Consider the following 57671-nt stretch of genomic DNA (forward strand, 5'->3'; position numbering starts at 1 on the left):
GTACCCATGGTGTTACAGGTACCGGCCGAGCGGGACATGCCGGCTTCAGCAGAGAGGAACTCGTTCAGGTCGATCAGCCCACCCTTATAGGCCTCGTGCATCTGCCAGACGATGGTACCGGCACCGATGTCGCGACCGTGGTGCTTGCCGTTGAGCATCGGGCCACCGGTCACCACGATGGCAGGTACGTCGCAGCTGGCAGCGCCCATCAGTAGCGCAGGAGTGGTCTTGTCGCAGCCGGTCAGTAGCACCACGGCATCGACCGGGTTGCCGCGGATGGCTTCCTCCACGTCCATGCTGGCCAGGTTACGGGTCAGCATGGCGGTGGGGCGCAAGTTGGACTCGCCATTGGAGAAGACGGGAAACTCAACGGGAAAGCCGCCGGCTTCGTAGACGCCGCGCTTGACGTGCTCGGCAATCTTGCGGAAGTGGGCGTTGCAGGGGGTAAGTTCGGACCAGGTGTTGCAGATCCCGATGATGGGTTTGCCCTGGAACTCATGGTCCGGGATGCCCTGGTTCTTCATCCAGCTGCGATACATGAAGCCGTTCTTATCGGTATTGCCAAACCACTGAGCCGAGCGCAACTGGTTTTTTTTCTCAGACATGTTGTTAACTCTTATTTGTCATACTAAACGAAAGTATTGATCCGAATTTAGACTTAATAAGCTTTCATGTGAAGTGTTGTTGGGTAAAAAGTATTACTTTATAGTCCATATCACCAGTGCGGCTGCTATGCTCAAGCCGTACATAACAAAAACAATCGGAGACTTGGCTATGAGCCCAGAAATGCGGCTGATCCGCCTCATCACACTCAAACTTATTCCCTTCCTTATCCTGCTGTACCTTGTAGCCTACGTGGACCGTTCCGCTGTCGGGTTTGCCAAGTTGCATATGGGGGCAGATATCGGCATCAGCGATGCGGCTTATGGGATGGGGGCAGGACTGTTCTTTATCGGATATTTCCTGTTCGAAGTGCCAAGCAATCTGTTCCTGACTCGCTTTGGAGCGCGCCGCTGGTTTGCACGGATCCTCATTACCTGGGGTGCCATTACGATTGGCATGGCCTTCATCCAGGGACCAACCAGCTTCTATGTAATGCGGTTTCTACTTGGTATTGCGGAGGCGGGATTTTTTCCTGGGGTGCTGTACTACATCACGCAGTGGTATCCCATACGTCACCGCGGCAAGGTCCTAGGATTTTTTATCCTGTCGCAACCCATTGCCATGATGGTGACTGGTCCGCTCTCGGGCGCCTTGCTAGGCATGGAAGGCCTAATGGGTCTGCATGGCTGGCAGTGGCTGTTCATTCTTATCGGTACGCCTGCAGTATTGCTCGCATGGCCAACCTTGCGTTTTCTGCCAGATGGTCCGGCAAAGGTGAAATGGCTATCGGCTGATGAGAAACGCTGGTTGGCAAACGAACTTGAAAAGGATTTGCAGGAGTATGGCCAGACACGTCATGGCAATCCACTGCATGCACTCAAGGACAAGCGCGTCCTGCTACTGGCACTCTTCTATCTGCCGGTGACCTTGAGTATTTACGGCCTGGGCTTGTGGCTGCCGACGCTGATTCATCAGTTTGGCGGAAGTGACATCATGACCGGCTTTGTCTCGTCCGTTCCTTATCTCTTTGGCATTATTGGTCTTTTGGTTATTCCTCGCAGTTCAGATCGCCTGAATGATCGTTATGGTCATCTGGCGGTCCTGTATGCGCTAGGTGCCATAGGCTTCTTCTTCAGTGCTTACCTAAGTGCACCAGCACTGCAATTGGGGGCTTTGTGTCTGGCGGCCTTCAGCCTGTTTTCCTGCACTGCAATCTTCTGGGCGCTACCAGGTCGCTTTTTCTCGGGTGCCAGTGCCGCCGCTGCCATTGCGCTGATCAATTCGGTAGGGAACCTGGGAGGTTATATCGGGCCATTTGGTATTGGCGCACTTAAAACCTATACCGGGACATTATCGTCCGGTTTGTACTTCCTGGCAGGAGTACTTTGCATAGGTCTTTTGATGACATGGGTCGTGTATAACCAGCTGGAGCGGCGCCTTGCGCTCAAGGCTGCCCCGTCTTCCTGAGCGGCAGGCTGCATAAAAAAGCCACTCGTGATGAGTGGCTTTTTGCTTTATCAGTGCTGGATATGCAAGCCGCACTCACGGTTTTCTTCGCCCTTGGTGGGGTCGAAGTAATCGAAGTTGTTTGGCAGATTGTGCTCAACCAGATATTGATACAGGTCTTTAGAGGTCCAGTTCAGCAGGGGGGCAACCTTGATCAGGCCATCCTGGTTGATGCTGACCGGCTGCATTTGGGCACGCACTGCAGTATCGCTTGCACGCAATGCGGTAAACCATACGCTGGGTGCCATTTCCCGCAGTGCGCGGGTAAACGGCTCAAGTTTGACTTCTTCGGTAAAGGCCTCATGGCGTGGATCGTCTAATCCAGGCACAGGACCTTCAATAGCTTCGCGATGGGCTCGCGAGCGCTTGGGTAGATAAGTGATCAAGTTGAGATTAAGTGCGCGGGCGACCTCATCGGCGAAGCGATAAGTCGCCTCGGTATTATAGCCGTTGTCCATCCATACCACAGGGATGTCGGGCTTTACACGCGTTACCATGTGAAGAATGACCGCTTCAAACGGACGAAAATTGGTCGTGCAGATAGCCGGCTTGCCAAGACCCAATGCCCAGGCAACAAGCTGCTCAGGCTGATTGGCGAATTCGGCATTGATGCGGTCCAGATCAAGTGACATGGCAAGGCTCCAACGCTAATAAGTCAAGACGAGCATGGTAACAAAGCGCCGTCTGGGCTGCACGACGTAGCGGCATCCGTCAGGCTATGCATCTCAAGGGTATTCAATAACACTCGTACCTTGGCAATGGATTCCTCATACTCGTCTTGCCATTCTGAGTCCCTGACGATTGCACCGCCGCCCCAGCAGCTGGCCATCCCGTCCTTGATCAATACACTGCGAATAGCGATGGAGCTGTCCATCTCGCCCCGCACGTCTATATAGAGCAGGGAGCCACAGTAGATGGAGCGGCGAGTCGGCTCCAGCTCATCGATGATTTCCATTGCCCGAATCTTGGGGGCTCCGGTGATTGAGCCGCCTGGAAAGCTTCCGGCCAGCAGATCGAATACATCGCAACCGGATGCAAGCTCACCCGTCACACTGCTCACCAAGTGATGCACGTTTGGATAGCTCTCCAATGTAAACAGCTCAGGGACTTTGACCGAGCCTATTCGGCAGCTGCGTCCCAGGTCATTACGCAAAAGATCAACGATCATTACATTTTCGGCACGATCTTTTGGACTGGCCAGCAGTTCATCCGCCAGGGCGGCGTCTCGTACGGGGTCCAGGCTGCGTGGTCGCGTCCCTTTGATGGGGCGTGTTTCTACCCGGCCGTCATGCACCTGAATGAAACGTTCAGGTGAGTGGCTGAGGATGGCACCGCCCTGGATAGGCAGATAACCGGAAAAAGGCGTAGGGCAGGCGGCTCGCAAGGTGCGGTAGGCTTGCCAGTCTGATCCAGAGCAGGGCGCCTGAAAGCGCTGTGTGAAGTTGATCTGATAACAGTCCCCGGCGTTTATATAAGCCTGGGTTCGCTCGATTTGTTCGCGATAGCGCTCTTTAGTCACATTCGCCTGGAATGGGATTTTCAGGCAAAAGGTTTGATCCTGGCTTGGAGTAACCGGGCTCGTGAAGAGATCAATCAAGCGCGAGCGTTCAGCGGCATTCAGGATCGGATGAAATACTAGCTGGCTGGTCTGTCTTTCATGATCGCTAATCAATGCCCAGCCATACAGACCCAGTCTGGCCTCAGGCAACATCAGATCATCTTGGGCCTGAGCCGGTAGACGCTCCAGCTGGCGACCAAGATCATAGCTCAGATAACCCATCACGCCACCTGCAAAGGGCAGATCTACTTCGGTGGGAAGCTTCGCCGCTCCGAGCCTGCCGAGTGCGTGGCGAAGCCGAGCGAAAAACGAATGCCCTGATTCCTCCGCTAAAGGGGTGAGCTGCTCCAGCGGCCAGGCACTAAGCAGGTCATATCGTCCACGTGTGGCCGTTGGTCTGCCAGAGTCCAGCAGAACAGCACCCTCCGCATTACGGATGCGCTCGAAGAAGTTACCGGGATCTGCTTGGTAGTCAAGCGGATAAAGTGTACAGGTGAGCATGTGTTCAGCGCGTTACGGTAGATGAGGAGACATGACCGAATAACCGTTGAGAAAAGGCTACACGCTCTTCCGCTGTTTCAACGATACCCTGGACCTGCATTTCGGCGAGACGAGCCTCTACTGCCTGAGCTCGCAAGGTAAGTCCGCTGTCATTGGCAATCTGAATATTCAGGCCAGGCCGTGCATTGAGCTCAAGAATCAGAGGTCCTTTATCTTTGTCGAGCACCATGTCAACACCAATGTAACCCAGCCCGGACAATTCATAACAGGAAGCCGCCAAGCGCATGAATCCGTCCCAGTCCGGCAGCTGTACGCCGTCTACGGGGTGGGCGGTATCCGGATGCTTTTCGATCTTGGCGTTAAGCCAGGTGCCACGTAGCGTAAGTCCGGTTGCCAGGTCCACTCCGACACCAATCGCACCCTGGTGCAGGTTAGCCTTGCCTCCGGATTGACGTGTAGGTAGACGTAACATGGCCATTACGGGGTAGCCCATCAAGACGATAATTCGAATGTCCGGAACACCTTCATAGCTGATATTGCGAAACAGCTCATCAGGGATGACCCGGTACTCGATGAGTACTCGATCTCTATGGCCACCGAGTGAATAGAGACCCGAGAGGATGCTGGAGATGTGATATTCCATGTCCGAACGGCTAACCATCTTGCCGGAGACTGTTTTCAATCGCCCCTCAAAGCGGTCGGCAATGACCAGAATGCCATCGCCACCAGCCCCCTGTGCGGGTTTAACAACGAAATCCTGATGGTTCTCAATAATCGTATCGATCTTCCCGATGTCGTGCTCTGTCGAGATGATCCCATATAAATCCGGCACATGGATGCCTGCCTCGATTGCTCGCTGCTTGGTCAGGATTTTGTCATCCACGACCGGGTACAGGCTGCGCTTGTTGTACTTGAGTACATAATCGGCATTACGCCGGTTGATACCCATGATCCCTCGAGCCGAAAGGGCCTTCCATGTTTTGATCAAACCGAACATGTCAGTCTTCCTTCAGCAGGGCCTTGAAGCGAACCAGTTCCGTCAGGCGATAACCGCGATAACGACCCATTGCCAGCATGAAGCCCACCAGAATCAACAGGACGGCCGGGAACGTAAATACGAAATACACCAGCGGTGGGATTTTCATCAGAAGATAAGCCAGCGAGCCGGCGAACAACGTGCCGATGGCGACCTTGAGAGCATGGTTGGCGCCACGCTCCTCCCAGGTTATCGAGAGTCGCTCAATGGTCATGGTCAGAATAACCATTGGGAAGAGCGCAACCGAAAGGCCGTTTTCAAATCCCAGTTTGTGACTGAACAGGCTGATGGCGGCAATCATGAGTACGACGAACGTCAGTACAACCGACAGTCGAGGCAGCATCTGCAAGCGGAGGTGTTCCAGGTAGGAACGCAGGGAAAGGCCCAGTGCAGTGATCACGGTGAACAGACCGATGCCCCACTGCAGGCCGGTTTCCCGGAAAGCCAGTGCAATCAGAACCGGTGTAAAGGTTCCCAATGTCTGCAGGCCTATAAGATTTCGCAATATGAGAATCACGAGTACGCCAAGCGGGATCATGATCATCGTCTGGTAGGTCTGCTGGGTCTGGAGGGGTAGGCCGTACAGGGAATAATCCATGAAGGCCGTCTCCACACTCGAATTGGTGAGCTGAGCCAGGCGAATGGCATTCATCTGGCTGCTGTCCAGCGTGAACGTCACATTCGCTTTACGACCGCCATCGAGGTTCAGCAGTTGACCGTCACCGCTCCACCAGATCATGCGATCGGACGGTAGACCGCGCTCGCCTGTTTCAGGATTGAAATAGATCCAGTCCTTGCCGTTATAGCTACGCAGCCAGAGTTCCGGATTTTGCTGAATGTGGGCGGCAAGGCGCAGGGTGTGAACCTTTTCCAGGGGTACACGTGCCAGCGACACCAGCAGATCGATGGTCTGTGCCCGCTTGGTGATGCTGGTATCGCCATTGAGTAACAACTTTACGTTGTCGTCATTGACGTTATTGACGCGCCTGATGGCTTCGCTGATGAATGTTTCCACATCGGCTGAGTGCTGGCGGATAGGCGCGATCAAGGCTTCAGCGGCCAGGCGCTCAGGACCTTCCGGCAGAACAATAGGGTCTCGAGTAACCGGGCCTTTTTCTTCTCGTGGCTTGTCACTTCCAAAACGCTTGGTCATAACCAGACGGTAATACAGGGTCTGGTCGCCTTTGGCGCGTCGTGCAGACCAGGTCAGCTGTCGGTTACCCTCTATGCGGCTGACGTTAACGCCGTAGTTATTGGAGACAAAGCTCTCGTTAAGGCTGACGTAGCCTTGCGTCAAGGGTGGAACGAACAGTTGTACTTTGACGGGCACGTGGGGTGTGGCAGTAAACGTAACCTTGGCATCAATACTCCATAACTCATCCGTTTCATCCTGAGTGATCGGAATGCCCAGCCCAAAGATCTGGTAGGCGGTAATGGATACGCCAAGTAGAACCAGAACAGTGATAAGAATCTTCAGATGCAAATTAATGGAGCGCATGCAGGTTACTCGACTTTCAAATAGGGCATGCCGGAGTACCGGCCAGATAAGAGCGGGAGACGTCAATCAAGGCGTCATAGCGCCTGAGTGCCTTGCTGCCAATCAGCAAGGGAAAGTCAAAGTGGCTACGGTTCGTAAGATTAACCTCAATCGTATGCCTCTCATTTCCCATGCAGATAACCATTGGAATAACGGGACGACTGGTATGCATCTTGGGTTCGACCCCTGGTGTGTGGTCTGCATGCCGCCGCTTGATATGGCTTACACGAAGCAGAGGGCGCTCCAGCGTAATGTCATGGGCCTGATCAATAGCCAGAGAAAAGCGCACCCAGCGCTCCCCGCTACGGGTAAATAGATGGATGCGGTGTGCACTCAAGGAGGCGGTTTCTGCACCCGTATCAAGCTTTGCTTTAAGGTGTAAATTTAGCTCCGGCAGATACACATTTTCATGCAGGCCATACGTTCGCTTCTCGCTTGAAAAGCACAGGGTGCTCCATAGCAGGGGCACGCTAAACAGTAGATAAATTAAAGATTTCATCAAGCTAGTGCAGGCCAGGCATGTGCCAGCGGAGGATGGCTTCCGGCACAGTGCGTCAGTCAAAAGGGCGCATTCTAGCATGGGCCCCTTTCTAAACCAGTGAAGCCTGCCGCGACGTATCACTTTAGGCGGCGCTCAACACCTTTCTCTACCAGAATCTTGGCGGCGATCTCTTCAACAGAGAAATGGGTTGAATTGATAGACGGAAGATTTTCACGTCGGAACAGGCTTTCTACTTCCCGGACCTCAAACTCGCACTGGGCAAAACTGGCATATCGGCTATTGGGCCGGCGCTCGTGCCGAATCGCCGATAGGCGGTCAGGGTCGATTGTCAGACCAAACAGTTTGTTCTTTTGTGCCTTGAGCGAGGCAGGCAGTTGCAAGCGCTCCATGTCCTCCTCGGTTAAAGGATAGTTCGCTGCTCGAATTCCAAACTGGAGCGCCATATAAAGGCAGGTGGGCGTTTTGCCGCACCGGGAGACACCGACCAAAATCAAATCAGCCTTGTCGTAGTGTTGCGTACGCGCGCCGTCGTCGTTTTCCAGAGCAAAATTCACGGCCTCGATACGTTGCATATAATTGGCGTTATGCATCATGGAGTGTGATTTACCGACCGAATATGACGATTCAGCACACAACTCCTGCTCAAGCGGGGATAAAAAAGTGGAAAAGATGTCAATCATGAACCCATTCGACTGGTCGAGAATTGCGCGTATTTCCCGATTAACGATGGTGTCGAAAATAATGGGGCGCGCACCGTCTGACACGGCGGCGTTGTTGATTTGCTGTACCATGGCCCGGGCTTTTTCCACGGTGTCGATATAGGGCCGGGTCAGTTTTGTAAAGCTGATGTTCTCGAATTGAGCGAGTAAGCTTTGGCCGAGGGTTTCGGCAGTAATGCCGGTACCGTCGGAAATAAAGAAGGCGGTTCGTTTCATCAGGGTGAAACTCCCGAGACAGTGGTTTTTGATTTTATCGTAAGGTGCTTCGTAAAGGCTGCTGGAAGATTGGCACTTTTTTAAAAGTACTTGGCGCCTGTAGCCAGTCGATAAAACGAATCCTACTGATTCTGGAATAAAGACCCAGTGTGAACGTGCCAGTTGCGTACGAGCTTTCCCACAAATACAAATATGGAGAGATCACCTTGGACGAGTACGTAGTTTCCCTGGATAAACTCGGGGTGCACGATGTTGAGCAAGTGGGCGGCAAAAACGCATCCCTTGGCGAAATGATCAGCAACCTGGCGGGCGCAGGTGTTTCGGTTCCTGGCGGTTTTGCTACTACTGCACAGGCCTATCGGGACTTCCTTGAGCAAAGCGGGCTTAATGACCGTATCCATGCCGCTCTGGACGCGCTAGATGTCGACGATGTTAACGCGTTGGCTAAAACAGGCGCCGAAATCCGGCAGTGGATCATGGACGCCGAATTTCCGGCTCGCCTGGATACTGAAATCAGAACGGCCTTCGCACAGCTGTCGGCAGGAAATGACAATCTGGCGGTTGCCGTGCGGTCTTCCGCTACGGCAGAAGACCTGCCGGATGCCTCCTTTGCCGGTCAGCAGGAAACGTTCCTGAATATACGCGGTGTAGACAACGTCATCCGAGCGGCCAAAGAGGTCTTTGCATCGCTGTTCAACGACCGGGCCATTGCTTACCGCGTACACCAGGGCTTCGATCACAAGCTCGTCGCGCTATCGGCTGGGGTGCAGCGCATGGTTCGCTCCGAAACAGGGGCGGCAGGCGTGATGTTTACACTGGACACCGAGTCGGGTTTCCGGGATGTGGTCTTTATCACAGGTGCTTATGGCCTGGGTGAAACCGTTGTCCAGGGTGCCGTCAACCCTGATGAGTTCTATGTACACAAGTCCACACTAGAGGCGGGGCGGCCTGCAATCCTTCGCCGTAATCTGGGTAGCAAGGCTATCAAGATGATCTATGGCGAGGAAGCCAAGGCGGGGCGCTCTGTCAAAACCGTCGATGTTGAGGCTGCCGAGCGTGCACGCTTCAGCATTACCGATGATGAGGTCACCGAGCTTGCCAAGCAGGCACTCATCATTGAAAAGCATTATGGTCGCCCGATGGATATCGAGTGGGCCAAGGATGGAGATGATGGCAAGCTCTATATCGTTCAGGCGCGTCCCGAGACCGTCAAGAGCCGTGCCAGTGCAACAGTAATGGAGCGCTACCTGCTCAAGGAAAAGGGGCAGGTCATTGTTGAAGGGCGTGCGATCGGCCAGCGTATCGGTGCAGGCCCGGTCAAGGTCATCCGTGATGTTTCCGAAATGGATCGCGTCATGCCGGGCGATGTCTTGGTTTCCGATATGACCGATCCCGACTGGGAGCCGGTCATGAAGCGCGCCAGCGCTATCGTCACCAACCGCGGCGGCCGGACGTGTCACGCAGCAATCATCGCTCGTGAGTTGGGTATTCCGGCTGTAGTGGGGTGTGGCAATGCAACCGAGCGCCTTAGTGATGGGCAGGTCGTAACCGTCTCATGCGCAGAGGGTGACGCGGGCCTGATCTACGAAGGTGAATTGAGCTTCGATGTCCGTCAAAGCTCGGTAGATGCCATGCCTGATCTGCCATTCAAAATCATGATGAATGTAGGAAATCCAGATCGAGCATTCGACTTCGCCCAATTGCCCAATGCAGGCGTTGGACTGGCGCGCCTTGAGTTCATCATCAATCGCATGATCGGCGTGCATCCCAAGGCGCTACTCAATTACGACAGTCTGCCGCTGGATATAAAGGAAAACGTCGACAAGCGTACGGCTGGCTATAGCGATCCGGTAGGCTTTTACGTCGAAAAGCTGGTCGAGGGCGTTAGCACGCTGGCTGCAGCGTTCTGGCCCAAAAAGGTCATTGTCCGCCTGTCCGACTTCAAATCCAACGAGTACGCCAACCTCATTGGTGGCAAACTGTACGAGCCTGAAGAAGAAAACCCGATGCTCGGGTTCCGTGGTGCTTCTCGCTATATCAGCGAGTCTTTCCGCGACTGCTTCGAGCTTGAATGCCGTGCCATGAAAAAAGTGCGTAACGAAATGGGTCTGACCAATGTCGAGCTTATGGTTCCTTTCGTTCGTACTCTTGAAGAGGCCTCCCAAGTAGTTGATCTGTTGGGGACCTACGGGCTCAAGCGTGGCGAAAATGGCCTGCGCGTGATCATGATGTGCGAGCTGCCTTCCAATGCGCTTCTGGCTGAAGAGTTCCTTGAGTATTTCGATGGTTTCTCCATCGGCTCTAATGACATGACTCAATTGACGCTGGGCCTGGATCGTGATTCTGGCATCATTGCTCATCTTTTCGATGAGCGTAATCCAGCCGTCAAGAAGCTCCTGGCTCAGGCCATCGCGGCTTGTAACAAGGCCGGTAAATACATTGGTATTTGCGGTCAGGGCCCGTCCGATCATCCTGACCTAGCCAAGTGGCTGATGGATAAGGGAATCGAAAGCGTATCGCTCAATCCGGATTCCGTGCTTGATACATGGTTCTTCTTGGCCGAGGGACAGGCTTAAAATAGCGCGTCATTCACAGGCGGGGTTAACCCCGCCTTTTTATGTAACGGTAATTATGCAAAGCAGTAGCCAGCTTTTCCCTGTTGCGCTCGTGCGCGCCGAGTTATACGGGGACTTAACCGAAGATGTGTACCTTCTCAAGCCCAACAATAGCTCAGACCTTAGTGTTGAACTGTCTCTGACACGCCTTGGGCGGCTGAACCGGCAAGCGCCCTACAGACCTCCCGTTATCCTCGTTCATGGTGCCTTTGGTAATCGTTTTACGTGGTATTCCGCGAGCGGTACTGGGCTGGGTGTCGAACTTGTCGATGCCGGATTCGACGTCTGGATTGGCGAGATGCGCGGTCATGGCTGCTCACCACGCAACTTGGAGTATGTGAGCAATCAATTATCTGACTATGCACGCTATGACCTTCCAGCAATTGCAGCCTTTGTAGAGGAGCAATCGGGGTTGCCGGGTCACTGGATAGGGCACGGGCAGGGCGGGCTTGCGGTTATTTTGGGCGTGCTCAACGAATGGATGACCGAGCGCTCAGTCAAGTCGCTGGGATTGTTGGGCGTTGCCACGTCCGACCGTCTGTGGGGGCTGCTATCGTGGCGGGAAAAAATGCGCTCGACTATTTCCGGCCATGGAGTAGGCGTTGGTCCTGAGGATGAGCCAAAGGTGCTGCTAAAGGCACTTCAGGATGAGCGTGCACTGGGCAGTAGTCGCTCCGAGCGGGACCGGCTGCTAACGCGATTGTCTTCGCTCTCAATACCTGTACTGGGACTGGCAGCTGCCAATGACCCACTGGTGAGCGCTGAGGCGTGCCGAATGCTGTTTGACCGTTTCGGAGGGCAGTATAAGGATTTCATCTCTCTAGGCCAGCTTCTTTCCCGCGAAAACGGTATGAGTCATGCCTCGCCTTTCATGGCACGGGAAGCACATCGGCACTTTAGCGGGCTAATTTCAGAATGGCTGACCAGTATCGAAAAAGCTTCACAAAAGCAGGATGTTGCACCTAGTATCGAACTGACTGAATAGTAGCCCTGGATTCACTCAGGAGCCCAATGCGCAGCGGGCGATATCGTTAGGAGAGCCCATGTTCGTGCCGCTTGAAAGGTTATTGAATCTTGAGGAAGGATATCGTCAGCGCTTCCTGATCAAGGGGTTGCCAATCGTACTGATGGTCATCGAGGGCAAACATATCCTTTTTGAAGACAGGTGTCCCCATCAGGGCGCTTCACTGTTTCAGGGCGCCTTAACCTCGGACTCGATACGATGTCCCAGGCATGGCTTTGAGTTCGATGTGCACACAGGCAAGGCAGTCAACGCCAACTGTCCTGAGTTGAAATTGCTCAATCCTGCCTATGAGCGGGATCGTATCGGTATCGACCTTTAACGTCTCGAGAGAGGCCTCATATGCGCTACGTCACACCTGATCTCTGTGATGCCTATCCCGACCTGATACAAGTGGTAGAGCCATTGTTTAGTAATTTTGGTGGCTGCGACTCGTTTGGTGGGCAAATTGTCACCATCAAATGTTTTGAAGATAATTCGTATGTAAAGGAGCGGGTCGAGGAAGACGGTTCGGGAAAGGTCATGGTCGTGGACGGCGGTGGGTCCATGCGCTGTGCGCTTCTGGGCGATATGCTGGCTGAAAAAGCAGCAGCCAATGGATGGGCTGGTATCGTGATTTACGGATGCGTCCGGGATGTGGATGTGCTGGCTGAGACCAACCTAGGTATCCAAGCACTGGCTTCGCATCCCAGAAAATCCGAAAAGCGTGGAGTAGGGCAGCGCGATATACCCCTTGTGTTTGGCGGGGTCACTTTTGAAGTTGGCCATTATCTGTACGCTGATAACAACGGCATTATCGTCTCCTCGCAGCGGCTTGAGATGCCAGGCGAATGAAAGAGTAACGAGAATCTGGAATGCAGGATTACGAAAGCGGTAACGAACGCGGCCTCGTATATGGCTATGTATTGAATGGACGAGGTGGTGCCCGCCGGATTCAGCGCAACGAGCTCGATATTCTTGACCTGCAGCCCGACGAAACCCTGTGGTTGCATTGGGACCGAAGTGTACCTGAGGCCCAGCAGTGGCTTCGTCAGTCCAGCGGACTCAATGAGTTTGCCTGTGATCTTCTTCTGGAAGAGGCCACCCGTCCTCGTATCGTTCCCTTGATCGGCGAGAGCCTTCTCCTGTTTCTACGCGGCGTGAACCTGAACCCCAACGCTGTTCCCGAGGATATGGTATCGCTGCGTGTTTATGTGGATGCCCAGCGCGTTATTTCTCTTCGCTTGCGTCCCCTCAAGGCGGCAGCTGAAATCCAAGAGGATCTCGAGGAGGGAATAGGGGCTGAAAACACGCGGTCGCTTATCCTTCAACTGGCTACTTACATGACAAGCCGGGTCGATACGCTGGTCGTTGAGCTTGCTGAACAGCTCGATGAAATGGAGGAACGGGTAGAAGAAGATGAAACAAACCTGCCCGAGCACAGCCTGATCCTGGGTCTGCGCAAGCGCGTCGCTAGCCTCAAGCGTTATCTGGCTCCTCAGCGCGACATTTACTTCGATCTGTCGCGCCAGAAACCAGCCTGGCTGGTAGCCGGAGGAGAGGCCGAGTACTGGAGTGAGCTTCATAATAGCCTGACGCGGAATCTGGAGGAGCTTGAGCTTATGCGAGAGCGAGTCAGCTTCTTGCAGGAGGTCGAGCAGCGCAGTGTGGCTGAGCGGACCAATCGGACCATGTATCTGCTTGCCATCATTACCGGATTCTTCCTGCCCATGAGCTTTGTGACGGGTCTGCTTGGTATGAATGTGGGCGGCATTCCCGGGTCGACATTCTCGATGGGCTTTGTTGTGGCATGCGGTGCCATCCTGCTTATTGCTGTCTTTCAGTGGTGGCTCTTCAGGCGGTTGCGGTGGTTGTAAGTGTGACTTGCTGTTTTGGACGACCGTCTAGCATGAAAGTGGCGAGGGGTGCGCTATGCCAGATCCTTTCGAAGAATCATTAAAAGATATGCTCAAGTCGGGAGCCGAGGCTCCGACGGATTACGACAGACTGGATCGCGTCCTGAAGACTGCCAATCGGCAGGTGGGTGCAGGTGATCTGTTCGGGCTGATGGGGCGTTGGGGATCCGCCGTCCTCATGGCTATCAATAATGGCTCGGGGCACGTCAAGCCTGTACGTGGCTCTTCTCGTAGCTCCCGTTCTTCTAACAAACAAGCCGAGTAATCATGGAATTTGATATCTGGACGCAAAGCCTCCTGTCCGCGATGACAACCCTATGGAGCAAGGTGGCAGGCTTCATTCCCAATCTTCTGGGTGCTTTGCTGGTTGTTATTCTCGGATTCTTTTTTGCGAAGCTGCTTGATCATCTTCTTTCCAAGCTCTTGGCCAAGCTAGGCCTGGACAGATTGATGACCGGGACTGGTCTTACCAAGATGTTGGCCCGGGTTGGGATCAAGATTCCTGTCAGTACATTGATCGGTCGCATCGTCTACTGGTTCATTCTGCTGGTTTTTCTGGTATCGGCTGCAGAGTCGCTTGGCCTGCAGCGCGTTTCGTCTACGCTTGATGTCATGGCCTTGTACTTGCCCAAAGTGTTTGGCGCTGCTCTGGTTCTAGTCATAGGCGTGCTGCTGGCGCAGCTGGTCAATGGAATCGTGCATGGCGCGGCTGAAGGTGTTGGGCTGGATTATTCCGCAGGCCTTGGGCGCGTTGCCCAGGCGCTGGTCATTATCATCAGCATTTCTGTAGCCATCGGGCAGCTTGAAATAAAGACTGAGCTACTCAATACCGTTATTGCAATCGTGTTGGCATCACTTGGTCTGGCAGCCGCACTGGCGTTGGGGTTGGGCAGTCGCGACCTGGTCGCTCAGATCCTGGCTGGAATCTATGTGCGAGAAATTTTCGAGGTCGGGCAAGTCGTACAAATCGATGAGGTTGAAGGCGTTATCGAAGAGATCGGTACGGTGAAAACGTTGCTGCTTACCGCGGACGATGAATTGATATCGGTTTCAAACAAGCGCCTTCTTGATCAGCGTGTAAAGGCTCGCTAACAAGTGAAAAAGTTGCCGACAGCGAGCTGTGAGACGGATATCATGCCGCCCACTGAACGGCAGTCCGGCACCGTCCGCTTTGAACGAAACCTTGTCTACAGCCTATGACCCCCGCCAGCTCACTGATGAGGAGCTGGTGCAGCGCGCACATACCGAGTTGTTCCATGTGACGCGTGCCTACGAAGAACTGATGCGGCGGTATCAACGTACGCTGTTCAATGTATGCGCACGCTATCTGGGGAACGACCGAGATGCAGATGATGTCTGTCAGGAGGTCATGCTGAAGGTGCTGTATGGACTTAAGAACTTTGAGGGCAAGTCAAAGTTTAAGACCTGGCTCTATAGCATTACGTACAACGAGTGCATTACCCAATACCGGAAGGAGCGTCGTAAGCGTCGTCTGGTAGATGCTTTGAGTCTGGAGCCGATCGAAGAAGCTTCGGATGAAAAGGCGCCAAAGTTGGAAGAGCGGGGTGGTCTGGATCGCTGGCTAGCCCATGTGAATCAGATTGATCGAGAAATTCTGGTGTTACGCTTTGTGGCGGAGCTCGAGTTCCAGGAAATTGCAGACATCATGCACATGGGGCTCAGTGCGACCAAGATGCGTTATAAGCGGGCACTGGATAAGCTGCGTGACAAGTTCGCAGCAGAAGTTGAGGGCTAGGTAACACCATAGTCCACTGTTTTTTATGAACTTCTGAATAACTTGTTGTCAAAGCCTCCGGAGATTGCCGGAACACTAATATCATTAAGATGGGGATACATAGGATGAAATTGAAGAGCACCTTAGGCGTCGTCATTGGCTCCCTGGTCGCCGCTTCTTCTCTGAGCGCCATGGCTCAGGGTCAAGGCGCAGTAGAGGGCGAGCTGTTTGGCAAGCGCTACTTCACCGACAGCCAGCGTGACATGAGCAATGCCAACCTGTATGGCGGTTCGGTGGGTTACTTCCTGACTGACGACGTCGAGCTGGCGCTGTCCTATGGTGAGTACCACGACGTACGTGGCGACCACGATGAAGGTCACAAAAAGATTCACGGTAGCCTGGCTGCCCTTGATGCCTACTACCACTGGGGTACTCCTGGTGTAGGTCTGCGTCCTTACGTTTCTGGCGGTTTCGCTCACCAGTCCCTGACTGATGCGCATGCTGACCATCACGGCCGCAACCACACTACGTTCGCAAACGTAGGTGCGGGCCTGAAGTACTACTTCACCGAGAACCTGTACGCTCGTGGTGGCCTGGAAGGCAACTACAACATCGATGATGACCAGGGTGAATGGTCTGCTGTCGTAGGTGTGGGTGTGAACTTCGGTGGTTCTTCCCGTCGTCAGGAAGCTGCACCAGCACCGGAGCCGGTTGCTGATGTGTGCACCGATTCTGACAACGATGGCGTTTGCGATAACGTCGATCAGTGCCCGAACACTCCGGCTAACGTAACTGTTGATGCCAACGGTTGCCCGGCTGTTGCAGAAGTTGTTCGCGTTGAGCTGGACGTGAAGTTCGACTTTGACAAGGCTGTTGTGAAGCCTGAGAGCTATGGCGATATCAAGAACCTGGCTGACTTCATGCAGCAGTATCCGCAGACTTCTACTACTGTAGAAGGTCACACTGACTCTGTTGGTACTGATGCTTACAACCAGCGTCTGTCTGAGCGTCGCGCAAACGCAGTTCGTAACGTTCTGGTTAACCAGTATGGTGTTTCTGGCAATCGTGTAAATGCTGTAGGTTACGGCGAGAGCCGTCCTGTAGCTGACAACTCCACTGAAGCTGGCCGTGCCGTTAACCGTCGCGTAGAAGCTGAAGTTGAAGCTCAAGCTAAGCAGTAATTAGTTACTGTCTAGTAAAAAGCCCGCATCGTAAGATGCGGGCTTTTTAATTTGGGCTTATTAAGGCAATAAAAAAGCCCCTGTCGGGGCTTTTTATTAACGATTATTAATCGGATTAATATCGCGCTTGGTTGGGCCGGTATAAAGTTGACGAGGACGACCAATCTTATAGGGGCCGGAAAGCATTTCTTGCCAGTGAGAGATCCAGCCTACTGTTCTGGCCAGGGCGAAGATCACAGTAAACATACTGGTGGGTATGCCGATTGCTTTTAGGATAATTCCTGAATAGAAGTCGACGTTGGGGTAAAGATTTCTTTCAATGAAGTAAGGATCTTTGCGCGCAAGTTCTTCCAATTGCATGGCAAGTTCAAGCTGAGGATCATTAATGCCAAGTTCAGCAAGAACTTCATCGCATGTCTGTTTCATAACTTTGGCGCGAGGGTCAAAGTTCTTGTAAACGCGATGGCCAAAGCCCATTAGCTTGAATGGATCGTTTTTATCCTTGGCCTTGGCGACAAACTTATCAATATTGCTGACATCGCCAATCTCATCCAGCATTCGCAATACTGCTTCGTTTGCTCCGCCGTGAGCGGGGCCCCAAAGCGCTGCAATACCGGCTGCGATGCAGGCGAATGGGTTTGCACCCGAGGAGCCTGCCAGCCGAACTGTCGAGGTGGAAGCGTTTTGCTCGTGGTCGGCATGCAGAATAAAGATTTTGTCCATTGCCTTTGCGAGAACCGGGCTGACCGGCTTAATTTCGCAAGGTGTATTGAACATCATATGAAGGAAGTTTTCTGCGTATCCCAGGCGATTATCGGGATACATCATTGGCTGGCCCATGGAGTACTTGTAAACCATGGCGGCCAGGGTTGGCATCTTGGCAATCAGGCGCATGGCCGAAATTTCACGATGATGCGGGTCCTGGATATCCAGGGAGTCATGATAGAAGGCGGAAAGTGCGCCCACTACGCCACACATGATGGCCATTGGGTGAGCGTCACGACGAAAGCCATTGAAGAACGTCTTGAGCTGTTCATGAACCATGGTGTGGTTCTTGATGATGCTTACAAAGTTCTGCTTTTGTTCTTCGTTAGGCAATTCACCTTTTAGTAAAAGGTAACAAGTCTCAAGGTAATCGGACTTTTCTGCCAGTTGTTCGATGGGATAGCCGCGGTGCAAGAGGATCCCATTGTCACCATCGATGTAGGTGATTTTCGATTCACAGGAGGCCGTCGACATAAAGCCTGGATCGAACGTGAAAACGCCAGCGTTCGTAAGATTACGAACATCGACCACATCAGGTCCGAGGGTTCCAGACATTACGGGCAGCTGTACCGGGTCTGCGCCCTCAATGATTAGCTGCGCTTTCTTGTCAGCCATTAAGGCCTCCTTATTTATGCTTGAAATCATTTATACAACCCCCACGCAGGGCCAGGGCCACTATAGAGGCAATCATTTGAAAGTCAATTTACGAACATATTGCGCCAATTATTACTTAGGTTTCAAACGTGCTCATAACTTACACTATTGAGCGCCGTTTAGGGCAGCGACATTAGTCTATTTGTATGGAATTGGTGCGTTGTCATGAGCAGCCTAACTGTCTATACTTCATGGCCGACCGCCTCAGGCTGTGTGCCTCTCCAGCGCGGTTGTCAATCCAGTAATGGATGTCTATTAAAGCAATTCCCAATAACTAGCCCGGCAACTTTGGGCTCTCAGTGTGAAAGAAGCCGTGAATAGTAAACGACCTGTAAATCTAGACCTCAGGACCATAAAACTCCCTATCACAGCTTACACCTCGATCCTTCACCGAATTTCCGGCGTTATCCTCTTCATCGGCCTTGCTGCGCTGCTTTATGGGCTCGACTTGTCGCTGAGTTCTGAGGATGGATTTGCTCGTGTGAAAGCGTTCCTGGCGTATCCGTTGGTCAAGCTCGTGATCTGGGCCGTGTTGTCCGCATTGCTGTACCACCTAGTAGCAGGCGTGCGCCATTTGATTATGGACATGGGTGCCGGTGAAACATTGCAAGGCGGCAAATTGGGCTCTCAGATCGTATTGATTGTATCTGCGGTGCTGATCGTTCTGGTGGGGGTCTGGATATGGTAACTAGCGTCACTAACTTCTCGCGCTCAGGTCTCTATGACTGGATGGCTCAGCGCGTATCCGCAGTAATTCTTGCGATTTATACGCTTTTCTTACTTGGATATGTCGTGCTTCACCCCGATATGTCGTTTGAGCAATGGCATGGGCTGTATAGCAACGGCTGGATGCGCATCTTCAGCTTGCTCGCCTTGGTTTCGGTTGGGGTTCATGCCTGGGTAGGCATGTGGACCATCTCTACCGATTATCTGACCCCTATGGCCTTGGGTAAGGGCGCCACGACAGTGCGTTTCCTGTTCCAGGCTGTGTGTGGTGTTGCCATGTTCGCCTTCTTTGTGTGGGGCGTACAGATTCTTTGGGGTGTGTGAGTCATGTCCAGTATTCGTACTCTTTCTTTTGACGCCATTATCGTAGGTGGCGGCGGCGCAGGCATGCGTGCAGCGCTGCAGTTGGCCCAGTCAGGTCACAAGACAGCTGTTGTTACTAAGGTTTTCCCTACTCGTTCCCATACCGTATCCGCTCAGGGCGGTATTACCTGTGCCATCGCATCGGCTGACCCGAATGACGATTGGCGCTGGCATATGTACGACACTGTAAAGGGGTCGGACTACATTGGCGACCAGGATGCCATCGAGTACATGTGCTCTGTGGGTCCCGAAGCGGTTTTCGAACTGGAACACATGGGCCTCCCGTTCTCCCGTACTGAAACAGGCCGTATCTATCAGCGCCCATTCGGTGGGCAGTCCAAGGACTATGGTAAGGGCGGCCAGGCGGCGCGTACGTGTGCTGCGGCTGACCGTACCGGTCATGCGCTGTTGCATACCCTTTATCAAAACAATCTGAAGAACAATACAGTCTTCTTGAATGAGTGGTATGCAGTCGATCTGGTAAAAAACCAGGATGGATCCATCGTTGGGATCATTGCAGTTTGCATCGAAACGGGTGAGACCGTTTACATTCGTTCGAAAGCCACTGTTCTGGCCACCGGCGGTGCTGGACGTATTTACGCTTCTACTACCAACGCGCTGATCAATACCGGCGATGGTATCGGTATGGCATTGCGTGCAGGTGTGCCTGTTCAAGACATTGAAATGTGGCAATTCCACCCAACCGGTATTGCCGGTGCGGGCGTCCTGGTAACCGAAGGTTGCCGTGGTGAGGGTGGTTACCTCATCAACAAGCATGGCGAGCGCTTCATGGAGCGTTATGCGCCTAATGCCAAAGACCTGGCTGGACGAGACGTTGTTGCTAGGTCCATGATCAAGGAGATCATTGCAGGCAATGGCTGTGGCCCAGACGCCGATCATGTATTGTTGAAGCTGGATCACCTGGGTGAAGAAGTGCTTCACGGCCGTTTGCCAGGCATTTGCGAGTTGTCCAAAACATTCGCGCATGTTGATCCGGTCAAGGCACCTATTCCTGTTATTCCGACCTGCCATTACATGATGGGTGGTATCGCTACCAATATTCATGGGCAAGCGATCACTCAGGATACCGACGGCAATGATAAGATCATTGAAGGGCTTTTCGCCGTGGGCGAGGTGGCCTGTGTGTCGGTTCATGGTGCAAACCGTCTGGGTGGCAACTCTCTGCTTGACCTTGTTGTCTTTGGTCGCGCAGCGGGTCTGCATTTGGAAAAAGCATTGAAGGAAGGTGTTGAGCATCGCGACGCCAGCGCCAGTGATATCGAGCACTCCCTGGCTCGCATTTCTGGTGTCAACGAACGCAGCACTGGAGAAGACGTAGCGCCTCTGCGCAAAGAGCTTCAGAGCTGCATGCAGAACTACTTCGGTGTATTCCGTACGGGCGAGTACATGCAGAAGGGTATCGCACAGCTTTCCGAGCTGCGCGAGCGAATCGCCAACGTGAAGATTGCAGACAAGAGCCAGGCATTCAACACGGCCCGTATCGAGGCACTCGAGCTACAGAACCTTTTGGAAGTTGCTGAAGCCACTGCTATTGCAGCGGAAACCCGCAAGGAAAGTCGTGGAGCGCATGCTCGCGAAGATTTTGAAGAGCGGGACGACGAGAACTGGCTCTGCCATACCTTGTACTTCCCAGAAGACAAGCGTGTTACCAAGCGCGCTGTCAATTTCTCTCCGAAGACAGTTCCTACGTTCGAACCTAAAGTTCGTACATACTGAGGTTTGCCGTTATGTTGCAAGTCAGTGTTTACCGCTACAACCCTGAAAAGGATGAACTTCCTTTCATGCAGGAATTTCAGATCGAGACCGGTGGTAAGGATCTGATGGTTCTTGACATCCTGGCCTTGATCAAAGAACAGGATGTTACGTTCTCTTACCGTCGCTCTTGCCGCGAGGGTGTTTGCGGCTCCGATGGTATGAACATCAATGGCCAGAATGGCTTGGCATGTATTACACCGCTTTCAAGCGTTGTAAAAGGTAACAAGCTGGTTGTTCGTCCTTTACCGGGTCTGCCTGTCATCCGTGACCTCGTGGTCGATATGAGCATCTTCTATAAGCAGTACGAGAAGGTGCAGCCCTATCTGCAAAACGAGACGCCTGCGCCAGCTATCGAGCGGCTGCAAACACCTGAAGAGCGCGAAAAGCTTGATGGCTTGTACGAGTGCATCCTGTGCGCCTGCTGCTCTACGTCTTGCCCGTCGTTCTGGTGGAACCCTGACAAGTTCCTGGGCCCTGCTGCGCTGCTGCAAGCCTATCGTTTCCTGGCTGACAGCCGTGATACGCATACTCAGGAGCGTCTTGCTGCCATGGACGATCCCTTCAGTGTCTTCCGTTGCCGTTCGATCATGAACTGCGTGACGGTATGTCCGAAGGGGTTGAACCCAACGAAAGCAATTGGTCATGTGCGTAGCATGCTGCTTCAGAGCGGTACTTAATTAGCGATTTGCACCGACAAAGGAACAGAATCCTTTGTCGGTGCTCTAAAGCGACCTGCAAGGCGTAGGCTCTGCCGGTTGATTGAATACATATTAGGGGCAACCGGGCTGGTGCCCGGACATCAATGAATGCTGTATAGCTTTCTGGCGCGCAGTATGACTCGATGGTGTTGTCCCTGACCGAGGGGTGACTTAAATGCACGAAAGCGTTATGCAGCGGATGTGGGAAAGCGCTCACCTATCAGGTGGGAATGCCTCCTATGTCGAAGAGCTCTATGAGCTCTATCTGCACGATCCCAATGCCGTTCCTGAGGAATGGCGCTCTTATTTCCAGAAGCTTCCTGCAGATGGAAATTTCTCCCCTGACGTATCGCACTCAGCGATCCGTGATCACTTCGTTCTCCTGGCAAAAAATCAACGCCGTGCCCAGCCTGTCTCAGCAGGTACAGTTAGCAGTGAGCATGAGAAGAAGCAGGTCGAAGTTCTGCGCCTTATTCAGGCTTATCGTATGCGCGGCCATCAGGCTGCGAGTCTGGATCCGCTGGGGTTGTGGCAGCGTCAAGCGCCTGCCGACCTGTCACTCAATCACTATGGATTGACTGACGCAGATCTCGATACGACCTTCCGCACCGGCGAGTTGTACTTCGGCAAAGAAGAGGCAACTCTGCGGGAAATACGGGATGCTCTGCAAGAGACATATTGCCGCACTGTCGGTGCGGAGTTCATGCATATTGTCGATTCCGAGGAGCGCCGCTGGTTCCTGCAGCGTCTGGAAAGTGTCCGTGGGCGTCCTCAGTATTCCGCCGAAGCCAAGACACATCTGCTCGAACGCCTAACGGCCGCAGAGGGTTTGGAAAAGTATCTGGGTACCAAGTATCCAGGCACCAAGCGCTTTGGCCTGGAGGGTGGAGAAAGCCTCATTCCGCTGATCGACGAAATCATCCAGCGCTCCGGCTCCTATGGCGCCCAAGAGATCGTAATCGGTATGGCCCACCGTGGCCGCTTGAACGTACTGGTTAACACGCTAGGCAAGAATCCTCGCGATCTTTTCGATGAGTTCGAAGGCAAGAAAATCGTTGAGCTGGGCTCCGGTGATGTGAAGTACCACCAGGGTTTCTCTTCCAACGTAATGACTGAAGGTGGAGAAGTTCACCTGGCGCTCGCCTTTAACCCGTCACACTTGGAAATCGTTTCTCCAGTGGTGGAAGGATCGGTACGCGCACGTCAGGATCGTCGTAGCGACAAATCCGGCGACAAGGTCGTTCCGATTTCCATTCATGGTGATGCGGCCTTTGCAGGGCAGGGTGTAGTGATGGAAACCCTGCAGATGTCCCAGACCCGGGCTTACAAAACCGGTGGCACGCTGCATATCATAATCAACAACCAGGTCGGCTTTACCACAAACCGCCAGGAAGATGCCCGTTCCACCGAGTATGCAACTGATGTTGCCAAAATGGTGCAGGCGCCTATCTTCCACGTGAATGGTGATGATCCGGAAGCGGTTCTCTTCGTGACACAGCTGGCGGTCGACTACCGCATGCATTTCAAGCGTGACGTAGTCATTGACCTCGTTTGCTATCGTCGTCGTGGCCATAACGAAGCTGACGAACCCAGTGGTACTCAGCCGCTGATGTATCAGCAAATCACCAAGCAGCGCACCACACGTGACCTTTATGCGGATGCATTGGTACAGGCCGGTGTGATGAGCGCCGAGCAGGTACAGGCTCAGTTCGAAAACTATCGTAGTGCCTTGGATGAAGGTCGCCATGTGGTGGCGAGCCTGGTCAAGGAGCCGAACAAAGGCCTGTTCGTTGACTGGCGCCCCTACCTGGGACATGCCTGGACCGCACGTCACGACACTCGATTTGACCTGAAGACTTTGCAGGAACTATCCAACAAGTTGCTGCAGCTGCCGGAAGGCCTGGTTGTACAGCGTCAGGTTGGCAAAATCCTCGAAGATCGCCAGAAGATGAGTGCTGGTGGACTCCCGATCAACTGGGGCTACGCGGAAACCATGGCCTATGCCACGTTGCTGCATGAGGGCCATCCGGTTCGTATTACTGGTCAGGATGTTGGCCGTGGTACGTTCTCGCATCGCCATGCTGTGCTTCATAACCAGAAGGATGGTGTGCCTTATGTTCCGCTGCAACATCTGAGCGAAGATCAGCCAAGTTTCGAGATCTACGATTCCTTGCTGTCCGAGGAAGCTGTACTGGCGTTTGAGTACGGCTATGCCACGACGACACCAAATGCTCTTGTGATCTGGGAAGCGCAGTTTGGTGATTTCGCCAACGGCGCGCAGGTTGTCATCGATCAGTTTATTACCAGTGGCGAAATCAAGTGGGGCCGCTTGTGTGGCCTGACCATGCTGCTGCCTCATGGTTATGAAGGACAGGGCCCCGAGCATTCCTCTGCTCGTCTGGAGCGCTACCTGCAACTGTGTGCCGAGCAGAACATCCAGGTATGCGTACCGACCACGCCCGCTCAGATCTACCATCTGTTGCGTCGCCAGGTTATTCGTCCGCTGCGTAAGCCACTTGTGGTTCTAACACCCAAGTCGCTTCTGCGTCACAAGCTTGCCATTTCCACACTGGAAGATTTGGCTGAAGGCTCGTTCCAGACTGTTATACCGGAAATCGATGCGATCGATCCGCAAAAGGTAACCCGTCTGGTCATGTGTAGCGGCAAGGTCTATTACGACCTGCTTGAGAAGCGCCGTACCGAAGGTCGTGAAGATACAGCGATCGTACGCATCGAACAGCTTTATCCGTTCCCTGAGGATGACCTGACAGAAGTCATGTCTGCCTACAGCAATCTGACGGATATTGTTTGGTGTCAGGAAGAGCCTATGAACCAGGGTGCCTGGTATTGCAGTCAGCATCATATGCGTCGCGTCATTTCAGCGCTCAAGCCTGAGATTGGCCTTAAGTACGCAGGACGTGATGCCTCCGCTGCGCCGGCAGTTGGTTACGCTTCGATGCATGCCGAGCAGCAGGAAAAACTGCTGAACGATGCTTTTAATGGTTAACGCGCGCGCATAAAACGAATTAAGGAATCCAATAGAATGGCTATCGAGATCAAAGCCCCAACATTTCCAGAGTCGGTTGCAGATGGCACCGTCGCTACTTGGCACAAGAAGCCTGGTGAAGCCGTAAAGCGGGACGAACTGCTGGTCGATATCGAAACTGACAAGGTTGTCCTGGAAGTTGTGGCTCCCGCTGACGGTGTGTTGGCCGAAGTCTTGAAAAACGAAGGCGACACCGTGCTGAGCGAAGAAGTCATTGCACGCGTGGAGGAGGGTGCTGCAGCTGCTGCGCCAGCCGCTAGTGCTCCGGCCGTAGCGTCATCTGCTGCGCCTGCTGCTGCAGCTCAGGATGAAGAGGATCCGATTCTGGCGCCAGCCGCTCGTAAGCTGGCAGAAGAAAATGGTCTGGATCCAGCCAGCATCAAGGGCACCGGAAAAGGCGGTCGCGTAACCAAGGAAGACGTTGTAGCCGCTATCGAAGCCAAGAAAGCTGCGCCTTCCGCTCCGGCAGCCAAGCCGGCTGCAGCGGCTGCGCCGGCACAGACCTTTGCTGCAGGCGATCGCGTCGAGAAGCGTGTACCGATGACACGTCTGCGTGCCAAGGTCGCCGAGCGTCTGGTCGAGGCTCAGTCAAGCATGGCCATGTTGACTACATTCAATGAAGTCAACATGAAGCCGATCATGGAGCTACGCGCCAAGTACAAGGACATGTTTGAGAAGAAGCACAATGGCGTACGCCTTGGCTTCATGTCTTTCTTTGTTAAGGCGGCGACCGAGGCTCTCAAGCGTCAGCCAGGCGTCAACGCCTCTATCGATGGTAGCGACATCGTTTACCACGGTTATCAGGACATTGGTGTTGCAGTTTCCAGTGATCGTGGCCTGGTTGTTCCGGTGCTGCGCAATGCCGAGCTCATGAGCCTGGCTGAAGTCGAGGGTACCATTGCTGATTTCGGCAAGAAGGCGAAAGCCGGCAAGTTGACCATGGAAGACATGCAGGGCGGTACTTTTACCATCTCCAACGGTGGTGTTTTTGGCTCGTTGCTATCCACTCCGATCGTTAACCCGCCGCAGACTGCCATCCTTGGCATGCACAAGATCCAGGAACGGCCTATGGCAGTAAATGGTCAGGTTGTCATTCTGCCGATGATGTACCTTGCTCTGTCCTATGATCACCGTCTGATCGACGGTAAGGAAGCCGTAACCTTCCTGGTCACCATGAAGGATCTGCTGGAAGACCCGGCCCGTCTGCTGCTGGATATCTAATCTGGTCCATATATAGAGACGGCTTCGTAAGAAGCCGTCCGGTTTATCGAAATAGGATGAAACTTATGAGCGAAAAATTCGACGTAGTCGTGATCGGTGCCGGCCCTGGCGGCTATGTGGCTGCCATCCGTGCTGCGCAGCTCGGCCTGAAAACTGCCTGTATCGAGCGATACAAGGGTAAGGAAGGCAAGGTCTCCCTGGGTGGTACCTGCTTGAACGTAGGTTGCATTCCTTCCAAGGCGCTGCTGGATAGCTCTTACAAGTTTCATGAAGCGCATGAAGGCTTCAAGGTTCACGGCATCGATGCACCCAACGTGACTATCGATGTACCTGCCATGATCGGTCGTAAGGATCAGATCGTTAAGAACCTGACAGGTGGTATCGGCACGCTATTCAAGGCCAACGGTGTAACGCTGTTGGAAGGACATGGCAAGCTGCTAGCCAACAAGCAGGTTGAAGTGACAGGTCTGGACGGTCAGACTCAAGTTGTCGAAGCGACAAATGTCATCCTGGCTTCGGGCTCGCGTCCGATCGAAATTCCGCCGGCTCCGCTTGTTGAAGGCATTGTTGTTGACTCCACGGGTGCTCTTGACTTCACTGAAGTTCCGAAGCGTCTGGGCGTTATTGGTGCAGGCGTTATTGGTCTGGAACTGGGCTCGGTATGGGCTCGTCTGGGTGCCGAAGTAACTGTTCTGGAAGCGCTGGACAAATTCCTGCCGGCTGCCGATGAGCAGATTGCGAAGGAAGGCCTGAAGATTCTAACCAAGCAAGGTCTGAACGTTCGTCTGGGTACACGTGTAACCGGTTCGGAAGTCAACGGAAACGAAGTGACCGTGACCTTTACCGACTCTACCGGTGAGCAGAAGCAGACGTTCGACAAGCTGATCGTAGCCGTAGGCCGTCGTCCCGTGACGACCGATCTGCTGGCTTCTGATTGCGGCGTGGAGAGCGATGAGCGCGGATACATCTATGTTGATGACTATTGCGCTACCAGCGTACCCGGCGTTTACGCAATCGGTGACTGTGTACGCGGCCTGATGCTGGCTCACAAAGCTTCCGAAGAAGGTGTCATGGTGGCCGAGCGTATCGCAGGTCACAAGGCTCAGATGAACTATGATCTGATTCCTTCGGTTATCTATACCCATCCGGAAATGGCATGGGTCGGCAAAACCGAGCAGGCTTTGAAGGCTGAAGGCGTTGAAGTGAATGTCGGCACCTTCCCGTTTGCTGCAAGTGGCCGAGCCATGGCGGCCAACGATACGGCTGGCCTGGTCAAGGTAATTGCCGACGCCAAGACCGATCGCGTTCTAGGTGTTCATATTATTGGCCCAAGTGCAGCGGATCTGGTTCAGCAAGGCGCCATCGCCATGGAATTCGGCACCAGTGCCGAAGACCTGGGCATGATGGTGTTCTCGCACCCAACACTGTCTGAAGCGCTGCATGAAGCGGCCCTGGCGGTGAATGGCCATGCCATTCATATTGCCAACCGCAAGAAGCGTTAAGACGGTAGACCAACGGTGAGCAGCCCGCCGCTACTCCAGGGGAGGGCCGCAGGAACGCTCACCGGACTGCCAGAGGGCAGTTACAGGTGGCGCGGCGCCAATGAGCGCAGCGCCGAAAATGCGCAATACCTAACGAAGACGGTAGATAAGCATGAATCTCCACGAGTATCAGGGTAAGCAGCTGTTCGCTGAGTACGGCCTGCCTGTATCCAAGGGCTTCGCTGTAGACACCCCGGAAGAAGCGGCGGAAGCCTGCGACAAAATCGGCGGCAGCGAGTGGGTCGTTAAAGCACAAGTTCATGCGGGTGGCCGTGGTAAAGCCGGCGGTGTGAAGCTGGTCAAGAGCCGTGAAGACGCCAAGGCGTTTGCTCAAAACTGGCTAGGCAAAAATCTGGTGACCTACCAGACTGATGCTAATGGTCAGCCGGTTAGCAAGATCCTGGTTGAGTCCTGCACGGACATCGACAAGGAACTGTACCTCGGTGCGGTCGTTGACCGTTCCAGCCGCCGTATCGTTTTCATGGCCTCCACCGAAGGTGGCGTGGACATCGAAAAAGTTGCGCACGACACGCCTGAGAAAATTCTGAAGGCAACCGTTGATCCTCTGGTAGGTGCTCAGCCTTATCAAGGCCGTGAGCTGGCTTTTCAGCTAGGCCTGACCGGTAACCAGATCAAGCAGTTCACCCAAATTTTTGTTGGTCTGGCTAAGTTGTTCCAGGACTATGACCTGGCGCTGCTGGAAGTGAACCCGCTGGTCATCAAGAAAGATGGCGACCTTCACTGCCTGGATGCCAAGATCAATATCGACAGCAACGCCATGTATCGTCAGCCCAAGCTGCGTGCAATGCATGATCCATCCCAGGATGATGCTCGTGAAGCCCATGCGCAGAAGTGGGAACTGAACTACGTTGCACTTGAAGGCAACATTGGCTGCATGGTCAATGGTGCAGGTCTGGCCATGGGTACCATGGACATCGTTAACCTGCATGGCGGCAAGCCGGCCAACTTCCTGGACGTAGGCGGTGGCGCGACCAAAGAGCGCGTAACCGAAGCGTTCAAGATCATTCTGTCCGACAGCAATGTTAAAGCCGTACTGGTTAATATCTTCGGCGGTATCGTTCGTTGCGACATGATTGCTGAAGGCATCATCGGCGCAGTGAAAGAAGTCGGCGTGAAGGTTCCCGTCGTTGTGCGCCTGGAAGGCAACAACGCTGAGTTGGGTGCCAAGGTCCTGGCCGAAAGCGGTCTGAACATCATCGCGGCAACTAGCCTGACCGACGCTGCCCAGCAGGTCGTCAAGGCCGCGGAGGGTAAGTAATGAGCGTCCTGATTAATAAAGACACCAAAGTTATCTGCCAGGGCTTTACCGGTAGCCAAGGTACTTTCCACTCCGAGCAAGCTATCGCCTACGGCACCAAGATGGTTGGCGGTGTAACGCCAGGCAAGGGTGGTACTACTCACCTGGGTCTGCCCGTATTCAATACGGTTAAGGAAGCAGTAGAAGCGACCGGCGCCGAGGCTTCGGTCATCTATGTTCCGGCTCCTTTCTGTAAGGACTCCATTCTTGAAGCCGCGTTTGGTGGTATCAAGCTGATCGTTTGCATCACCGAAGGCATTCCTACGCTGGATATGCTGGATGCCAAGGTCAAGTGCGATGAGTTGGGCGTACGCCTGATTGGTCCAAACTGCCCAGGCGTAATCACACCCGGCGAATGCAAGATCGGCATCATGCCTGGTCACATTCATTTGCCAGGTAAGGTCGGCATTGTTTCCCGTTCCGGTACGCTGACGTACGAAGCGGTCAAGCAAACCACTGACGCAGGTTTCGGCCAATCCACATGTGTGGGTATCGGCGGTGACCCGATTCCGGGTTCCAACTTCATCGATATTCTGAAGCTGTTCCAGGAAGATCCCCAGACCGAAGCGATCGTCATGATCGGTGAGATCGGTGGTTCTGCCGAAGAAGAGGCTGCAGCCTTCATCAAGGCCAATGTGACCAAGCCTGTTGTGTCCTACATTGCCGGTGTTACTGCACCTCCTGGCAAGCGTATGGGTCATGCGGGCGCAATCATCTCTGGCGGCAAAGGTACTGCTGACGAGAAGTTCGCTGCGCTGCAAGACGCAGGCGTCAAGACCGTACGTTCCCTGGCTGATATCGGCAAGGCCCTGGCCGAGCTGACTGGTTGGGAAGTCAAGAAGGCGTAAGCCTTACCTTGATGCAAAGGCCACCTTTAAGGTGGCCTTTGTTTTTATAGGGCTGATAAATTTTTAGTTCTGTAAATCGCTGATCGATCGACAATACTGCTACAGAGGGCCTGATTTCGGCCCGTTTAGTCGGGGTGTAAGACGTTTTTGCTGCCTTTGTCTGCAGATTTCGTTAGGATGTGCACCCTTCACAGCCACCGTCTCCAAAAGAGTAGGGTAGCCATTAGTGGTCCGCTTTAGCCAAGCGGGCGTCGTTCCTAATAAGCAACGGGAACCCTTCGCGATCAATCTGTCTGAATCCGGTATTCCCTTAAATGAAATCTCTGAAAGGCCAGGATATCCTGGCGCTTGGCTTTATGACCTTCGCTCTCTTTGTAGGCGCGGGTAACATCATTTTCCCTCCGATTGTAGGCTTGCAAGCCGGTCCACACGTTTGGGCTGCGGCTATTGGCTTCCTTATTACAGCGGTAGGCTTGCCTGTACTAACAGTGGTTGCCTTAGCTCGTGTAGGCGGCGCCATGAACGCGCTGAGCTCACCAATCGGACGGGTAGCCGGTGGCCTGTTGGCAGCGGTCTGCTATTTATCAGTCGGTCCGCTGTTTGCCACCCCACGTACTGCAACTGTGTCATTCGAGGTTGGGCTTGCGCCCCTTACAGGTGGTGGGGCGCTACCGCTGTTTCTCTACAGCCTTGTCTATTTCTGTGTTGTATTGCTGGTATCGCTTTATCCAGGTCGGTTGTTGGATACGGTGGGCCGTTTCCTGGCGCCGTTGAAAATCCTGGCGCTTGCCATTCTGGGGGCGGCGGCATTCCTATGGCCTGCCGGCGGGACGGGCGAGTCCGTTAAAGCTTATCAGGCACAGGCGTTTTCCCAAGGTTTCATTAATGGTTATCTGACCATGGATACGTTGGGTGCTCTGGTGTTTGGCATCGTCATTGTAAATGCGATCAAGGCGCGTGGCATAGAATCAGCAACACTGATTACGCGCTACGCTGTTATTGCCGGACTGATTGCAGGTGTTGGGTTGGCTCTGGTTTACATCAGCCTGTTCCAGCTGGGCTCTACTAGCCATTCATTGGTGCCAGCGGCCACTAATGGGGCAGAGGTGCTTCATGCCTATGTACAGCATACGTTTGGTGAACCTGGCAGTATTTTCCTTGCCTGTCTGATTTCGCTTGCCTGTCTGGTCACTGCGGTTGGATTGACCTGCGCCTGTGCAGAATACTTTAGTGAAGCCCTGCATCTGCCTTACAAAGTTCTGGTTGTTGCACTGGCACTTTTTTCTCTACTCGTTTCGAATCTGGGTTTGACTCATCTGATTCAAATATCCGTACCCGTGCTGACGGCCATTTATCCGCCGTGCATTGTCTTGGTTGTGCTTAGCTTCTGCTCCAGACTGTGGCATTCATCCTCACGCGTTGTAGCCCCTGTCATGCTGGTTGCGTTTCTGTTCGGCGTTGTAGATGGCATAAAGGCGGCAGGTTTTGATGCCAGCTGGATTACCTGGCTGGAGGCCAAGCTTCCGCTGGTAGATCAAGGGCTGGCGTGGCTCATTCCATCGGTTGTAGTGGGTGTATTGGCTACGCTCTGGGATAGACAGCAAGGCCAGCCACAGGCCGTGCGAGCTTCATAAGAGCTTTTTCCCGGTAATAAAAAAGCCCGCTACTGCGGGCTTTTTTATTACAAGCTTACTGCTGCTTGGTGTTCGGATCACCGCCTTGCAGAGGCTGATCCGGATTTCCCTGAGGAGAAGTATTGGTGCCGGTATCCTGAGCTTCTTTAGCTTGCTCTTGGGCGGCTTCAGTACGCTCTTGAGCAGCCTGATTGCTTTCCTTGGCTGCTTCATTCATGTGTTCTTGAGCTTTCTGCTCGGATTGCTGTGCGTCTTGTGCCTTTTCTTCGGAAGGCTTGTCACAGGCAGCTAAGCCAAGGGCTGCAGCAAGCAGCAGGGCGTAAGCGAAAGGTTTTTGCATGGTCTTCTCCTTGTTTAATTCACGGCAGCACTTCGAGCATACGTATACAGCGAAGTTCCGCGTAGACCTTCTTAGCGTCTATGGCGGTATGCGAGCCTAACAGGTACGGCTGCCAGACCTATTGGCAGCAATCATGGCCAGGTAGTTCCTGACATTTGATTAAATGGCCCGGATATGAGACCTGCAATCCGTTTTGGGTTGAAAAATAAGGACTTGCCCCCATTTTGCGTCCATCACCGCTATCGCGGCTCAACCGTCATCTGTGGAGTTCGTAACCATGAGTGTGGAGACTCAGAAAGAAACATTAGGTTTTCAGACTGAAGTGAAGCAGCTGCTTCATCTCATGATTCATTCTCTGTATTCCAACAAGGAAATTTTTCTTCGGGAGTTGGTTTCCAACGCCTCCGATGCGGCGGACAAGCTCCGCTTTGAGGCCCTGGCCAAGCCGGAGCTGCTTGAGGGCGGCGACGCGCTCAAGATCCGTATCAGCTACGACAAGGATGCACGCACTGTCACGATAGAGGACAACGGCATCGGCATGAGCCGTGAGGATGTCGTTACGCATCTGGGAACTATTGCCAAATCAGGCACCGCTGATTTCCTTAAGAACCTGTCGGGCGACCAGCGCAAGGACTCCCACTTGATCGGCCAGTTTGGGGTCGGTTTTTATAGTGCCTTTATCGTAGCGGACAAAGTGGATGTCTTTACACGCCGTGCTGGACAGCCTGCTGCGAAAGGGGTCCACTGGAGTTCGAAAGGCGAAGGCGAATTCGATGTTGAAACCATCGAAAAACCTGAGCGTGGTACTCGCATCGTTCTGCATCTGAAAACAGGCGAAGAAGAGTTCGCTGACGGCTGGCGTCTGCGTAATATCATCAAGAAGTATTCTGATCACATTGCACTGCCGATCGAGTTGCCAAAAGAGCATCACGGAGAGGACGCACCCTCAGAGCAGGAGTGGGAAACGGTCAATCGGGCCAGCGCGTTGTGGACACGGCCGCGTACTGAAGTCAAGGATGAGGAATACCAGGAGTTTTACAAGCACGTCTCCCATGATTTCGAGAACCCTCTGACCTGGAGTCACAATAAGGTAGAGGGCAAACTTGAATACACCTCGCTGCTTTATGTACCTGCACGCGCGCCCTTTGATCTGTACCAGCGTGAAGCGCCGCGTGGATTGAAGCTTTATGTGCAGCGTGTATTTATTATGGATCAGGCTGACGAGTTCCTGCCCCTTTACCTGCGCTTCATCAAGGGTGTGGTGGATTCCAACGATCTCTCGCTTAACGTCTCTCGTGAGATTCTTCAGAAGGATCCGGTCATCGACTCCATGAAGTCGGCGTTGACCAAGCGGGTCCTGGATATGTTGGAAAAGCTGGCCAAAAACGAGCCGGAGCAATACAAGCAGTTCTGGAGTGCTTTTGGACAGGTACTGAAAGAAGGGCCGGCGGAGGACTTTGCCAACCGTGAGAAGATTGCCGGCTTGCTGCGTTTTGCATCGACTCATGGAGATGCGGGTGAACAGGACGTTGCGCTCGCTGACTACATTGCTCGCATGAAGGAAGGACAAGACAAGATCTACTACCTGACAGGCGAAAGCTACAATCAGGTGAAGAGCAGTCCACACTTGGAAGTTTTCCGTAAGAAGGGTATCGAAGTCCTTCTGCTAACGGATCGCATCGATGAGTGGCTGATGAGCTACCTGACTGAGTTCGATGGTAAGGCATTCGTTGACGTCGCTCGTGGCGATCTGGACTTGGGTAAGCTTGATTCCGAAGAGGACAAGAAGGCTCAGGAAGAAATAGCCAAGGCCAAAGAAGATCTTGTTGGTCGCATCAAGAAGGCACTGGATAACGAGGTCAGCGAAGTGCGGGTGTCTCATCGCCTGACAGACTCACCGGCTATTCTGGCAATCGGCGAACAGGACCTGGGTCTGCAGATGCGTCGCATCCTTGAGGCGAGCGGCCAGAAGGCCCCTGAATCCAAGCCGATTTTTGAAATCAATCCACAGCATCCTTTGATTGAAAAGCTGGACATGGAGCAGGATGAAGACCGCTTCGTAGATTTAGCTCATGTCTTGTTCGATCAGGCAGCTCTCGCTGCAGGTGATAGTCTCAAGGATCCGGCTGCGTACGTGCGCCGTCTCAATAAGCTTCTGGTAGAACTTTCTGCCTGATGCGCTGATAAAGCCCGCTTCTGGCGGGCTTTCTTTTAACACCCAACGACGAAGAGGTAACCCATGGCCGAAATGACGGTTAAGGCAATCCAGTATGAGATCGATGGACAGCCGTTCGAAGGGCAGCTGGTCTACGATGCTGATCAGCCCCAGACGCGGCCAGCAGTTCTGCTTTCGCCTAACTGGATGGGCGTATCGCAAGGTGCTATTGATTTAGCCAAGCGCCTTGCCAGCGAAGATGGGCTGGTTTATTTCATCGTGGATTTTTATGGTCAGAAGGTGCGTCCTGCTAATGCAGATGAGGCGCTGGCAGCCATGATGCCGATTCGTAATGATAGGGCTTTACTACGCAAGCGCCTGCAATCTGCTTATCAGGCGCTTGTTGCTCAAGCAGGCACTGTTGCAATAGACACGAAACAAATTGCTGCCATTGGCTTTTGCTTTGGTGGCTGTGCTGCGCTTGAGTTGGCGCGTGAAGGTGCAGAATTGGCTGCTGTTGTCACTTTCCATGCCAATCTGGATACGCCAAATCCTGAAGATGCCCGTAATATCAAAGCACCCGTTCTAGTGCTGCACGGGGCTGCTGATCCGTTAGTGCCTAGCGAACAGATTTCTGCTTTCGAGGCAGAAATGACCGCAGCCAATGTCGATTGGCAAGTTATCAGTTACGGTAACGCTGTCCATTCCTTTACTGATCCGGAAGCCAATAATCCAGGCAAGCAGCAATACAATCCGGTTGTTGCCAAACGCGCCTTTCTGGCTATGCATAATCTGTTTGATGAGGTCATGTCGCGCTAGTATGCGAAGACCCGCAGCAGTGCCTGGTCTAAGAAAAGCCCGCCAATAGGCGGGCTTTTTATGACCTGTAAGATTTAGTCGTCGTCATGCATATTGGATTGTAGGTAGTTCTCAATCCCTACCTTGTCGATCAGCCCCAACTGAGTTTCGAGCCAATCGATATGCTCCTCTTCAGACTCTAGGATGTCTTTGAGCATGTCGCGACTTACATAGTCTCGAACACTTTCACAGTACACAATTGCATCTCGTAGGTCGGCAACCGCTGCGATTTCCAGGCGAAGGTCACACTCAAGCATTTCCTTGGTATTTTCACCAATCATCAACTTGCCAAGATCCTGAAGGTTTGGAAGGCCTTCAAGAAACAGGATTCGCTCAATCAGACGATCCGCATGCTTCATCTCGTCGATTGACTCATGGTATTCATGGTGGCCAAGTTTTTTCAGGCCCCAGTCGTTATACATACGCGAATGGAGGAAGTACTGATTGATGGCAACAAGCTCGTTTCCAAGTATCTTGTTGAGATGCTGAATGACTTTAATGTCGCCTTTCATGACGGCTCCGCCCAAGGATTATGTAATACAAGTCTGGGCGTGAAGCGAGAGCTTGTCAAACGTAAGTTATTGAATTGATTATGAAAAACATCTGTGAATAACACGCTTTCGCAACTGATTCATAACCTACTGATTTTAGACATAAAAAAACGGGCCAAATGCCCGGTCCTTAAAAATCTGTTTATCAGGCTTGGGATAATCCGACCGGGTAGGCCAGACTTTGAGCCGCCTGAAGCTCGCCAAGGGTTTCTCTGACAACCGTTTTAGCCAGGCAGGCACATTTACCGCATTGAGTACCTACTCCTGTACATTCCCTTACTTCCCGATAGCTGCAGCATCCTTCGTAGATAGCTTCACGGATTTGCTTATCGGTGACACCTCGGCACAAACATACGTACATGGCGATTCGTCTATGGCTGAAAAGAGATATCGGCAGACTAATCGTAGTGAGAATGATTGTCAAAGCGTTATAGGAGGGAATGTTATTAACCTGCCGAGCGGCACGATGGCCGCTCGGCAAAAGGTTTATTCAGGGTCCATCCAGCCGCCCAGCTCACGCCAGCGATTGACGATACCGCAGAACAGATCGGCCGTTTTTTCCGTGTCATAACGGGCAGAGTGCGCTTCCCTATTATCAAACTCGATTCCAGCGCTTTGGCAGGCTTTGGCTAGTACCGTTTGCCCATAAGCCAGTCCGGCTAATGTAGCCGTGTCAAAGCTTGAGAAGGGGTGAAAGGGGTTTCGTTTGATACCACAGCGCAAGACCGCAGCGTTGAGAAACGCAAGATCAAAGCTACTGTTATGACCTACCAAAATGGCTCGCTTGCAACCGTTGGCTTTCAAAGATTTCCGCACCCCACGGAAGATCTCCGTAAGGGCATGTTCTTCCTTGACGGCCATCCTCAGCGGGTGGTCAAGCTTGATGCCAGTAAACTCGAGCGCGGCAGGTTCTACATTGGCCCCTTCGAATGGCTCGACCCGAAAGAAATGGGTGTGCTCAGGGAAGAGAAAACCTTTCTCATCCATCCCAATGACAGTAGCGGCTATTTCCAATAGCGCATCGGTGGCCGCATTGAAGCCACCGGTTTCTACGTCCACGACTACAGGTAGATAGCCACGAAAGCGTCGGGCCATTGGAATACGCGAGTCGGACATTGGCGCGGTGTTTTCCATTTCTTCCGCGAACAGTTCTTCATCATCACTCATGCAGAGGTCTCCAGACGCCAACGCAACGTTTCTCCGGCACGCAGCGGCACAACTTCAAAATCGCCAAAAGGCAGGGAGCTAGGTGCTTTCCACTCTTCACGCACCAGCGTTACGGTATCGGTATTATGCGGAAGGCCATAAAAGTCGGCGCCAAACAGGCTGGCGAAGCCCTCTAATTTATCCAGCGCGTCACGGCTTTCGAAGGCTTCGGCATACAGCTCAAGTGCTGCATAGGCGGTATAGCAGCCAGCGCAGCCGCATGCAGACTCCTTGGCGTGTTTGGGGTGTGGTGCTGAGTCCGTACCCAGAAAGAACTTTGGACTTCCGCTGACAGCGGCATCCAGTAGCGCTTCCTGATGCGTGTTGCGTTTGAGGATAGGTAGACAAAAAAAGTGCGGGCGGATGCCGCCAACCAGCATGTGATTACGATTATAGAGCAGATGATGAGCGGTGATGGTGGCGGCTACGTTTGCCGACGCATCACGTACAAATTTTGCTGCATCGCCTGTCGTGATGTGTTCAAGCACGACCCGAAGCGCGGGGAAGCGTCTAACGATGACGCTAAGCTGCTCGTCGATAAAGCGCTTTTCACGGTCGAAAATGTCGACTTCTGAGCGTGTAACTTCGCCATGTACCAGCAGCGGCAGTCCTACCTCGGCCATCGTTTCCAATACCGGAAAGATATTGTCCAGCGAGGTGACCCCTGAGTCGGAATTTGTTGTGGCGCCAGCAGGGTAGAGCTTGACGGCATGTACGAAGCCGCTCGCCTTGGCAGCACGGATTTCGTCTGGTGTGGTGCGGTCAGTCAGGTACAGTACCATCAGCGGTTCGAAGCGGTTGGCGGCGGGGCGGGCAGCCAGAATACGTTCGCGATAAGCCGCGGCTTGTTCCGCATTGCGTACAGGTGGTACCAGGTTGGGCATGATGATGGCACGGGCAAAGGTGCGAGCAACATCGGCTACGGTTTGGCTCAAGGCCGCACCATCACGGAGGTGTATATGCCAGTCATCGGGACGGCGAAGCGTTATCCGGTCGGACATGCTGATTTCCAGGCGAACAAATGTGGAGAGAATGCTACCGGAAAAGGCGGACTCGGGCACGCCGCCCAGCCTAGAAGTATTTCAGAATAGCTGATCCATTGGGTGAAACAGGCAGAGTTGTTCTAAAGCAATGCCGCCTGCGTAGCGTTGGCGTACTATCCAGGTGCTGATTGTATTCAAGTTTTCTGGGTAATGAACCGATATCACAAGGGTAAGATTCTTCTATTGGATTCGGAGCCTCCCCGTGCGCCTTCGTTACTTGACCCTTCTACCGCTCCTGGCCAGCCTGCCGGCAATGGGCATCACATTCCAGGACCGCATTGAAAAAGCGGGATGGAAAGTGGAGGGCGATCAGTTTGAATGCCGGCTTTCTCAGGATGTTCCCCGCTTTGGTACGGGTGAGTTTGTTCGTCGTGCCGGAGAGCAACCTACCTTCAGGCTCAAAACATCTGAAAACTGGCTTTCCCAAGGCTCTGCGACGCTGCTGGCTGCCGCTACGCCATGGCAGCCGGGACGAGGTGATGAGTCGCTGGGTTCAATCAGAATTCAAAGTGGCAATACTCCGCTCAATACGAGCGAGAGTCAGGGGCGGCGCCTGCTGACCGGATTGATGGAAGGTCGCAGTCCATTGATCAAATCGCGTAGCCGTAATGGCGACCCGCTTGAGGTTCGTATTTTACCCGCGAGGTTTGAGTCGGCGTATCAGGATTTCCAGCTGTGTGCTGCCAAGCTTCTGCCAGTCAACTTTGATCAAATTCGTCACTCCCTGGTTGGCTTTCCCAAGGGGGGAAGTGATCTGGATGAAGTGGCACGTAACAAGCTGGACATCATTCTTCAGTATCTCAAAGCCGATCCCACTGTAAATCATGTAGTGATTTCTGGCTTTACCGATAATTCCGGTAATCGACTCGATAACCGCCAGGAATCGCGGCTGCGTGCAATGGCTGTCATGCAGTACCTGAAAGCCAGCGGCGTTCCTGAGGAGCAAATGGAAATTCGCTTTTTTGGAGAGCAGTATCCTTTGGTTGCCAATAACAGCAAGGCAAATCGAGCCAAGAACAGAAGGGTGTCGATGGTGTTTACCCGTGAGCCTGTAGCCTCTGACTCCAAGCCAGAGTCTTCTACGGCAGCGCCAGCCGACGCGCCGGCGGCCGTTCCAGCTACAGCTTCGCAAGGTGGTAAGCCAAGCAGTTAATAGCGTACCGGGTGTCGCCTAGGCAACTTCTTGTGTCGCGCCTCTATAAATAGCTCCGCTTGGCAAGTAGAATCATCTTCTTTCTAAGCAATGCGTGGGAGCGAGTGGCATGACGGACGTCAAGAAGGTAGTCCTGGCGTATTCGGGCGGCCTGGATACTTCGGTGATCCTCAAGTGGCTGCAGGATACCTATAACTGTGAAGTCGTAACATTTACAGCGGACCTTGGCCAAGGGGAAGAAGTGGAGCCCGCTCGCGCTAAAGCCAAGGCTTTAGGCGTCAAGGAAATCTTCATCGAAGACCTGCGTGAAGAATTCGTTCGTGATTTCGTTTATCCGATGTTCCGGGCGAATACGGTATACGAAGGCGAATACCTGCTAGGTACTTCCATTGCTCGTCCGCTTATCGCCAAGCGATTAATCGAAATTGCCAACGAAACGGGCGCTGATGCCATCTCCCACGGTGCAACCGGCAAGGGCAATGATCAGGTACGCTTCGAACTGGGAGCCTATGCGCTCAAGCCTGGCGTAAAGGTTATTGCACCCTGGCGTGAGTGGGATTTGTTGTCCCGCGAAAAGCTCATGGATTATGCAGAAAAGCACAATATCCCGATCGAGCGTCACGGCAAGAAAAAATCGCCTTATTCCATGGATGCTAACCTCCTACACATCTCTTATGAAGGTGGTGTGCTGGAAGACACATGGACTGAGCATGAGGAGGACATGTGGCGCTGGACCAAGTCGCCAGAGGCTGCTCCGGATCAGCCGACGTATATCGAATTGACTTACCGTGCTGGTGATATCGTGGCTATCGATGGCAAGGACATGACGCCTGCCCATGTGCTGGCTGAGCTCAATCGCATCGGTGGCGAAAACGGTATTGGCCGTCTGGATATCGTTGAGAACCGTTACGTGGGAATGAAGTCGCGTGGCTGCTATGAAACGCCTGGCGGCACCATTATGCTCAAGGCCCACCGAGCTATCGAGTCCATTACCCTGGATCGTGAAGTCGCCCACCTCAAGGATGAGCTCATGCCTCGCTATGCGAGCCTGATCTATACCGGCTATTGGTGGAGTCCCGAACGCCTGATGCTGCAGCAGATGATCGATGCTTCCCAGTCCAACGTAAACGGGGTCGTACGTCTGAAGTTGTATAAAGGCAACGTAATTGTCGTTGGTCGTAAATCTGACGATTCCCTGTTCGATGCGAATATCGCTACGTTTGAAGAAGACGGTGGTGCTTACAACCAGGCTGATGCAGCAGGTTTCATCAAGCTCAATGCATTGCGTATGCGTATCGCCGCTAATAGCGGGCGCAAATTGTTTTGAGTGATCTTGCCCCGGATCAATACCTGGGCAGCCGTTCCGTCTGGAGGGGCTCTCGCTCTTAAGCGCTAATAAAAAAAGCCCGGTTGGGCTTTTTTTATTTACAGATCGAAATCGTATTCCGAGATCTGACGCTTCAAGCGACGCTCTTCAAGCATATTGTCTATCAAGCGGCGCTTGGTAAGGTTGGTTTTGCTGACAGGGACATCAGCAGCTTCAACGTCACCCTCGGTTTCTACGAAGTCATCATCAAGTTCGATATCACTTTTCTCGCTCGCCATGAGAAAACTCCTAGCATGAGGTGGTCAAGGAGCGGATGCAGTTTGAGAGGACTACACAGCCCTTTTGGCGCACCTTATAGCGACAAAGTGATGAGTCGTAAAAAAGATTTTTTTAATCGATCAGCTTGAAAGTTACGGTACTTATCAATTATCCGATGTCTTGGCTTTGTATTCGCACAGGTCCTCAATGCGACAGCTCCCACAGCGGGGTTTTCGCGCCTGACACACGTAGCGCCCATGCAGAATCAACCAGTGGTGTGCATCCAGCAGATATTCCTTCGGAACCACCTTGAGAAGCTTTTGCTCCACCTCAACTACATTTTTTCCTGGAGCAAGATTGGTCCGGTTGCTGACACGAAAAATATGCGTATCAACGGCCATTGCAAACTGCCGAAACGCTGTATTTAAAATGACATTTGCAGTTTTACGACCTACGCCAGGAAGGGCTTCCAGTGCCTCACGTGTCTGTGGGACTTCACCGTTGTGCTGCTCGATCAAAATACGGCAGGTCTCGATAACGTTCTTGGCTTTTGTGTTATAGAAATTGATCGTATTGATGTATGCAGAAAGCCCATCCACACCAAGGGCATACAGGGTTTCCGGAGTGTTGGCCACTGGGAACAACTTTGCGGTTGCCTTATTGACCCCTTTATCGGTGGCTTGTGCCGATAGCATTACGGCAATCAGTAATTCGAAAGGCGTCGTGTAGGACAGCTCGGTCTTGGGATCAGGGTTGTCCTCGTGGAGACGACGAAAGATTTCCAGGCGCTTGGCGGCATTCATGGGAATAGTGGCTCGGCTTTCACGGTATAAGGGCTAACGCATCATTACGATGCCAAATGCTCTGACAGTTTATTTTCCAGCTCGGTCAATCGGCCACGTACTTCCAACAAGACATTCTCGGAAGTGTCCCTGTCGCGTTCAAGGCGTTTTACTTCTGCCTTGGCATAAGCGATCTGCGTCTTAAGGGTCCGCGTTAGAGGGTCGACAGGGCTTTTCTGTATCCGAGTATGCTCCGGCAGAGGTCTGTCTGAAGCCTTTTCAGCCATGTCCAAAGCGTTCTCAGCCTGATGAAGCATTTGGCGCAGTTGCGAAAGCTCCTCTTGAGGCGCACCGTTACGCTCTGCCGAGCGAAACGCGGCACGGGCACTTACTAGACCCAACTTTGCCTGTTTCAATGCGTCCGGCGTCTTGGACGGCGTCTGATCTTCAAGATTTGCCAGGGCTTGTGCAGCAGCGGCAGCTGAACCGTGAAGCATGCTCAGCTGCTCTTGCTGTTCCGGGGTTGGCTGTTGCCCGAATGCTTTCTCAGCTTTACTGAGTTGCGCTCGTGCCATGGCGGCATTGATTTTGGCTCGCTTTATTTCAGCAGAAACATCGGTCGGTTGGGCTTGGCTTGAAGGGCGGCTACCACTCAGCGCTTCATCCAGCGCTTTCTGAGCGGCTTCAGCGGCCTGCTTGAGCCATTTAACCTGATCTTCCAATTGTTGTGTGGCACGCTGAGCCAGCTGCTTTTCAGCCTTCTTGAGCGCCATTTGGGCTGTAGAGGCATTGATCTTGAGTTTTTTAAGTATTACGTCCGCATCAGTGGATGGATCTTTCTGAGCTTTGATGCGCGATATTGCTGCCTGGACAGGATCGACTGACGTGGCAGTTTTAACCGCCTCTGTTGACAATTGAGAGCGTGCCAGACGTGCATCTCGCTCGGCCTGTTTACGCTGCTCTTCACGCGCCAGACGTGCGTTGTGTGCGTCATAGCGTAAGCGGTAATGAGCCGCTTGCTGCCGTTGCTGTTCGTGAGAAGGTTGTACAGGTAGCGGGTTCAGGTCGATGCAGTCGACAGGGCAAGGCGCAATGCACAGTTCACATCCGGTACATTCAGCCGCCATGACCGTGTGCATCAGCTTTGCTGCGCCTACGATGGCATCTACCGGGCAAGCCTTTAAGCATTTGGTACAGCCAATGCACTCTGCCTCACGAATGAACGCTACCTGAGCAGGTGTGGGCGGGTAGGGTGAGTCCAGAGGCGTGGCCTCGACGCCCAGTAGCACGGCCAGATCATGAATGGTTTCATCCCCACCGGGAGGGCATTTGTTAATGGCTTCGCCCGCCGCAATGGAAGTGGCATAAGGGAGACAGCCAGGATGGCCACATTTACCGCACTGGGTTTGAGGTAGAAGCGCGTCGATTGCATGTATCAGGCTCATGCACATACATCCAGTGACGTGCGCATGGCGCCAAAAACAAATTCAAGCATGGTCAGCAGATAAAGCGGATAGCCAAACAGGCGCGTATTATCCGGGATATGACCATGAATGAACACCTGCCGCCGGCCAGCGGCAGGCTGCTAGATCAATGAGGCGCTATGGAGGCCATCGATCAGGACTTGCGGTCGCCCTTTGGAGCAAGACTCAATCCGTGCGCGAACTCCATAAACTTCTGCCAGACTATCCGCATCGATCACGCTCTGCGGAGTGCCATGAGCCGCCAGGCGTCCATTCTTGAGCATGACAATATGGTCGGTTTGTCTCAAGGCGATGTTGATATCGTGCAACACGATAAGGGTAACCATATCGCGCTGACGTGTTTCCTGGGCTATCACGTCCATCACATGAAACTGGAAGTTCAGATCGAGTGCGCTCAGGGGCTCATCAAGTAAAAGCAGTGTCGGCCTGCGGATCAGGGCCTGTGCCAGACCTACCAACTGCTTTTGTCCACCAGAGAGCTGGTCAAGGTAGTGCATGCCCAAGTGCTCGATCTCAAGGCGCCTAAGCAGGGTAAGCGCGTCCTCAGTGTCTTTGGCATGCGGCTGCCCAGAGGCGCGGCGTGCAACCAGAAGCGACTCGAAAACACGCAGATGGACGCTGGCAGGCAATGTCTGGGGAAGATAGACCACTTTCTCCGCGCGTTTGGCAAAGCTCAGGCTGGTAAGCGCCTCTTCGTCCAGTGTGATGGTGCCTTTGGCCGGCGTCAGGCCAGCGATGGCCTTGAGTAAAGTTGACTTACCGCTTCCGTTGGGACCGAGCAAGGCGGTTACCTTGCCATGCGTAATGCCTTCAAGGGTAAGGTCCTGAATGATCGTTTTTTTGCCATAGCCAACATTCAGCCCCTGCATAGATAACGCGTGCATTACAGGCCTCCCTTGTTGCGCAGGACAACCGTGAGGAAAAAGGGTATACCCACAAGAGCCGTTACGATTCCAACCGGTATCAGCACGCCGGGGAGCAGGTTCTTGGATGCAACAGATGCAAGTGAAAGAATCAACGCACCGGCCAAGGCGCTGGCAGGTAGATAGAACCGGTGATCTTCGCCAAAGATCAGGCGAGAAATGTGCGGGCCTACCAAGCCAATGAAGCCGATGGTGCCTACAAACGCCACAGCCAGGGCGGTGAGAATACTAACTCTCAGCAGGGTGCCTAGCCTTAAGCGCTTGACATTGATTCCAAAGCTGGCTGCACGATCCTCACCGAGTCGTAACGCTGTCAGCTGCCATGCCCGACGAAGCGACAAGGGAAGTGCGATGGCAAGTGCCAGCGCCAGAATGCCGAGCTTGAGCCAGGTGGCTCGGGCAAGGCTTCCCATGGTCCAGAAGACCAGTCCTGAAAGCGTATCTTCACTGGCAACAAATTGAACCAGCGATACTAGTGCCTGAAAGGTAAAGCCCAAGGCAATACCGAACAGCACAATGGCGCTGGTTGTGGCTTGACGAAGCCGTGCGACAACGTCGAGTAGAAGGGTTGCTGCCAGAACAAACACAAAGGCGTTGATCGAGATAAGCCACTCGCTGGGTACACCCGGAATGCCCAGATTCAACACAATGGCCAGGGCCGCTCCGAACGCGGCGGCGTGTGAAAGCCCTAGCGTGAAAGGGCTGGCCAGAGGGTTATTCAGTATTGTCTGCATTTCGGCGCCGGCAAGGCCTAACGCTGCGCCGACACAAACGGCCATGAGCGCTTGCGGGAGACGAATATTCCAGACAATAACCGCCTGACTAGGACTGACCGATTCGCGATGCACCAGGGTTTGCCAGAGATCACTAACGCTCAGGCCGGCCGGCCCGAGCGTGAAGTCCAGTAATAACGAACAACCAATCGCGATTACGAAGATCGCCAGAATAAGGAGTCGCTTACTCAGGAGCGAGCGGTAATCGTTAGAGAGAGAGGCATCCAGGGCAGGATGCTCAATCGATTGCTTGGCGTTCATGGATTACTCTTGGCTTGCGTCCAGTAGGCGCCACGGATATCGACAGGAAGGAACTGGTTATTCAGCTCATCCAGCGTTTGCTTGGGGTCGACGTCCTTGAACGCGTCCGGGTAGAACCATTTGGCAAATGCCTCGATGGCCAAAATGTTGTAGGGCGAGTTATAGAAATTATGCCAGATGCCGTACGTACGACCTTCATGAACAGCTCTGAGCGGCGCGATTTCCTGACGCTTGAGCAGACCTTGCAGGCTGGCGGCCGCGGCATCATCTGTAACGCCTGTGCCTGACTTCAAGCCATTGTCAGTGGAGCTCATGTCCCGAGTGCCACTTGCAATGTAGATATCAGGGTTAACACTCAGAAGGGTCTCGGCATTGATGTCGCCGATTACGCCAGGCAGCAGGGGAGCGGCCAGGTTGTTGCCTCCAGCCGCTTCGATAAATTCGCCAAAATTGCCTTTACCGGCCGTATGGCAGCACGCTGCGCCAGGCCAGATACCTGCCAGCATTTCGATGAAGACATTGGGACGTTTGTCGCTAGGGATAGTTGAGACGGTTTTCTGAATTCGATCCAGATGACGTTGATAGAACGCAATGTAATCTTCAGCCTGCTTTTCTCGATGCACAGCCTTGCCAAGTACACGCATACTGGGAATGGTGTTTTGCATGGGGTGCTGACGGAAATCAATGAAAACAACCGGCACACCTGCAGCCTTTAGCTGCTCTACCAGCTCATTCTTGACGCCCGGGCCGTGACCAGCAATGCCGAAAATTGCAATATCAGGCTTCAGGGAGATCGCTTTTTCATCGTTGACACTGGCTTCAGACGTTTTGCCAATAGTCGGGATCTTGTCGATTTGAGGATACTTGGCCTGATAGGCCGCGTAGCCCTGCTTGTCTACGGTACTGAGTTCACCTTGCCAGCCAACAATACGGTCGAGTGGCTTGTCGCCTTCCAGTAGAGCCAGTGCATAAAGCATCCGTCCTTCGCCCAGAAGGATACGGTCAACCTTGGCAGGAATTTCTACCTGGCGGCCAGCGATATCAGTAATAGTCTCAGCATGAAGACCACTCGACATGATGGCAGCCAGAGAAAAGCCTGATAGAAGGCCAAGCCAGCGCTTGCCAGACAATATGGAATTAAACATTACTCTTCCCTGCAAATGAGATGCTTTATTATTAGGCGACTAACAGCTTATGTTTTCAAGTCTCTTTGCAATATTTAGCCGTTATTGTTCAACCACTTGTAAGAAAACGGCCGCTTATAGCGGCCGTTTTGATTACTTCACACGTTGACCTGGCAAGGCGCCAGCGTCTGGACTTAACAAGAAAATATCTTTCCCACCAGGACCGGCTGCCAGCACCATGCCTTCGGAAACACCAAAGCGCATCTTGCGGGGAGCCAGATTGGCAACATACAGAGTAAGGCGGCCTTCCAGCGTAGCGGGGTCATAGGCGCTCTTGATTCCAGAGAACACATTGCGCAATTCGTCGCCAATATCGAGCGTGAGTTGCAGAAGCTTGTCAGCCCCTGCCACCGCTTCAGCCTTAACGATACGTGCCACTCGCAGATCTACAGCGGAAAAGGCATCGAAGTCGATGGTTCCTGCAATAGGCTCCTTGGCCAGCTCACCATTATTGGAGGCCTGAGGCGCTGTAGTGCTGGCAGTCAGATCTTCTTTTGATGCTTCGATCATCTCGGTCACTTTTGCAGATTCGATTCGTGTCATGAGGGGTGCAAACGGGTTTAGCTGATGATTCGCCAATGCCGTTGAAAGATCTTCCCAGTGCAGCGGAGCTATATTCAGGAACGTTTCGGCGGCCTCTGCGAGCTTGGGGAGTACGGGCTTGAGGAAGATGACCAGTTGACGGAAGAGATTGATGCCCAATGCGCAGATTGCCTGGACTTCATCCTGTTTGCCTTCCTGCTTGGCCAGTGCCCAAGGCGCTTTTTCAGCAATCCAGGCGTTAGCCTGGTCGGCCAGCGCCATGATTTCACGCATGGCGCGCCCAAACTCCCGACCTTCATAGGCTTCGGCGATGCTGGGAGCAGCGGTCTGAAATGCCTGCCAGAGTTCGGGTGCCGGGTTAGCCTCGATCAAGAGCCCGTTATTACCCTTGTGAATGAAGCCAGCACAGCGGCTGGCGATATTGACAACCTTGCCCACCAGATCGGAATTGACTTTCTGGACAAAATCTTCAAGGTTCAGGTCCAGGTCATCTACACCGCGACCCAGCTTGGCGGCATAGTAGTAACGCAGGTATTCAGGCGAGAGATGCTCAAGGTAAGTACGTGCCTTGACGAATGTACCGCGTGACTTCGACATTTTCTGCCCATTTACCGTAACGTAACCATGAACGTTGACGGCGGTAGGCTTTCGGTAGCCTGCGCCTTCCAACATGGCAGGCCAGAACAAGGCATGGAAGTTGACGATGTCCTTGCCAATAAAGTGATAGAGCTCTGCGGTTGAGTCCTTGCCCCAGAATGCATCGAACTCAAGACCTAGTTCCGGACGATGAGTGATCAGGTTCTGGAAGCTGGCCATGTAGCCAATTGGAGCGTCCAGCCAGACATAAAAATACTTGCCAGGCGCATCAGGGATTTCGAAGCCGAAGTAAGGCGCGTCACGGCTGATGTCCCACTCCTGCAGACCGGCATCGAGCCATTCGGCAATCTTGTTGGCTACTGATTCCTGTAAGGCGCCGCCGCGCGTCCAGCTTTTGAGCATGGCGTCGAAGTCAGGTAGCTTGAAGAAAAAGTGTTGCGATTCCTTGAGAACAGGTGTCGCGCCGGAGATGGCTGACTTTGGATTGATCAGATCCGTTGGCTCATAGGTAGCGCCACACTTTTCGCAGTTATCACCATATTGATCCTCGGTGCCGCATTTAGGGCAGGTGCCCTTGATGAAGCGGTCAGCCAGGAACATGTTCTTGTCCGGGTCGAAGTACTGGGTCACTGCACGTGTAGCAATGTGGCCAGCATCCCGTAGCTTCAGATAGATCTGGCTTGCCAGTGCACGGTTCTCTTCCGAGTGCGTCGAATAGTAATTGTCGAAATCAATAAGAAAATCGGTGAAATCCGCCATGTGCTCGGTACGAACACCATCAATAAGCTGTTGCGGCGTAACGCCTTCACGTTCGGCGCGCAGCATGATGGCGGAGCCATGGGCATCATCGGCACAGACATATATGCACTGGTTGCCGCGCAGTTTTTGATAGCGCACCCAGATGTCAGTCTGGATGTACTCCAGCATATGGCCAAGGTGAATCGAACCGTTGGCATAGGGGAGGGCGCTAGTGACAAGAATCTTCCGGGGTTCGGACATAGGGCTCGACTGTCAATTAAGGCTAAAAATAATTGAACACTATAAAGGCCGAACCGTTTTTTTTCACGCCTGGTCCAATAGCTGAGTATTCGGGTAGGTTTTATCCTGTCTGACCGGTAGCATAGTGACTACGATTACACCGTACCCTTGTTTGGAGCTGTTATGAGCGCACTTACCCGCGAAGTGGTAGAAGCCACTCTGCGCCAGTACACCGATCCCTACCTCAACCAGGACCTGGTCACCGCAGGTTGCCTGCGCGATGTCACCCTTAACGGCGGACACATCGTCGTTAGCATCGAACTGGGTTATGCGGCGGGACTGTTCAAGAATGGCATGGCACAGGTGCTCAAGAATTCGCTGGAAAACCTGCCAGGTGTTACCCAGGCGGATGTCCAGATCCAGTGTGTCATCAAGCCCCATGCGGCTCAGCCTCAGGTTGAGGCGATGTCGAACGTAAAGAATATTATTGCGGTCGCATCTGGTAAGGGTGGGGTCGGCAAGTCCACGACTTCTGCCAACCTCGCGCTGGCCCTGGCACGTGAAGGGGCTCGAGTAGGTATCCTGGATGCCGACATCTACGGCCCCAGCCAGGGCATCATGTTTGGTTTGCCTGAAGGTACACGTCCCAAGATCCAGGATGAGAAGTGGTTCATTCCGCTGGTGGCACATGGGGTCGAGGTCATGTCCATGGCTTTCCTGACCGATGAGCGCACACCTGTGGTGTGGCGTGGTCCGATGGTGTCGGGCGCGCTGCTGCAGCTGATTACTCAGACCGCCTGGAATAATCTGGATTACCTCGTCATCGATATGCCGCCAGGCACGGGTGACATCCAGCTTACGCTGGCCCAGAAGGTTCCTGTAGCTGGTTCTGTCATCGTAACGACTCCGCAGGATCTGGCCCTTCTTGATGCCAAGAAGGGCGTTGAGATGTTCCGTAAGGTCAATATTCCAGTGTTGGGCGTAGTCGAGAATATGGCTGTGCACATCTGCTCGAATTGTGGTCATGCCGAGCATTTGTTTGGCGAGGGCGGCGGCAACAAGCTTGCCAGTCAGTATGGGGTTGATCTTCTAGCCTCTCTGCCGCTATCCATGGCTATTCGCGAGCAGGCGGACCAAGGACGTCCTACGGCCATCGCTGATCCAGACAGCCAGATCGCCATGATTTATCAGGATATGGCGCGTCATGTTGGCGCACGCATTGCCCAGAGTGGAAAAAAGGCTGCCATCATGCCCACTATCACGGTTTCGGACGACTGATACCATTGACGAGCGAGGGACTGAATAGCGTTGGTCCTTCGCTTTCTCATGGTTTAGGTCTTTGATGAGTGCCGCCGTACCGGTAAGATGTGCGGTTATGTTTTTACCCCTGACAGGACAGTGCCATGAGCATCAAAGCAGATAAGTGGATTCGCCGCATGGCCCAGGAACACGGCATGATCGAGCCGTTCGTTGAGCGGCAGATGCGTGGGGAGGGAGCCGACCGGCTGATCTCTTTTGGCGTGTCCAGCTACGGTTACGATGTGCGCTGCGCTGATGAATTCAAAGTATTCACCAACATCCATTCAGCTACCGTCGACCCGAAGAATTTCGATGAAAAAAGCTTCGTCGATATCAAGGGAGATGTTTGCGTTATTCCGCCAAACTCCTTTGCGCTGGCGCGTACCGTCGAGTACTTCCGTATTCCTCGTAACGTATTGACCATCTGCCTTGGCAAAAGCACTTATGCCCGCTGTGGCATTATTGTGAATGTCACGCCGCTTGAGCCGGAGTGGGAAGGGCACGTAACATTGGAGTTCTCCAATACTACCAACCTGCCAGCTAAGATCTATGCTAACGAAGGCGTGGCTCAAATGCTGTTCCTGGAATCTGACGAGCCTTGCGAGGTGTCTTACAAGGATCGTGGTGGAAAGTATCAGGGGCAACGCGGTGTAACACTGCCGAAAGCCTGACTGACAATAGTGGAAGAAGCCGGGCGTGTCCCGGCTTTTTCATGCCTGCTGATCTAACCAGTCTGCTCAACTGTATTAAGAGGCCGGTTAGACGGAGGCGTAATGAACGCTTTAAGTAGACCCTACCGCATGCCGATACAGTAAGAGCCATACAGCCATCTGTCGTGGCTGAGCGGACGGGCTTTTGCAGAGTTTCGCTTCAAGGTCCTTGCAAGATGGCCGATACCTAGGAAACGCTATTCTTAGGAGATTTGGCATGGCTAGCATTCTTGACTCTGTCGACCAGCGCACGCAGCTGGTAGGCGAGAACCGTCTGGAAATACTGATGTTTCGTCTGTCCAGTCGGCAGATGTTTGCCATCAATGTGTTTAAGGTGCAGGAAGTGCTGCACCTGCCCAAACTGACTTTAATGCCCAAGCGTAATCCGATGGTCTGCGGTGTCATTCATCTGCGCGGACAAACACTGCCGGTTATTGACCTGGCATGTGCCATTGGCATGAGGCCGATTGTGCCTGATCAAAACAGCACGATTATCGTCACTGAGTACAACCGCACCGTCCAGGCGTTCCTGGTAGGAAGCGTAGATCGCATCATCAACCTTAACTGGGACAGCATCCAACCCCCTCCGGGTGGAGCCGGTCGTCAACATTATCTGACGGCTATTACCAAGTTCGAGGACAAGCTGATCGAAGTTATTGATGTGGAAAAGGTGCTGGCTGAAATTGTGCCTTATAACGTCAAAGTCTCCCGTGAGCGCTTGGATGACTCGTTGCTGACCAAGGCGAAGTCACGTGAAATTATGTTGGTGGATGACTCCAGCACCGCGCTCAATCAGATGCGCGATACGTTGACGCAGCTCGGTTTGACGTTCCACATCGCTACGGATGGTCTCAAGGCGTTGCAAAAGCTCAAGCAATGGGCCAAGGACGGGGTCAATGTCTCTGAAAAGCTGCTAATGCTTATTACAGACGCTGAAATGCCGGAGATGGATGGCTATCGCCTAACGACGGAGATCCGTCAGGATCCTCAGCTCAGTAGCCTCTACGTCGTACTCCATACCTCGCTATCCGGTAGTTTCAACGAGGCGATGGTCAAGAAAGTAGGCTGCAACGCATTCCTGTCCAAGTTCCAGCCTGATTTGTTGGTTGAGGCGGTACGAACCCGATTGAGCCTGCTAGACCAATAAGTGTAGGTCCTGACGATAATTTTGTCCGTCAAGCCTGCACACAGGCGCTGATCTTTTCTAGACTCACGGCTTCTTTGGTCGACAGGAAGCCGTGCCATGTTTCGTCTCAGCGGACTTTATCGTTATCCCGTCAAATCTACTGCGCCTGAGCTTCTTGAGCGTGCCGATATTGATTGCCTAGGCGTGGCGGGTGATCGGCGATGGATGGTGGTAGAGGCTTCGACAGGACGTTTCCTGACCCAGCGATTGTTACCCAGCATGGGGCAGATTGTAGCCCGTTGGATCAGTAACGGTTGTCTCTCGCTTAATGCCCCTGGAATGTCAACGCTTGAAATTTCCGTTCCTCTGCCAGATGAGGCCCTGCAGGGCGTCACACTCTGGCGAGACACGTTCCAGGTTCCAGAGGCAGGAGAAGAAGCCAATGCCTGGTTAAGCACCTTCTTGGACAGACCTTGTCGCTTGGTGTACATGCCCGAAAGTCGGGCGCGTCAGGTTGATACTGCTTATGCCAGTCCTGGTGATTACGTTAATTTCGCAGATGGTTTTCCATTGCTACTGATTGGCCAAGCCTCTCTGGATGATCTGGCTCAGCGCGTGGGCCGGCCTTTGGATATGAGGCGGTTCAGACCTAATCTGGTCGTTGAAGGTAGCAAGGCTTACGCGGAGGATAAATGGACGCATATACGAATAGGGGAGGTTGAATTTCGTATTGTGAAGCCTTGCTCTCGGTGTGTACTGATTACTGTTGATCCGGTTACCAGCGTGCGCAGTCATGACCGGGAGCCTTTAGCAACACTGAAGACTTATAGAGAACATGAGGGCGCCGTTTACTTTGGGCAGAATCTGATCCAGCTTAATCCAGGCGCAGTGAATATCGGTATGCCTGTTGAGGTGTTGGCATAGCGCAGTGGAAATGAAAAGGCCCTTCTGAGAAGGGCCTTTGTCATCAACCAGCTACTAGAACCCGTATGGATTCAAGGCGTAGCGATGCTTTGTCCAAATGGGTAATACCTTCTTCACGCTGCTGACGCAGGGTGTCGATTTCAGTATCACGAACACTTGGGTTGACGGCTTGCAATGCCGTCAAGCGAGCCAGCTCCTCGTCCATGTTGGCAACGAAACGCTGACGTGCCAGTTCGACGCGCTCGTTATGACGAGGCAATACCTTGCCTTCGCCAGCCGCCACGAGTTTGCTCAAGGCGTCACGCTGGGCTTGAACAAACTTGTTGGCGCTTCCGCGTGGTACGCTTTCCAGCTGATCATTAAGCGTCTCGAACGAAACGCGTGCAGCCAGATCATTGCCGTTTGCATCCAGCAGGCAGCGAAGGGCAATTGGGGGCAGGAAGCGAGTCAACTGAAGTGAACGTGGGGCTACCGCCTCGCTGACGTAAAGCAGTTCAAGCAGTACTGTGCCAGGCTTGAGTGCCTTGTTCTTGATCAGCGCTACTGCCGTGTTGCCCATCGAGCCTGATAGCACAAGGTCCATGCCGCCCTGGACCATGGGGTGCTCCCAGGTAAGAAACTGCATGTCTTCACGTGCCAGGGCCAGATCCCGGTCATAGGTAATCGTCACGCCTTCATCGTTACCCAGGGGGAAGCCTGCATCGAGCATTTTTTCGCTGGGCTTGAGGATGAGCGCATTATCGGAGTGGTCTTCGCTGTCGACGCCAAAGGCATCCAATAGCTTCTCCATATAGATCGGCAGTGCAAACTCGTCATCCTGTTCCAGGATCGCCTCCTGAAGCTCTTCACCTTCGCCGGAGCCACTGGAGTTAAGCTCAAGCAACCGATCGCGGCCTGTATGCAGCTCGGCTTCAAGTGCTTCACGTGTGCGGCGACCCTCTTCAAGCAGAGCTTGCCAGCTGTCCTCATCTCCACCAGGGAGCAGCGTGTTGAGCTGTTCACCGAAGCGCTGCTCTAGCGTATTGCCGGTAGGGCAGGTTGACAGAAACGCATTCAGTGCATGGTGGTACCACTGGAACTTGCGCTCCTGTGCGCTACCTTCGAGGTAAGGAACATGCAGCTGAATAGTGTGGCGCTGACCGATCCGGTCCAAACGGCCGATTCGCTGCTCCAGCAAGTCAGGGTGCGCGGGTAGATCGAACAACACGAGATGATGGGCAAACTGGAAGTTGCGTCCTTCACTACCAATTTCAGAGCAGATCAGTACCTGCGCCCCAAATTCTTCGTCAGCGAAGTAGGCGGCAGCCCGGTCACGTTCAAGAATGCTCATCCGCTCATGGAAAACCGTGGCCGGAATGCCCGAGCGCAGTCGCAAGGCGTCTTCCAAATCCAGTGCAGTCTCTGCATGTGCACAGATGACTAGAACCTTGAATTTTTTCAAGCTTTTGAGGGTTTCAATCAGCCACTCTACACGTGGGTCATGGCGCCACCAGCGATCGTTTTCATCCTCTGGAACATACAGTGTTTCAGGATACAGCGAGGCGCTGGCATCCATGTACTGATCCGGGAAGGGCAAGGCTGATGCATCCAGGTTTCGCTCTGGAAAGCCCAGCACTGCGGCGCGAGTATTACGGAAAAGAACCCGACCTGTCCCGTGACGGTCCAGCAGCTCACGAATAAGACGTGAGCGAGCCTCTTCGTCACCAGCCGCAGCGGATGTAAGCAGCGTGTCGCCTTCCTCGCCCAGGAAGCCATGAATGGCAGCACGTGAAGCATCGCTCATCGTGCCGTGGTCCAGCAGCTCTTGAACAGCTTCGGCAACCGGGCGGTAATTGGCACTTTCATTACGGAATGCTTCAAGATCGTGGAAGCGATTAGGATCCAGCAGGCGCAGGCGGGCAAAGTGGCTGTCTTGACCAAGCTGTTCGGGCGTAGCGGTCAGAAGCAGGACGCCAGGGATGACTTCAGCCAGCTGCTCGACCAGAGCATATTCGGGACTTACCTGTTCCGGGTGCCATACAAGGTGATGGGCTTCATCCACAACCATAAGGTCCCAGCCGGCTGCAAACGCGGCGTCCTGGGCGCGCTCATCACGCTTTAGCCAGTCCAAAGAGACCAAAGCAATCTGATTATCTTCAAAAGGATTGGTCGCGTCACTGGCGCGGAAGCGCTCTGAATCGAACAGGGCGACTTCCAGATTGAAGCGCCGGCGCATCTCTACCAGCCACTGATGCTGGAGGTTTTCAGGCACAAGAATCAGAATGCGACGCGCACGACCACTGAGCAGCTGACGATGGATAACAAGACCTGCTTCGATCGTCTTGCCAAGGCCCACTTCGTCGGCCAAAAGGACACGTGGAGCAATACGGTCAGCTACACTACGGGCAATATGCAGCTGGTGTGGGATAGGTTGGGCTCGAGCGCCTGCCAGCCCCCAGAGTGGCGATTGTAAGAGACGACTGCTGTGTTCAAGTGTGTGGTAACGCAGGCTGAACCAGGAAAGCGGGTCGATTTGACCTGCGAAAAGACGATCACTTGCCAGACGGAACTGAATAAAGTTGGACAGTTCAGCCTCGGTCATCGTGCGAGGTTCGTTTTTGGCATTCAAACCGTGATAGGTGAGCAGGCCTTCGTTTTCTTCCACCTCACGAACGGTGAGTTTCCAACCTTCAAAGTGGGTGATTTCATCACCTGGTGCGAAGCGTACGCGGGTCAAGGGTGCGTTGCGTTGAGCATACTGGCGTGTTTCTCCGGTAGCCGGATACAGTACGGTCAGAAGGCGTCCATCCTGTGCCAGGATGGTACCGAGCCCCAGCTCGGCTTCACTGTCACTGATCCAACGTTGCCCAGGTTGATACTGCGCCATGTAGTAGCTTCTCCCGCCCATTCAAAAAGCCGGTTATGTTAACGAATGCGCCCGCCGAGGCCAAAGCCTGATGGCATAAAATCTTTAAATAGGTATATCGCGAGAGGACAAGTTGATGTTACCGCCCATACCGCAAGCCTTGATTCCGATCACTACGCAGCACGATTCCGTAAAGCCTCGACCGGACATCGCTCCAGTAACAGCTGTCGCCCATGCAAAGGACGCGGGCTTTCAATCCGTTCTGGATGAGCAAAAGCTGGAGCAGGAAAGCGAAAAACGTCGCAAGCGTAAGCGGGGACTGCAGGTTTTACTGCCGGATGAGCGTGCCGAAGCATTGATGGAACCTTCCGAAAAAGGGCAGTGTGTTGATATCAAAGTTTAGGCGGCGGCTGGGTTCTATCAAGCCATATATAGCGCTCTGTATAAGTCAATGCCAAGAGAGGGTCGGCCGCAAGCCCTCTCGGGAAGGAGAAGGGAGGCCATGACTCAGACAGGTTTGGCGAATGCCGATGTGACGCTCTATGAGTCTTGGGTTGTTTCTCAGGAAGCTGACGACTGGATGGCGGAGCTGATTAAACAAACGCCATGGGAGCAGCCGCAGGTGCAGGTTTACGGCAAGAGCTATCCAACCCCCAGGCTCGTTGCTTGGTATGGTGATCCTGGAATCAGTTATGGATATTCCAGTCTTGCGCATCCTTCTTTGCCTTGGACGGAGCTTCTTGGCGATATTCGTGGTCGAGTGAGTCGGTTTTGTGAACACCCATTCAATGGGGTGTTGATCAACTATTATCGTAACGGCCAAGATGCCATGGGTTGGCATAGTGATAACGAGGCTGTGCTGGGCCGAAACCCTACAATTGCTTCGTTAAGCCTGGGGGAGGCGCGACGTTTCGATCTGCGTCGTCGCGGTGTGCAACGTATCGAGCATTCCATCGAGCTAACGCACGGCTCGCTTCTGGTTATGCGAGGTGCTACCCAGCATTATTGGCAGCATCAAGTTGCCCGTACAAAACGGTCTATGTCTTCTCGACTCAATCTTACTTTTCGTTGGATACGAACGTGAGCGATAACAACCTGATTGATTTTACTTCCGAGCGAAGCAAGCGCATCCATGATTTGAATGAAAAACGGCTGAACGAGATGCGTCAGGCGTTCGAACAGGCTCTGCCATTGGCGAAGCCCAAAAAGAAAGGCAAGTCAAAGCCCAAGAAACGTTGAGTGTCAGTTACCTACCTACCCAACCATTGACTGAGGTCAATAATCCGAAGCTGTCTCTCGTTTAACGTATACCCATTGCTTGGCCGCAGAGATCATCACCATGTTTATCGATGATGTCATCACAATGGGTATCGGCGCGTTGGCTTCGATTTCGCTGTTTGTTGCGGTTGTAGGTTTCATCGTCTGGAAGGATATGCATAAACGCTGACCTTCTGGACAAAGGGCACGCAAGGCACTTGGGCGACTTCGGTCGCCTTTTTTTGCTTTATTTTCAGGGATTAGAAAAAGGCTGGCTAAAAAGCCAGCCTTTTGTGTTTAGTGAGCAACTACAGGTTTGGTGCGATAGCCTTTCAAACCGTAGAAGAGAATGTAGACATAGCCCAGCATCGGAACAAAGAACGACATCAGCAGGCCGATAGAGTCAGCAAACATAGCCTGGATAAACGGAACCAGTGCGCCGCCAACGATGCCCATGCACAGCAGACCAGAGCCCTTACTGGTGAACTTGCCTAGGCCGTCTAGAGCCAGGGAGAAGATGGTGGGGAACATAATGGAGTTGAACAGACCAATGCAAAGCAGAGCCCACATTGCTGCCTTACCACTGACTGCCATGGCAATCGCAAGCAATACGACGTTTGCAACGCTGTTGAAGGCCAGCACATAGTTAGGTCTGACGCGTGCCATGATCACACCACCGACAAAGCGGCCTACCATCGCGCCGCCCCAGTACAGAGCCAGGTAGCGTCCAGCTACATCACTCGAGAGGCCTGCCACGTCAGGGCTTTCCATCAGGCTGATCAGGTAGGTGCCGATCGATACCTCGGAGCCTACATACATGAAAATACCGATAACACCGAGAAGAAGGTGCTTGTACTGCCAGATGCTTTTGGCTTCGTGCTGAGGAGCGCTGTTCTGCTGGGTCTGAACTTCGTCATTACCGCCTTTGATTTGCGGCAATTTGATAAAGCCAATGACCACGGCAATTGCCAGAAGCATACCGGCCAGAATCAGGTAGGGCATCTGTACCGAAGAGGCATCTGTGCTGTGCTCGACCAGTGCCAGAATGGTTACGGCGCCAATCAGCGGGCCTACGGTTGTGCCCAAGGAGTTGAAGGCCTGAGTCAGGGTCAGACGGCTTGCAGCGGTTTCCGGCTTACCAAGAACAGTAACGTAGGGGTTGGCTGCCACCTGAAGGACAGTGATACCACCCGCTAGTACGAATAGGGCCAGTAGGAAGAAGGCGTAGGAGTGCGCTCCGGCAGCTGGATAAAACAGCAAACAGCCAACAGCAGCTGTACATAAACCGAAGATAATTCCCTTCTTGTAGCCAAGCCCCTCAACCAGGCGACCTGCCGGGAACGAGACGATGAAGTACGCGGTAAAGAAACAGAACTGAATCAGCGAGGCTTGAACGTAGCTCAGCGTGAAGACAGCCTTGAGGTGAGGAACCAGAATATCATTCAGCGAGGTAATCAATCCCCACATGAAGAACAGTACGGTCAGTACCGACAGGGGGCCTCTGTAATTTGGAACTTCGTTGGAATTATTCATCTTCTCTCCAAAGGGGTAGGCGACTCAAATAAACGCCCGTTTAAAGCTCGCATATGATTGATCCAATCCGTTTCGGTTCAATCCGCGCGGAATAATAGTTATGAACCGTGCAGAAATCGATTCAGCGAGAGGTTAAATTTTTAAAAAGTTCGTCTAAAGTCATGTTTTGGTTGTAAAAAAACCCGCACGGTGTGCGGGTTTTAGGGTGTTGCACGCGGCGCTGGATCAGCTATTCCATCGCTTGAGAATCAGCGTGGCGTTGGTTCCACCAAAGCCAAAGCTGTTGCTCATGACGACGTCGAGCTTGGCATTCTCCTGAGTCTCACGAAGAATGGGCAAGTCTGCT

The 57671-nt window shown here is 53.3% G+C and carries 55 protein-coding genes (1 of these 55 running past the window's edge); 32 read left to right on the forward strand and 23 right to left on the reverse strand.

All coding sequences use genetic code 11. The features are described 5' to 3' along the window. On the reverse strand, nt 1-605 hold a 605-nt coding region (locus tag GM154_RS20335; protein ID WP_219653195.1), incomplete at its 3' end, for a dihydroxy-acid dehydratase. A gap of 169 nt (nt 606-774) precedes the next feature. Between GM154_RS20335 and GM154_RS20340 the strand changes: the two genes are divergently transcribed. Beyond that, the gene (locus GM154_RS20340; RefSeq protein WP_219653196.1) at nt 775-2070 is read left to right on the forward strand and encodes an MFS transporter; all 1296 of its coding nucleotides are present in this window, start codon (nt 775-777) and stop codon (nt 2068-2070) included. 50 nt (nt 2071-2120) lie between these two features. Here the strand turns inward: GM154_RS20340 and GM154_RS20345 are convergent, their stop codons facing one another. The 6 genes from GM154_RS20345 to GM154_RS20370 form a co-directional block, all read right to left on the reverse strand. Continuing rightward, nucleotides 2121-2741 carry a phosphoadenosine phosphosulfate reductase family protein gene (locus tag GM154_RS20345; protein WP_010797785.1) on the reverse strand — a complete coding sequence of 207 codons (621 nt, stop codon included), beginning with the start codon at nt 2739-2741 and terminating at the stop codon, nt 2121-2123. A 23-nt stretch (nt 2742-2764) separates the two neighbouring features. Then, nucleotides 2765-4168: an aminodeoxychorismate synthase component I gene (gene pabB / locus GM154_RS20350; protein WP_219653197.1), complete on the reverse strand. Its 1404-nt coding sequence runs from the start codon at nt 4166-4168 to the stop codon at nt 2765-2767. 4 nt (nt 4169-4172) lie between these two features. Next, nucleotides 4173-5165: an alpha-L-glutamate ligase-like protein gene (locus GM154_RS20355; protein ID WP_219653198.1), complete on the reverse strand. Its 993-nt coding sequence runs from the start codon at nt 5163-5165 to the stop codon at nt 4173-4175. 1 nt (nt 5166) lies between these two features. Beyond that, the gene (locus GM154_RS20360; RefSeq protein WP_150347698.1) at nt 5167-6702 is read right to left on the reverse strand and encodes an inactive transglutaminase family protein; all 1536 of its coding nucleotides are present in this window, start codon (nt 6700-6702) and stop codon (nt 5167-5169) included. 16 nt (nt 6703-6718) lie between these two features. Further along, nucleotides 6719-7240, reverse strand: a complete 522-nt coding sequence (locus GM154_RS20365; RefSeq protein ID WP_051370192.1) for an ATP-dependent zinc protease — start codon at nt 7238-7240, stop codon at nt 6719-6721. A 119-nt stretch (nt 7241-7359) separates the two neighbouring features. Further along, nucleotides 7360-8178: a pyruvate, water dikinase regulatory protein gene (locus GM154_RS20370; RefSeq protein WP_010797790.1), complete on the reverse strand. Its 819-nt coding sequence runs from the start codon at nt 8176-8178 to the stop codon at nt 7360-7362. Between the two features lie 206 nt (nt 8179-8384). Between GM154_RS20370 and ppsA the strand changes: the two genes are divergently transcribed. From ppsA to GM154_RS20415, 9 genes are all read left to right on the forward strand, one after another. Continuing rightward, the gene (ppsA, locus tag GM154_RS20375; protein ID WP_037030131.1) at nt 8385-10754 is read left to right on the forward strand and encodes a phosphoenolpyruvate synthase; all 2370 of its coding nucleotides are present in this window, start codon (nt 8385-8387) and stop codon (nt 10752-10754) included. 55 nt (nt 10755-10809) lie between these two features. Beyond that, nucleotides 10810-11778, forward strand: a complete 969-nt coding sequence (locus tag GM154_RS20380; protein WP_219653199.1) for an alpha/beta hydrolase — start codon at nt 10810-10812, stop codon at nt 11776-11778. 58 nt (nt 11779-11836) lie between these two features. Then, the gene (locus GM154_RS20385; protein WP_010797793.1) at nt 11837-12136 is read left to right on the forward strand and encodes a Rieske (2Fe-2S) protein; all 300 of its coding nucleotides are present in this window, start codon (nt 11837-11839) and stop codon (nt 12134-12136) included. A 20-nt stretch (nt 12137-12156) separates the two neighbouring features. Beyond that, nucleotides 12157-12648, forward strand: a complete 492-nt coding sequence (gene rraA / locus GM154_RS20390) for a ribonuclease E activity regulator RraA (protein WP_074827384.1) — start codon at nt 12157-12159, stop codon at nt 12646-12648. A gap of 20 nt (nt 12649-12668) precedes the next feature. Further along, entirely contained in the window at nt 12669-13670 is a 1002-nt protein-coding gene (locus GM154_RS20395; RefSeq protein WP_125887833.1) for a zinc transporter ZntB, read from the forward strand. A gap of 55 nt (nt 13671-13725) precedes the next feature. Further along, nucleotides 13726-13974 carry a hypothetical protein gene (locus GM154_RS20400; protein WP_010797796.1) on the forward strand — a complete coding sequence of 83 codons (249 nt, stop codon included), beginning with the start codon at nt 13726-13728 and terminating at the stop codon, nt 13972-13974. A 2-nt stretch (nt 13975-13976) separates the two neighbouring features. After that, on the forward strand, nt 13977-14801 hold the full coding sequence (locus GM154_RS20405) for a mechanosensitive ion channel domain-containing protein (RefSeq protein WP_019365376.1): 825 nt from the start codon (nt 13977-13979) through the stop codon (nt 14799-14801). Nucleotides 14802-14880: 79 nt separating this feature from the next. Further along, nucleotides 14881-15465, forward strand: a complete 585-nt coding sequence (gene sigX / locus GM154_RS20410) for an RNA polymerase sigma factor SigX (RefSeq protein ID WP_019365377.1) — start codon at nt 14881-14883, stop codon at nt 15463-15465. Between the two features lie 104 nt (nt 15466-15569). Then, nucleotides 15570-16625 carry an OmpA family protein gene (locus GM154_RS20415; RefSeq protein WP_074827376.1) on the forward strand — a complete coding sequence of 352 codons (1056 nt, stop codon included), beginning with the start codon at nt 15570-15572 and terminating at the stop codon, nt 16623-16625. A 96-nt stretch (nt 16626-16721) separates the two neighbouring features. Here the strand turns inward: GM154_RS20415 and gltA are convergent, their stop codons facing one another. Beyond that, nucleotides 16722-18005, reverse strand: a complete 1284-nt coding sequence (gene gltA, locus GM154_RS20420) for a citrate synthase (protein WP_010797800.1) — start codon at nt 18003-18005, stop codon at nt 16722-16724. Between the two features lie 340 nt (nt 18006-18345). Here gltA and sdhC point away from each other — a divergent pair, with 340 nt between their 5' ends. The 10 genes from sdhC to brnQ all read left to right on the forward strand — a co-directional run bounded on the left by sdhC (nt 18346) and on the right by brnQ (nt 31215). Then, nucleotides 18346-18732 (forward strand): succinate dehydrogenase, cytochrome b556 subunit, encoded by a 387-nt coding sequence (gene sdhC, locus GM154_RS20425; protein ID WP_010797801.1) that lies wholly within the window; start codon nt 18346-18348, stop codon nt 18730-18732. After that, entirely contained in the window at nt 18726-19094 is a 369-nt protein-coding gene (gene sdhD / locus GM154_RS20430) for a succinate dehydrogenase, hydrophobic membrane anchor protein (protein WP_010797802.1), read from the forward strand. The genes sdhC and sdhD overlap by 7 nt, the downstream gene beginning before the upstream one ends. A gap of 3 nt (nt 19095-19097) precedes the next feature. Next, nucleotides 19098-20870: a succinate dehydrogenase flavoprotein subunit gene (gene sdhA / locus GM154_RS20435; RefSeq protein ID WP_074827374.1), complete on the forward strand. Its 1773-nt coding sequence runs from the start codon at nt 19098-19100 to the stop codon at nt 20868-20870. Nucleotides 20871-20881: 11 nt separating this feature from the next. Continuing rightward, complete coding sequence (locus GM154_RS20440; protein ID WP_010797804.1) at nt 20882-21586, forward strand: succinate dehydrogenase iron-sulfur subunit; 705 nt, start codon at nt 20882-20884, stop codon at nt 21584-21586. A 196-nt stretch (nt 21587-21782) separates the two neighbouring features. Further along, nucleotides 21783-24614, forward strand: a complete 2832-nt coding sequence (locus GM154_RS20445; protein WP_026003888.1) for a 2-oxoglutarate dehydrogenase E1 component — start codon at nt 21783-21785, stop codon at nt 24612-24614. A gap of 36 nt (nt 24615-24650) precedes the next feature. Further along, a complete protein-coding gene (odhB, locus tag GM154_RS20450) occupies nt 24651-25874 on the forward strand; it encodes a 2-oxoglutarate dehydrogenase complex dihydrolipoyllysine-residue succinyltransferase (RefSeq protein WP_074827373.1) in 1224 nt (407 codons plus the stop codon). A gap of 65 nt (nt 25875-25939) precedes the next feature. Next, nucleotides 25940-27376 (forward strand): dihydrolipoyl dehydrogenase, encoded by a 1437-nt coding sequence (gene lpdA / locus GM154_RS20455; protein ID WP_010797807.1) that lies wholly within the window; start codon nt 25940-25942, stop codon nt 27374-27376. A 151-nt stretch (nt 27377-27527) separates the two neighbouring features. Continuing rightward, nucleotides 27528-28694 carry an ADP-forming succinate--CoA ligase subunit beta gene (gene sucC / locus GM154_RS20460; protein ID WP_019365384.1) on the forward strand — a complete coding sequence of 389 codons (1167 nt, stop codon included), beginning with the start codon at nt 27528-27530 and terminating at the stop codon, nt 28692-28694. After that, nucleotides 28694-29581, forward strand: coding sequence for a succinate--CoA ligase subunit alpha (gene sucD / locus GM154_RS20465; protein ID WP_003087428.1), 888 nt, complete (start codon nt 28694-28696; stop codon nt 29579-29581). The genes sucC and sucD overlap by 1 nt, the downstream gene beginning before the upstream one ends. A gap of 314 nt (nt 29582-29895) precedes the next feature. Beyond that, nucleotides 29896-31215 (forward strand): branched-chain amino acid transport system II carrier protein, encoded by a 1320-nt coding sequence (gene brnQ, locus GM154_RS20470; protein WP_219653200.1) that lies wholly within the window; start codon nt 29896-29898, stop codon nt 31213-31215. Between the two features lie 55 nt (nt 31216-31270). On the opposite strand, the gene GM154_RS20475 is transcribed toward brnQ, so the two are convergent. Then, a complete protein-coding gene (locus GM154_RS20475; protein WP_010797811.1) occupies nt 31271-31555 on the reverse strand; it encodes a hypothetical protein in 285 nt (94 codons plus the stop codon). Nucleotides 31556-31832: 277 nt separating this feature from the next. Between GM154_RS20475 and htpG the strand changes: the two genes are divergently transcribed. Both htpG and GM154_RS20485 read left to right on the forward strand, forming a co-directional pair. Beyond that, complete coding sequence (htpG, locus tag GM154_RS20480) at nt 31833-33731, forward strand: molecular chaperone HtpG (protein ID WP_219653201.1); 1899 nt, start codon at nt 31833-31835, stop codon at nt 33729-33731. Between the two features lie 63 nt (nt 33732-33794). Continuing rightward, the gene (locus tag GM154_RS20485; protein WP_150347691.1) at nt 33795-34529 is read left to right on the forward strand and encodes a dienelactone hydrolase family protein; all 735 of its coding nucleotides are present in this window, start codon (nt 33795-33797) and stop codon (nt 34527-34529) included. A gap of 74 nt (nt 34530-34603) precedes the next feature. Here the strand turns inward: GM154_RS20485 and bfr are convergent, their stop codons facing one another. From bfr to pyrC, 4 genes are all read right to left on the reverse strand, one after another. After that, the gene (gene bfr, locus GM154_RS20490; RefSeq protein WP_019365389.1) at nt 34604-35080 is read right to left on the reverse strand and encodes a bacterioferritin; all 477 of its coding nucleotides are present in this window, start codon (nt 35078-35080) and stop codon (nt 34604-34606) included. Between the two features lie 184 nt (nt 35081-35264). Next, a complete protein-coding gene (locus GM154_RS20495) occupies nt 35265-35480 on the reverse strand; it encodes a bacterioferritin-associated ferredoxin (protein ID WP_073450677.1) in 216 nt (71 codons plus the stop codon). A gap of 125 nt (nt 35481-35605) precedes the next feature. Continuing rightward, the gene (gene rnt / locus GM154_RS20500; protein WP_374940332.1) at nt 35606-36253 is read right to left on the reverse strand and encodes a ribonuclease T; all 648 of its coding nucleotides are present in this window, start codon (nt 36251-36253) and stop codon (nt 35606-35608) included. A 29-nt stretch (nt 36254-36282) separates the two neighbouring features. Next, entirely contained in the window at nt 36283-37326 is a 1044-nt protein-coding gene (pyrC, locus tag GM154_RS20505) for a dihydroorotase (RefSeq protein ID WP_219653233.1), read from the reverse strand. Nucleotides 37327-37570: 244 nt separating this feature from the next. Between pyrC and GM154_RS20510 the strand changes: the two genes are divergently transcribed. Both GM154_RS20510 and GM154_RS20515 read left to right on the forward strand, forming a co-directional pair. After that, nucleotides 37571-38521: an OmpA family protein gene (locus tag GM154_RS20510; protein WP_073450678.1), complete on the forward strand. Its 951-nt coding sequence runs from the start codon at nt 37571-37573 to the stop codon at nt 38519-38521. Between the two features lie 109 nt (nt 38522-38630). After that, entirely contained in the window at nt 38631-39848 is a 1218-nt protein-coding gene (locus tag GM154_RS20515) for an argininosuccinate synthase (RefSeq protein WP_019365393.1), read from the forward strand. A 98-nt stretch (nt 39849-39946) separates the two neighbouring features. Here GM154_RS20515 and GM154_RS20520 read toward each other — a convergent pair whose 3' ends face one another. The 7 genes from GM154_RS20520 to metG form a co-directional block, all read right to left on the reverse strand. Beyond that, nucleotides 39947-40126, reverse strand: coding sequence for a PA3496 family putative envelope integrity protein (locus tag GM154_RS20520; RefSeq protein ID WP_010797819.1), 180 nt, complete (start codon nt 40124-40126; stop codon nt 39947-39949). A 144-nt stretch (nt 40127-40270) separates the two neighbouring features. Continuing rightward, nucleotides 40271-40909: an endonuclease III gene (gene nth, locus GM154_RS20525; protein WP_074827356.1), complete on the reverse strand. Its 639-nt coding sequence runs from the start codon at nt 40907-40909 to the stop codon at nt 40271-40273. 44 nt (nt 40910-40953) lie between these two features. Continuing rightward, a complete protein-coding gene (locus GM154_RS20530) occupies nt 40954-42333 on the reverse strand; it encodes an RnfABCDGE type electron transport complex subunit B (protein WP_219653202.1) in 1380 nt (459 codons plus the stop codon). 140 nt (nt 42334-42473) lie between these two features. Continuing rightward, complete coding sequence (locus tag GM154_RS20535) at nt 42474-43256, reverse strand: ABC transporter ATP-binding protein (protein WP_010797822.1); 783 nt, start codon at nt 43254-43256, stop codon at nt 42474-42476. Next, nucleotides 43256-44329 carry an iron ABC transporter permease gene (locus tag GM154_RS20540; protein WP_010797823.1) on the reverse strand — a complete coding sequence of 358 codons (1074 nt, stop codon included), beginning with the start codon at nt 44327-44329 and terminating at the stop codon, nt 43256-43258. The genes GM154_RS20535 and GM154_RS20540 overlap by 1 nt, the downstream gene beginning before the upstream one ends. Beyond that, complete coding sequence (locus GM154_RS20545; protein ID WP_074827353.1) at nt 44326-45474, reverse strand: ABC transporter substrate-binding protein; 1149 nt, start codon at nt 45472-45474, stop codon at nt 44326-44328. The genes GM154_RS20540 and GM154_RS20545 overlap by 4 nt, the downstream gene beginning before the upstream one ends. A 132-nt stretch (nt 45475-45606) precedes the next feature. Continuing rightward, on the reverse strand, nt 45607-47652 hold the full coding sequence (gene metG, locus GM154_RS20550) for a methionine--tRNA ligase (RefSeq protein ID WP_219653203.1): 2046 nt from the start codon (nt 47650-47652) through the stop codon (nt 45607-45609). 162 nt (nt 47653-47814) lie between these two features. Here metG and apbC point away from each other — a divergent pair, with 162 nt between their 5' ends. From apbC to GM154_RS20570, 4 genes are all read left to right on the forward strand, one after another. Then, nucleotides 47815-48909, forward strand: a complete 1095-nt coding sequence (gene apbC, locus GM154_RS20555; protein ID WP_010797826.1) for an iron-sulfur cluster carrier protein ApbC — start codon at nt 47815-47817, stop codon at nt 48907-48909. Nucleotides 48910-49034: 125 nt separating this feature from the next. Next, nucleotides 49035-49601 carry a dCTP deaminase gene (gene dcd, locus GM154_RS20560; RefSeq protein WP_010797827.1) on the forward strand — a complete coding sequence of 189 codons (567 nt, stop codon included), beginning with the start codon at nt 49035-49037 and terminating at the stop codon, nt 49599-49601. Between the two features lie 256 nt (nt 49602-49857). Next, nucleotides 49858-50787, forward strand: coding sequence for a chemotaxis protein CheV (locus GM154_RS20565; RefSeq protein ID WP_010797828.1), 930 nt, complete (start codon nt 49858-49860; stop codon nt 50785-50787). 96 nt (nt 50788-50883) lie between these two features. After that, nucleotides 50884-51690 (forward strand): MOSC domain-containing protein, encoded by an 807-nt coding sequence (locus GM154_RS20570; protein WP_219653204.1) that lies wholly within the window; start codon nt 50884-50886, stop codon nt 51688-51690. Between the two features lie 43 nt (nt 51691-51733). Here GM154_RS20570 and rapA read toward each other — a convergent pair whose 3' ends face one another. Further along, nucleotides 51734-54556, reverse strand: coding sequence for an RNA polymerase-associated protein RapA (gene rapA, locus GM154_RS20575; protein ID WP_219653205.1), 2823 nt, complete (start codon nt 54554-54556; stop codon nt 51734-51736). A 115-nt stretch (nt 54557-54671) separates the two neighbouring features. Between rapA and GM154_RS25715 the strand changes: the two genes are divergently transcribed. From GM154_RS25715 to ccoM, 4 genes are all read left to right on the forward strand, one after another. Next, nucleotides 54672-54938, forward strand: coding sequence for a hypothetical protein (locus GM154_RS25715; protein WP_010797831.1), 267 nt, complete (start codon nt 54672-54674; stop codon nt 54936-54938). Nucleotides 54939-55037: 99 nt separating this feature from the next. Further along, nucleotides 55038-55619 carry an alpha-ketoglutarate-dependent dioxygenase AlkB gene (locus tag GM154_RS20585; RefSeq protein WP_150347682.1) on the forward strand — a complete coding sequence of 194 codons (582 nt, stop codon included), beginning with the start codon at nt 55038-55040 and terminating at the stop codon, nt 55617-55619. Then, entirely contained in the window at nt 55616-55774 is a 159-nt protein-coding gene (locus tag GM154_RS20590) for a hypothetical protein (protein WP_010797833.1), read from the forward strand. The genes GM154_RS20585 and GM154_RS20590 overlap by 4 nt, the downstream gene beginning before the upstream one ends. A gap of 100 nt (nt 55775-55874) precedes the next feature. Continuing rightward, on the forward strand, nt 55875-55982 hold the full coding sequence (ccoM, locus tag GM154_RS25865) for a cytochrome c oxidase subunit CcoM (protein ID WP_019365407.1): 108 nt from the start codon (nt 55875-55877) through the stop codon (nt 55980-55982). A gap of 107 nt (nt 55983-56089) precedes the next feature. Here the strand turns inward: ccoM and GM154_RS20595 are convergent, their stop codons facing one another. Then, nucleotides 56090-57325, reverse strand: a complete 1236-nt coding sequence (locus tag GM154_RS20595) for a sugar MFS transporter (protein ID WP_219653206.1) — start codon at nt 57323-57325, stop codon at nt 56090-56092. A 225-nt stretch (nt 57326-57550) separates the two neighbouring features. Continuing rightward, nucleotides 57551-57671: the final stretch of a beta-ketoacyl-ACP synthase I gene (gene fabB, locus GM154_RS20600; RefSeq protein ID WP_074827340.1), read on the reverse strand. Its footprint extends 1097 nt past the window's final position; the window shows 121 of its 1218 coding nt (coding positions 1098-1218); its start codon lies off the right edge, out of view; its stop codon occupies nt 57551-57553.

The organism is Pseudomonas sp. MAG002Y (genome assembly GCF_019400845.1).
In the GTDB taxonomy this organism is placed as follows: domain Bacteria; phylum Pseudomonadota; class Gammaproteobacteria; order Pseudomonadales; family Pseudomonadaceae; genus Chryseomonas; species Chryseomonas luteola.

Coding starts and splice junctions, on each gene's coding strand:
- GM154_RS20340 (WP_219653196.1), top strand. CDS start 775: ATGAGCCCAGAAATGCGGCTGATCCGCCTCATCACACTCAAACTTATT.
- GM154_RS20345 (WP_010797785.1), bottom strand. CDS start 2,741: ATGTCACTTGATCTGGACCGCATCAATGCCGAATTCGCCAATCAGCCT.
- pabB (WP_219653197.1), bottom strand. CDS start 4,168: ATGCTCACCTGTACACTTTATCCGCTTGACTACCAAGCAGATCCCGGT.
- GM154_RS20355 (WP_219653198.1), bottom strand. CDS start 5,165: ATGTTCGGTTTGATCAAAACATGGAAGGCCCTTTCGGCTCGAGGGATC.
- GM154_RS20360 (WP_150347698.1), bottom strand. CDS start 6,702: ATGCGCTCCATTAATTTGCATCTGAAGATTCTTATCACTGTTCTGGTT.
- GM154_RS20365 (WP_051370192.1), bottom strand. CDS start 7,240: ATGAAATCTTTAATTTATCTACTGTTTAGCGTGCCCCTGCTATGGAGC.
- GM154_RS20370 (WP_010797790.1), bottom strand. CDS start 8,178: ATGAAACGAACCGCCTTCTTTATTTCCGACGGTACCGGCATTACTGCC.
- GM154_RS20380 (WP_219653199.1), top strand. CDS start 10,810: ATGCAAAGCAGTAGCCAGCTTTTCCCTGTTGCGCTCGTGCGCGCCGAG.
- GM154_RS20385 (WP_010797793.1), top strand. CDS start 11,837: ATGTTCGTGCCGCTTGAAAGGTTATTGAATCTTGAGGAAGGATATCGT.
- rraA (WP_074827384.1), top strand. CDS start 12,157: ATGCGCTACGTCACACCTGATCTCTGTGATGCCTATCCCGACCTGATA.
- GM154_RS20395 (WP_125887833.1), top strand. CDS start 12,669: ATGCAGGATTACGAAAGCGGTAACGAACGCGGCCTCGTATATGGCTAT.
- GM154_RS20400 (WP_010797796.1), top strand. CDS start 13,726: ATGCCAGATCCTTTCGAAGAATCATTAAAAGATATGCTCAAGTCGGGA.
- GM154_RS20405 (WP_019365376.1), top strand. CDS start 13,977: ATGGAATTTGATATCTGGACGCAAAGCCTCCTGTCCGCGATGACAACC.
- GM154_RS20415 (WP_074827376.1), top strand. CDS start 15,570: ATGAAATTGAAGAGCACCTTAGGCGTCGTCATTGGCTCCCTGGTCGCC.
- gltA (WP_010797800.1), bottom strand. CDS start 18,005: ATGGCTGACAAGAAAGCGCAGCTAATCATTGAGGGCGCAGACCCGGTA.
- sdhD (WP_010797802.1), top strand. CDS start 18,726: ATGGTAACTAGCGTCACTAACTTCTCGCGCTCAGGTCTCTATGACTGG.
- sdhA (WP_074827374.1), top strand. CDS start 19,098: ATGTCCAGTATTCGTACTCTTTCTTTTGACGCCATTATCGTAGGTGGC.
- GM154_RS20440 (WP_010797804.1), top strand. CDS start 20,882: ATGTTGCAAGTCAGTGTTTACCGCTACAACCCTGAAAAGGATGAACTT.
- GM154_RS20445 (WP_026003888.1), top strand. CDS start 21,783: ATGCACGAAAGCGTTATGCAGCGGATGTGGGAAAGCGCTCACCTATCA.
- odhB (WP_074827373.1), top strand. CDS start 24,651: ATGGCTATCGAGATCAAAGCCCCAACATTTCCAGAGTCGGTTGCAGAT.
- lpdA (WP_010797807.1), top strand. CDS start 25,940: ATGAGCGAAAAATTCGACGTAGTCGTGATCGGTGCCGGCCCTGGCGGC.
- sucC (WP_019365384.1), top strand. CDS start 27,528: ATGAATCTCCACGAGTATCAGGGTAAGCAGCTGTTCGCTGAGTACGGC.
- sucD (WP_003087428.1), top strand. CDS start 28,694: ATGAGCGTCCTGATTAATAAAGACACCAAAGTTATCTGCCAGGGCTTT.
- brnQ (WP_219653200.1), top strand. CDS start 29,896: ATGAAATCTCTGAAAGGCCAGGATATCCTGGCGCTTGGCTTTATGACC.
- GM154_RS20475 (WP_010797811.1), bottom strand. CDS start 31,555: ATGCAAAAACCTTTCGCTTACGCCCTGCTGCTTGCTGCAGCCCTTGGC.
- htpG (WP_219653201.1), top strand. CDS start 31,833: ATGAGTGTGGAGACTCAGAAAGAAACATTAGGTTTTCAGACTGAAGTG.
- GM154_RS20485 (WP_150347691.1), top strand. CDS start 33,795: ATGGCCGAAATGACGGTTAAGGCAATCCAGTATGAGATCGATGGACAG.
- bfr (WP_019365389.1), bottom strand. CDS start 35,080: ATGAAAGGCGACATTAAAGTCATTCAGCATCTCAACAAGATACTTGGA.
- GM154_RS20495 (WP_073450677.1), bottom strand. CDS start 35,480: ATGTACGTATGTTTGTGCCGAGGTGTCACCGATAAGCAAATCCGTGAA.
- rnt (WP_374940332.1), bottom strand. CDS start 36,253: ATGGAAAACACCGCGCCAATGTCCGACTCGCGTATTCCAATGGCCCGA.
- pyrC (WP_219653233.1), bottom strand. CDS start 37,326: ATGTCCGACCGGATAACGCTTCGCCGTCCCGATGACTGGCATATACAC.
- GM154_RS20515 (WP_019365393.1), top strand. CDS start 38,631: ATGACGGACGTCAAGAAGGTAGTCCTGGCGTATTCGGGCGGCCTGGAT.
- GM154_RS20520 (WP_010797819.1), bottom strand. CDS start 40,126: ATGGCGAGCGAGAAAAGTGATATCGAACTTGATGATGACTTCGTAGAA.
- nth (WP_074827356.1), bottom strand. CDS start 40,909: ATGAATGCCGCCAAGCGCCTGGAAATCTTTCGTCGTCTCCACGAGGAC.
- GM154_RS20530 (WP_219653202.1), bottom strand. CDS start 42,333: ATGAGCCTGATACATGCAATCGACGCGCTTCTACCTCAAACCCAGTGC.
- GM154_RS20535 (WP_010797822.1), bottom strand. CDS start 43,256: ATGCACGCGTTATCTATGCAGGGGCTGAATGTTGGCTATGGCAAAAAA.
- GM154_RS20540 (WP_010797823.1), bottom strand. CDS start 44,329: ATGAACGCCAAGCAATCGATTGAGCATCCTGCCCTGGATGCCTCTCTC.
- GM154_RS20545 (WP_074827353.1), bottom strand. CDS start 45,474: ATGTTTAATTCCATATTGTCTGGCAAGCGCTGGCTTGGCCTTCTATCA.
- metG (WP_219653203.1), bottom strand. CDS start 47,652: ATGTCCGAACCCCGGAAGATTCTTGTCACTAGCGCCCTCCCCTATGCC.
- apbC (WP_010797826.1), top strand. CDS start 47,815: ATGAGCGCACTTACCCGCGAAGTGGTAGAAGCCACTCTGCGCCAGTAC.
- dcd (WP_010797827.1), top strand. CDS start 49,035: ATGAGCATCAAAGCAGATAAGTGGATTCGCCGCATGGCCCAGGAACAC.
- GM154_RS20565 (WP_010797828.1), top strand. CDS start 49,858: ATGGCTAGCATTCTTGACTCTGTCGACCAGCGCACGCAGCTGGTAGGC.
- GM154_RS20570 (WP_219653204.1), top strand. CDS start 50,884: ATGTTTCGTCTCAGCGGACTTTATCGTTATCCCGTCAAATCTACTGCG.
- rapA (WP_219653205.1), bottom strand. CDS start 54,556: ATGGCGCAGTATCAACCTGGGCAACGTTGGATCAGTGACAGTGAAGCC.
- GM154_RS25715 (WP_010797831.1), top strand. CDS start 54,672: ATGTTACCGCCCATACCGCAAGCCTTGATTCCGATCACTACGCAGCAC.
- GM154_RS20585 (WP_150347682.1), top strand. CDS start 55,038: ATGACTCAGACAGGTTTGGCGAATGCCGATGTGACGCTCTATGAGTCT.
- ccoM (WP_019365407.1), top strand. CDS start 55,875: ATGTTTATCGATGATGTCATCACAATGGGTATCGGCGCGTTGGCTTCG.
- GM154_RS20595 (WP_219653206.1), bottom strand. CDS start 57,325: ATGAATAATTCCAACGAAGTTCCAAATTACAGAGGCCCCCTGTCGGTA.